The organism is Streptomyces sp. NPDC088387 (assembly GCF_044753385.1).
In the GTDB taxonomy this organism is placed as follows: domain Bacteria; phylum Actinomycetota; class Actinomycetes; order Streptomycetales; family Streptomycetaceae; genus Streptomyces.
Genome location: NZ_JBIVNC010000008.1, coordinates 171827 through 225588, shown reverse-complemented (window position 1 = coordinate 225588; position 53762 = coordinate 171827). Strand labels below are relative to the sequence as shown.

Sequence of the window (53762 nt, the reverse complement as noted above, 5' to 3'; positions counted from 1 at the left end):
CAGCACCGCGATGCGGTCGGCGACACCGACCACGGAGCCGAGGTCGTGGGAGATGAAGACGAGGGCCACACCGTCGGCGCGGAGTTCCTTGAGGATCTGGAGGACCTGGACGCGGTTGGCGGAGTCCAGGGCGCTGACCGGCTCGTCCAGGATGACCAGACGGGGTTCGGTGACCAGGGCCCGCGCGACCGCGACGCGCTGCCGCTGTCCGCCGGACAGCTCACCGGGCAGCCGGTCGAGGAGGTCCTCGGTGAGGTGGACCCGGTCCAGGAACGCCCGTACCCGGCTGTGCGCCTCGGGGCGGGGTACACCCCGGACGAGCAGCGGCTCGGCCAGCGAGTCCCCGACGGTGAGATCCGGGTCGAGACTGCGCAGCGGGTCCTGGAAGACGTACTGGATCACACCCCGGCGGCGCAGCGCGCGCCACTGGCGGGGACCGTGGGAGCGGGTCTCCTCGCCGTCGACGACGATCGAGCCCGCCGAGGGGCGCACCAGGCCGAGGACGGTCCGGGCGAGTGTGGACTTGCCCGAGCCGGTCTCGCCGATGATGCCGACGGTCTCGCCCGGCGCGATGCTCAAGGAGACGTCGTGCAGGGCGCGTCGGCGCCGGCGGCGGGTCCCGTAGTGCACCTCCAGCCCCTCGACGACGAGGACGGGGGCGACGGACTCGGTGCTCATACGTCCTCCTGGGCGACGAGGAACCCGGGGTCCACCTCGGAAGCCACGAACCGGGCGTCCTCCTCGGCGGCCAGGAACCTGTCCAGTCCGTACTGTTCGTGCTCCGCGATGAGCAGCCGCGTGTACGCGTGGCGGGGCTGGTGCAACACCTCGTGGGTCGGGCCCTGTTCGACCACCTCGCCCTGCCGCAGGACCAGCACCTCGTCGCACAACTGGGCCACGACGGCCAGGTCGTGGGAGACCACCACGAGGGCGAGGCCGGTCCGTTCGCGCAGGTCGGCCAGGAGATCGAGGATCTCCGCCTGGACGGTGACGTCGAGCGCGGTGGTGGCCTCGTCGGCGATCAGGACACGCGGCCCGGCGGCGATCGCCGCGGCGATGAGTACCCGTTGGAGCATGCCGCCGGACAACTCGTAGGTGTACTGCCCGTAGACCAGCTCCGGCTCGCGCAACTGCACGGCGCGCAGCAGCTCGACGGTCCGCCGGCGGGCCTCTCGCCGCCCGACCCTCTGCTTGACCCGGATCACCTCGGCGACCTGTGCGCCCACGCGGATGGACGGGTTGAGGTAGGAGGCCGGGTCCTGGAAGACCGCGCTGATCGTGGAGCCGCGCAGGGCGGTCCATTCGGCGGGGGAGAGGCCGGAGATGTCGCGCCCGTCGAGCTCGATCGAGCCACCGGTGATGTCGAAGTGGTCGGGCAGGATACCCAGGGCGGCCCGGCAGGTGAGGGTCTTTCCGCTGCCGGACTCGCCGACGATGCCGACCGTCCTGCCCGGCGTGAGGGAGAAGCTCACCCCGTGGACGATCTCCCTCCCGCCGGCCCGGTCGCTGATCCGGACGTCCCGTACCGACAGCACGGCCGGCGCGGACCGTACCCGCTGTGCGGTGTCCTCGGCGGGTGCCGCGAGCTTCTCGGACAGCGTGCTCATCACGCACCTCCGGCGGGAGCGGGGTCGGACGTACCGAGCCGGTTGGCGCGGGCCTTGCGGTTGTTGAGCAGCGCGCGGCCCGCCTCGCCGGAGACGTCGCGGACGGCGTCGGCGAGGAGGTTGCACGCCCAGACGGTGACCACGATCAGCAGGGCGGGCGGGAGCGGGGCCCAGGGGCGCTGGGTGAGGTAGCCGAGGTCGGAGGCGAGCAGGCCGCCCCAGGTGGGGGCGGGTGGCTGGACGCCGATACCGAGGAACGTCAGGCTCGACACGATCACAAAGCCGACACCGACGGTCTGGGCGAGAGCCACGGCGATGGGCGGCAGCACCTTGACCCACACGTGCCGGCGCACGATCCAGCCCAGCGAGGCGCCGGAGACGAGCGCGGCCTCCACGTACTGCGAGCGGGCCACGGCGAGCGTGGCGGCGCGCGAGACCCGGTAGAACAGCGGCGAGACCAGCACGCCGGTGACGAGCATCGCCTGGGTGATGCCGTTGCCGAGCAGTGCGACGACGGCGACGGCGAACAGCAGGAAGGGCAGGGCGACCAGGGTGTCGGCGAGCCTGAGGGTGATCCATTCGAAGGCCCGGCCCAGGTAGACCGAGAGGATGCCGGGGACCACACCGACCACCAGCGCGGTGAGCGCGACCTCCAGTGAGCCGAGCACACTGACCCGGGAGCCGTCGAGCAGCCGGCTGAGGACGTCCCGGCCCAGGTAGTCGGTGCCCAGCCAGTGCGCGCCGGACGCGGCGGCCAGGGTGTTGTCGCTGGTCGCCAGCGGATCCTGGGGAGCGAGCACCGGTCCGAGTACGGCGAGCAGGGCGACCACCGTCAGTACGGCCACGGCGATCCGGCCGGACGGCAGCGCGAGAACACGGCGCACCACGGTTCACACCCCCCGCTGCGATGCGGGCGTCACACGCGCCAGCACCAGGTTGACGATCAGGTTGAACGTCACGACCAGGACGATCGAGACGACGAGGACCCCCTGGACGGCCGGTACGTCACCGGCCTGCGCGGAGTCGTTGGCGAACCGGCCGAACCCCTGGAGACCGAAGATCCACTCGGTGACGACGGAGGCGCCGACGAGTGAGGGGAACTTCAGGCCGAGGGTCGCGAGCGCCGGTCCGAGCCCGTTGCGCAGCACATGGCCGAAGAAGATCCGGCGTGGACCGAGCCCCCGTACGACCGCGCCCGTCACGTAGTTCTCGCGGTAGGCGGCGACCAGGCTGGAGCGCAGCTGGCGGGCGACGTCGGCGACGACGTCGAAGCTCAACGCGACCGCCGGCAGGGTGATGTGGGCGAGCCACGGCCCCAGCCCCTGCTCCGCCGGGACGTATCCGGCGGAGGGGAACAGGTTCAGTCCGACCGCGAACACCGCGACCAGCACGATCCCGACGACGAACGCCGGCATCACCGAGATCGCGGTGACGAAGCCGGTGATGGCGCGGTCCACCCAGGTGGTGCGGCGCAGGGCGGCGACCGTGCCGAGGGCGAAGCCCACGACCACCCCGATGAGCAGTGCGAAGGTCGCCACCGACAGGCTCACACCGAGACCGAGGCTGATCAGGGTGGAGATGTCGGCGCCGTTGGTCCAGCTCGAACCGAGCTGTCCGTGCAGCACACCGCCCAGCCAGTCGCCGTACTGCACGAGGAAGGGCCGGTCCAGGCCCCACTGTGCCTCGACCCTGGCGATCGCCTCGGGGGTCGCGTCCTCGCCCAGCTGGATCCGCGCCGGGCTGAGCCCGCTGAGCGAGCGCAGCGCGAACGTCACGAACGTCGCGACCAGGAAGACCGGCACGAAGATCGCGACCGACCGGGCGAGGGTGGCCAGAACTCGGCCCAGCGTGTGCCGCGTTGGGGCCGCGGCGACCGTACGGCGGACGTCGGACGCGGCCTTGGCCTCCGTCGTCGTCATGGGGTGCCCCCTCTCGGTGGTGGGACGGAGTGTCAGCTGCCGCCGACGGTCACGCCGGTCCAGTTGATGTGGGCCGGGTTCTTCGGCAGGTCGGAGACGGACGGACTCTTGGCGATGAGATTGGGCTGGGAGTACGTGAACACCAGCGCCCCGCTCCGCAGACCGGCCCGGGTCGCGGCTTGCAGCACCTTGGTGTACTCGGGGGAGTCCAGCGGGGTCTCGCGGACCTTGGCCACGGCGGCCTCGAAACCGGCCGGCTCGTAGGGTGAGCTGAGGTTGAGCGGGCCGTCGGGGCCGAAGTGCGCGGTGAGCGTCTGAAGCGCCGAGTCCCGTCCCGTGGTGCCGTAGAGCGAGAACGTCAGGTCCTTGGCGAAGAACGGTGTCGCCCAGTTCTTGTCGATCTTGATGTTGACGGTGATGCCGACCTTCGCCAGCTGCGACTGGACGATCTCCGCCTGCGGGTCGTCGGCCGGGATGACCAGGTCCAGCTTGATGTCACCCGGCTTGTGTCCCGCCTCGGCGAGGAGCTTCTGGGACTTCGCCGGGTCGTAGGGATAGGTGTTCGCCGACTCGGGGTCGTAGGCCACGTAGCCCTTGGGGAAGGGCTGGTCGGTCACCTCGCCGTAGCCGAACGTCAGCTTGTCGACGAACTCCTGACGGTTGATCGCGTACCGGACCGCGTCGACGACCTTGGGGTTGTCGAACGGAGCCTTGTTGGTGTTGAGGCTGATGTTGGAGGCGTTGAACCCGGGCTGCACAAAGACGTCCAGGCCGGCCTTCTTGGCCGCGTCCGCCTGGCTGGGGTCGATGTCGGCGAAGTTGTAGACGCCGGTCTTCAGGCCCGAGACGACGGTCGACGAGTCGGGCGCCGAGGTCAGTTCGACGTTGTTGATGTGGATGTTCTCGGCGTCCCAGTAGTCCGGGTTCTTCTTCAGGACCGCCTTGGTGCCCGGCACGATCTGCGTGATGACGAACGGGCCCGCGCCCACCGGGTTCTGGTCCAGCTTCTCCGGTGACCTCGCCGCCTTCGGGCTGGCGATCTGGAGGACGCGCTCACCGAGCAGCTGAGGGATCTGGTAGTCGACCTGGGTGAGGTTGACTACGGCGTCGAGCCCCTTGGCGTCCACCGACTCGATGGAGGTCAGGTCGCCGAACAGCGCTGAGTTCTGCTGCTTCTTGGCGCGTTCCACGGCCGCCTTCACAGCGGTGGCGTCGACCGGCTCGCCGTCGCTGAACTTGAGGCCGGGGCGCAGATGGAAGGTGACCTGGTCGCCCTTCGCGTTGTACTCCCAGCTCCGCGCCAGGTCGGGCACGGCCTTGCCGCTCTCGTCGGTGCGGGTCAACGACGCGTACACCAGGGCGAGTTCGCGGAACTGGGCGCCGCTGCCGCTGACCACCGGGTCCCAGTGGGTGGGGAAGTAGGAGGAGGTCCACTTCAGCGTCGAACTGCCGCTCGCGGCCGCGGAGTCGCCGCCGCAGGCGCTGAGGGCCGGGACCAGCATGGTGGCGAGTGCGGTGCCCAGGGCGGCGGCGCGCAGCCGGCGCCGGGAACGGGGGTGAAGGCCGGGGATCAGTCTGGGCCGGTGCGGCGTGGGTCGTCCGAACATGTCGATTCTTTCTTCGAAGGCTCCGGCCGCGTGAGAGCCGCGGGCTCGGGAACGAGGACGGTGGACCGCGGCGTCGGACGCCGGCGGATGCCGGAACGGGCGGGCCGGAGCGCTGCGTTGCGCGCCGGGGCATGCCGGTTTCACGGCAAAGGGCGTCGGCGGAGTCGCGGGTGGGCCGGGAGAGCCGGGTGAGCCGGGAGGGGAGCGGAAGGCGTGCGACGAGGCGCGAGGGGAGCGGCGCGACGACGGGCACCGGGCGGCCTGCGGAGGTGCGGCCGGCGGGAGCGGTCAGGCGCCTGTGGGCCGGGGGCGGCGGGCGGTCAGCGACAGAGTGCGCTGCAAGTGCGCCGCAGGTCCACGTAGCGGCACACCACACCGGGGTGCGTCGTGAGCATGCTGCACATCCTGGGGGCTGTCATCGGCGGCTGTCAATGGACACCAAAAGGTGTCTCATTCGGCGGGACGGACTCCGAGCGCTGATCAGAGGCCTGTCAGGGCCCGGCGGGAGTGCCACGCACAACGGCGGGATGGGTCCCCGCCTCCTCGGGATGCAGCCACAGCGGGCCGTTGCCGGTCTCGACCCGGACCGCGCCGGCCGGCGGCCAGTGCCCGTGCGTGAGCACACGCCGCTCGGGCTCGGTGAGGCTCCGGTGGTACGCGAGCGCCCGTGCGCCATCCAGCCGTACGGGGCTGGTCGGCAGCCCCGGGTGCAGGGCGTCGAGAGCGGCGGCGTACTCCTCGTACGACCGCCGGCCGGGCACCGCGCGGACCCCGGCGGGCGCACGGACGAGCAGCGTCGGCAGCGCGTACCGGTACCCGCCGTCGGGGGTCTCCCGGGCCGCACCCGGATGCGGCGAGGACCCGTCCGGTACGGACATCACCTCGCGCACCGGCCGACGCGCCTCGGCGTGGTCGGCACGTACGCGGTCGAGTACGGCGGCGGAGGCCGCGTCGGCGGCGAGCCGGCCGGGGTCGGCTCCCGGCACGCCCCGCGCCGCCGCGAGCGCGAGTGCGAGGGTGTCCGCGGGCTCGCCGAGCACAAAGACGCTCTCGCGCAGCCGGCGCAGCACCCGTTCGGCCACCGCCGGGCCCTGGAGCGCGGCTGCCGTGGCGACCTGCGAGGCGGGCCACGAACTCGCCGCGACCCGGCTCAGCGTGAACGCCCTGGGGGCGCCGGTGTGTTGGCCGATGTCCTCGACGTAGCGGGAGTACCAGGCGGTCTCGGCGGCGGGGTTCGGTGCGGGGTCGTCGTTGTCGTCGAAGAGGATGCAGTACACCCGCCGCCAGCGGACCCGGTCGCCGAGGGCGGCACGGAGCGCACGGAAGACGGGCTCGGAGCCCCAGGCCCAGGGACACAGCGGATCGGTGTACTCGACGACCTCGACGGGCGCGAGGCCCGCCTCGGACACCCCACTCGCCACCTCGCCCGCCCCGCGCCCCGGCTCCGGCACCCGCTCCGTCCCCTCCGTCACGCCACCCCCGTCCGGTCCAGCCCTTCGCCGACCTCCTCGGGCAGCAGCGTGGTCAGTGTGGTGGCGCCCAGGACGGCGGCGGCGTCCGCCTCGATCCGGCGCCACACGTCGGGCAGGCCGCCGGCGGGGCCGGGATAGCCGAGCCCGTCCAGCGGCTCGCCCCGCAGGGTGATCAGCTCGCCGTCCACGGCCCGCGCGACATCGAGCAGGGTGATCTCGTCGGCGGGCCGGCCCAGCCAGTACCCGCCCTCGCAGCCGCGCTGGCTGCGCACCAGCCCGGCCCTGCGCAACTCGCCCACCACGGACTTCAGGAAGCGGAACGGAATCTGCTGCGAGGAGGCGATGGCCTCGCACGTCAGGGGGCGGTCGGGTTCGCGGGCGAGCTCCAGCAGGGCCCGCGCGGCGTAGTCCGCCTTCGCGGAGATATGCATGCGCTCATGATGCCCGACGCGCGGGCCCCGGCCACGGCCTTCACCCTTCCCGCTGCTACGTTTCAGGAGCATTGCCGCAGGTGAAGCGCAATGGACACCTCTTGACATCCTTTTCCGGCCAGCTCTACCGTCCGACCCATGAGCGAGCCGCTGACCACCCCCGGCGAAGGATTCCACCCTCATCTCGGCGACAGCGACGACGGGCCGGGCGACCGGACCACACCGCTGCGCGCCCGCCTGCACCACATCCGTGCCGACGCACTCGACGGCGACACCGCCCAGAGCGGCGGCATGCGCAGGTTCGCCGCGATCAGCGGCAGGACGGTGGGCTCCGAGAAGCTGTGGATGGGGCAGACGCACGTCGCCCCGTCGACCGCGTCCTCCGACCATCACCACGGCGAGTCCGAGACCGCCATCCATGTGGTCAGCGGCCACCCCGAGTTCGTCTTCCTCGACGACTCGGCCGGCACACCGGAAGAGGTACGGCTGCGCACCTCTCCCGGCGACTACATCTTCGTCCCCCCGTTCGTGCCGCACCGCGAGGAGAACCCGGACCCCACCGAGGAGGCCGTGGTCGTCATCGCCCGCAGCACGCAGGAGGCGATCGTCGTCAACCTTCCGCACCTGTACGTCCTCGGCGCCGAGGCGGACTGACCCGGCCCCCGTCAGCCCGCTTCCCGGCGTGCGGGCGCCGAGCGGTGGGTGAGGGGATCGCGCAGCCCGAGGTGTTCGCGCAGTGTGCTGCCGCTGTACTCGGTGCGGTACACCCCGCGCTCCTGAAGCTCCGGCACGAGCAGGTCGACTATGTCGTCGAGACCGTCCGGGACGAGATACGGCGTCACGTTGAAGCCGTCGACCGCGCCGTGCCGCACGAAGTGGGCGAACCGGTCGGCCAGACCGGACGGCGTGCCCACATGACCGCGCTGCGGACCGAGCGCGATGACCGTCTCACGCAGCGACCAGCCGTGGGCGTCCGCCTTGGCCCGCCACTCGGCGACGACCTCGCGCGGGTCGGCGACCCGCCGGGCGCCGAACGAGCCGTCGTTCTCGGCGACCACCGGATCCTCCTTGGGCAGTGGTCCGTCGGCGTCCCGGCCGGACAGGTCGATGCCCCACAGCAGCCCCGCGATGCCCAGGGCCGTTGCGGGGGTGACCTGTTGCAGCCGGATCCAGCGCTTCTTCTCCAGCGCCTCCTCCTCGGTGGCTCCGATGATGATCTCGGTGCCGGGCAGGATCCGCAGGTCGTCGTCCGGCCGCCCGACGGCACGCAGCCGGTTGCGGAGGTCGTCGGCGAAGGCCAGCGCGTCGTCGAAGTCGCTGCCGTGCGCGGAGAAGATGACGTCGGCGTTGCGGGCGGCGAAGTCACGGCCCTCGCCGGAGTCACCGGCCTGGAAGATCACCGGGTGCCCCTGGGCGCTGCGCGGCAGGGTGGGCGCGATGTCGACGTCGAACTGCGGTCCACGATGGCGTACTTGACGCACCGCGCCCGGAGCCGACCAGGCGGCCGCGTCCGCGGACCGGGCGACCGCCCCGTCCTCCCAGCCGTCCCACAGGGCATGGGCCACGGTGAGGAACTCCTCGGCGCGCCGGTAGCGGTCGGCGTGGTCGAGGTAGCCGCCGCGACGGAAGTTCGCGCCGGTCCAGGCGTTGTCCGTGGTCACGACGTTCCAGCCGGCGCGGCCTTCGGAGAGCAGATCCAGGCCGGACAGCCGGCGGGCGAGATCGGCGGCCTCGTTGAACGTCGAGTTGGACGTGCTGACCAGGCCGATCCGGCGGGTGACGGCGGCCAGCGCCGCGAGCTGGGTGATGGCGTCGGGCCGGCCGGCCACGTCGAGGTCGTGGATCCGGCCGTCGACCTCGCGCAGCCGTAGCCCCTCGCCGAGGAAGAAGGCGTCGAACAGGCCCCGTTCGGCGGTCTGCGCGACCCGGCGGAAGGACGCGGGGTCGATCTGCGAGCCGCTGTCGGGGGCGGACCAGATCGTCCAGTGGTTGACGCCCTGGAAGAACACCCCGAAGTGCAGCTGGGCGTGGGGACGCGGGACGTCGAGGGGGTCGGTGCGGGTCATCGGGCTTCCTCCTGAACGGCCGCGGCGGCGAAGCGGTTCGCGGGGCGCTCCAGACCCAGGGTCGAGCGCAGGGACGTACCGGGCAGCGGGCGCGCGACCAGCCGCCGCTCGGACAACGTCGGCAGGACGAGGCGCGAGAGGACGGCGAGATCCTCGTCGAGCACCAGCGGGTGCAGCCGTACACCGTCGACATGACGGCTCAACTCGCCCAGGAGCGCGATCAGTCCGTCCGCCGAGCCGATGTGCCGCAGCCGCCCCCGGTCCGTCCACGGTGTGTGCCGTTCCAGGTCGGCGACGCGCTCGGCCGCGCCGGCCTCGGGTGTGTCCAGTGCCACCTCGACCTCGGCGAAGACAAGCGGTGTGCCCGCGGCGGCGGTGCCGCTCGCGACCGCCGCGAGGTCCCGGCCCGCCACCAGGGCGACGTCGAGCTGTGCGGCGGGCACCCGGTCCGCCGCGCCCAGGACGACGAGCTGCCCCTGCGGCGGCCGCGGCACGATCGCCGGGCCCTTCACGGCGTAGGTCTCCGAGGTGAAGTCGATGTAGTGGAGCCGGTCGCGGTCGAGGTAGCGGCTCGTGGCCACGGACCGGACGACCGCGTCGTCCTCCCAGGAGTCCCACAGCGCGCGGGCCACCTCGACACCGTCGCGCGACTCCCGGGCCCGCGCACCGGCGTCGGCGACCACGGGCCGCCCCCACGCGCGGGCCGCCTCGGGACGCTCCTCCTCGCTCACCACCCACCCGGCGCGCCCGCCGGAGATGTGGTCCAGGGACGCCAACTGGCTGGACACGTGGAAGGGTTCGGCGTACGTGAGCGGGACGACGGGCGCGATCCCGACAGTGCTGGTGGAGGCCGCGACGAAGGCCGCACGCTCCACCGCGCCGATCCGGCCCACCGGATCCGGTCCGGCGCCGGGCGGCAGCACACCGTCGTCCAGGGTGATCAGGGTGAACCCGGCGTTCTCCGCGACGGCGGCGACCCGCGCCACCCGGCGGGGCGTGAGCAACTGGTCGGGGGAGTGGGCGGCGCGGCGCCACGCCGCGGGATGGGCGCCGTCGCCGTCGAGCTCGACGGCGAGGTGCAGGGCAGGGCCGGACATGGGTTTCCTTCCGAGGTACACGGGAGCTCGGGGCCGCGGGGCCACGACGAGACGGCCGACGGGACGCGCCGGCGGGGGTCAGACGTGTACGGAAGGACAGACCGCGGAGGACGTACGGCAGTAGTCCACATGGCGCCGGACGGTCAGCCGCGCACGCGCGGGCGCACCGCGGGGTGCCGCACCGGGTACGCGCATCAGGGCCTCCACCAGCCACCGGTCAGGAACTTGCACTTTCAACGTACGTCGTCGGCCCCCGCGCATGTCAAGGGCGCTCGGCGCCGCGCGCCCGGGGCGCCGGGCCCGTCACCCGGGCGTCCGGCGCGGCCGGGGCGGTGGCTCGCAGCCTGGGCAGCAGCTGGTCGCCGACGCGCGCGATCTCCTGCTTGTACGGGGTGTCGGACAGCACGAAGTGGGTGATGCCGAGCCTGCGGTAGTTCTCCAGCGCGTGTGCCACGTCGTCGGCGGAGCCGACCAGCCAGGTGGTCGCGGCTCCGCCGCCGCCGAACCTGCCGGGGGTGGTGTACAGGCAGGTGTCGAGCACCTCGCCGCGCTCGGCCAGTTCGAGGAGCCGGCGCTGTCCGACGGCCGTACCGCGGTTGCCCGTCCAGGTGGAGCCCTCGCCCGCGTCGGCCGCCATCTTCGCGACCCGCTGCTCGGCCGCCCGCCAGGCCTCCTCCGTGGTGTCCCGCACCACCGTGGTGATCCGCAGCCCGAACTCCAGCGGCCGGTGCCGCCGGTCCACCTGGCGGCTCAACGTCCGGAGCCGGTCGATGCGTTCGGCGAGCCCGTCCAGCGGTTCGCCCCAGAAGAGCTGCACGTCGGCCTCGGCCGCCGACACCCGCTCGGCCGCCTCCGACGCCCCGCCGAAGTAGAGCACCGGATGGTCCCGCCCACCTACCGGGAAGGGGCGGGGTGCGACCGTGCAGTCCGTCACCCGGAAGTGCTCGCCGTGGAAGGTGACGTTCTCCTCGGTCCACAGCCGCCGTACCAGATGCAGGAACTCCCTTGTGCGGAGGTACCGTTGCGCGGGATCGACGGTGGTGTCGCCGTAGGCGGCCGGGTTGTCGAGTCCGCTGACGATGTTGACCAGGACGCGTCCGCGGCTGAGCTGGTCGAGCGTGGCCGCGGCGGCCGCGAAGTTGGCCGGGTGCCAGTAGCCGGGCCGCACGGCGATCAGCGGTTTGAACGTGGTGGTCCGGGCCGCGAGCGCCGTGGCGACGGTGAAGGTGTCCGGGCGGCCCCACCCGGTCCCCAGGAGGGCGCCGCCCCAGCCGTGCGCCTCCGCGGTCAGGGCGAGGTCCGTCGAGTACTCGATCGACCCCCAGCCGTCGGTGGTGTCGTCACCGCGGTGGCCCGGCTCGACGGTGTTGGGTACGTACCAGAGGTACTCCGGGCTCATCGTGCCTCCGAACGCTGCGGGGTGGGCGGCGCGGCGGCCGAGGAGGGGCCGCCGCCGGGGGTCGCCACGGGAGCGGTCGGGCCCCCGCCGGGGATCGCCGCGAGCAGCTCGCGGGTGTACGCGTGCCGGGGCTCGGTGAAGAGTTCCTCGGGCGGGCCCGTCTCGACGACCCGCCCCGCCCGCATCACGGCGACCCGGTGCGCGATCTGCCGTACGACGGCCAGGTCGTGGGAGATGAACAGGTACGCCACACCGGTGTCCGCCTGCAACTCCGCGAGCAGCTCCAGGACTTGGGCCTGCACGGACACGTCGAGCGCGGAGACGGGTTCGTCGCACACGACCAGGTCGGGCGAGAGCGCTAGGGCGCGGGCGACGGCCACCCGCTGACGCTGGCCGCCCGACAGCTCCGCGGGCCGGCGCTCCAGCGTCGAGGCGGGCAGCGCGACCCGGCCGAGCAGTTGGCGGGCGCGGTCGATCCGGGAGGCGCGGTCGCCGACCCCGAACGCCCGCAGCGGCTCGGTGATCACCTCGCCGATGGAGAAACGCGGATCCAGGGAGGCGTACGGATTCTGGTAGACGAGCTGGGCGCGGCGCCGCAGTTCCCGGGCGCGGGCGCCCCTGGCGGTGGTCACGTCGGTGCCGTCGAACAGGATCCGTCCGGAGGTCGCGTCGGTGAGGCGGAGCACCAGACGGGCGGTGGTGGACTTGCCGGAGCCCGACTCCCCGACCAGGGCCAGGGTCTGTCCGCGCAGCAGGGTGAGGCTGACGTCGTCGACCGCGCGCAGCGTCCGGGTCCCGCCGCCGCTGCACGGCAGCCTGAACTCCTTGACCAGGTTGCGGACTTCGACCAGGGGCGCCTCGTCGGCGGGCGCGACGGGGACCGGCCTACGGGTACGTGCCGAGGTCAGGCTCGGGGCGCTGGCCAGCAGCCGCCGGGTGTAGGGGTGTTGCGGGTCGGCGAGGACGGCCCGGGTCTCGCCCGCCTCGACGACCCGGCCCTGCTCCATGACCACCAGCTGCTGGGCCCGGTCGGCCGCCACCCCGAGGTCATGGGTGACCAGCAGGATCGCGGTGCCCAACTCCTCGGTGAGGTGCTGGAGATGGTCGAGGATGACCCGCTGCACGGTGACGTCGAGCGCACTGGTCGGTTCGTCCGCGACGATCAGCCGGGGCTTCGCGGCGATCGCGACGGCGATCAGCACCCGCTGCCGCATGCCGCCGGAGAGTTCGTGCGGGTACTGCCGGGCGCGGACGGCCGCGTCGGGCAGTCCGGCCCGGTCCAGCACGGCGACCGCTTCGGCCGCCGCCGTACGCCGGGTCGCCAGACCGTGGATGCGCAGCACCTCGGCGACCTGCTCGCCGACCCGCTTCACCGGGTTCAGCGAGACCGTCGGATCCTGCGGGACCAGCCCGATCTGCGCGCCACGTACCGTGCGCAGCTCCGCCTCCGACAGGGTGGTGAGGTCGTGCCGTCCGAAGCGGACCGTGCCCGCGTCGATACGGCCGTTCGCCGCCAGCAGCCGCGTGACGGCATGCGCGGTGGTGCTCTTCCCGGACCCGGACTCGCCGACCACGGCGGTCACCTGCCCGGGCCGGACGTCGAGGTCCACCCCTCGCACGGCCGGGACGCTGCCGCCCCGGGTGCGGTACGACACGGACAGGCCGCGGATCTCCAGCAGGGGTGCGGTCACGTCATCACCGATCTCATGTCCGTCGCTCACCGCTGCCTCGCCCACTCGCCGTCCAGTGCCCTGGCGATCCGGTTGGTGGCCAGTACGGTCGCGGCGATCGCCAGACCGGGCAGCGCCGTCAGCCACCACGCGTTGGCCAGGTAGTTGCGGCCGTCGGAGATCAACGTCCCCCACTCGGGGGCGGGCGGAGGCGCGCCGTAGCCGAGGAAGCTCAGCGCGGACACGGCCAGGATCGACGCGCCGAAGTCCAGGGTGGCCAGGACGATCACCGGGCCGGCGGCGTTGGGCAGCACGTGCCGTCCCAGCACCGAGTACCAGCGGGCCCCGCAGGAGCGGGACGCCTCGACGAACACCGCCTGCCGCACCCGCAGTACCTCGGCGCGCGCCACCCGCGCGAAGGAGGCGACGCTCGCGATGCCGACCGCGACCGCCACCTTCACCGTCCCGTACCCCAGCGCGGTGACCAGGGCCAGTGACAGGAACAGCGCGGGGATGGAGAGCAGGACGTCGACGAAGCGCATCAGCACGTCGTCCACCCAGCGGCCCACGAACCCGCCGACCACCCCGAGCAGCCCGCCCACCACGAACGCCACCAGGACGGCGATGATCGTGGCCTTCAGGGACAGCTGGGCGCCGTGCACCACACGGGAGAACACATCGCGGCCCAGTTCGTCCGTACCGAACCAGTGACTGCCGCTCGGCGCACGGAAGTTCTCCGCCGGCACCCCTCGAAGCGGGTCCTGGGACGTGAGCAGGCCGGGCCGGAAAGAGGCCAGGACCACCAGCACCACCACCACGGCCGACAGCAGCAGACCCGGGCGGCGCAGCAGGAACCGGAGCACCTGCCGTACGCCGCCATGTCGGCCCGGTCGTGCGGGCGGCCCGGATTCGAGGGGCAGGCCGGTGCCGAGGGCGGCCTCCGCCCGGTCGTCGACCACGCTCTGGCTCATACGAAGCCCGCCTTCCTGTCCGGGGCGACCACGATCCGCGGGTCCAGCAGCGGATAGACGAGGTCGACGAGGAGATTCGTCGCCACGAAGATCAGCGCACCGAACACCACCACCCCCTGGACCAGCGGGATGTCCTGGGCCGTGACCGCTGCCGCCGTCACCCGGCCGAGGCCGTCGCGGGAGAAGACCGTCTCGACCACCACCGAACCGGCGACGAGCTGACCGACCAGCAGGCCGACCACCGTCAGCGCGGGCAGTGACGCGTTGCGCAGCGCGTGCCGCAGATGCACCCGCCACCGGCCGGCACCCTTGGCGCGCGCGGTCTCCACATAGGCCTGGTCCAGCGCGGTGAGCAGACTCTTGGCCAGCACCTGGGCCACCAGCGCGCCTGTCGGGACCGCCAGCGTCACCGCCGGCAGCACCAGCCCCCGCAGCCCGTCGTTCCCGAACGCCGGGAACCAGCGCAGCCGGAAGGAGAACGCCTCGACGAGCATCAGCCCCACCCAGAACGTCGGGACCGACACCCCGAGCGGCGGCAGCGACAGCAGCAACTGCCGCAGCCACCGCTGCCCCGTGTACGTCGCCACCACCGCGAGTCCGCCGCCGAACACCACCGCGAGCAGCAGCGCGGCCCCGGTCAGCTGGAGTGTCTGCGGCAGCGCGTCGGCCACCGTCGAGGTCACCGGGCGGCCGGTGGAGACCGCGTCGCCGAAGTCCCCGCGCACGGCCCGCCCCAGATAGTCGGCGTACTGGAGGAGCACCGGCTTGTCGAAGCCGTACTCGTGCCGCAGCGCGGCGAGCCGGGCCGGGTCGACCTGCCCCGAGTCCAGCCCGGCACCGGCCATCGCGGTGACCGGGTCACCGGGCAGGAGGTTCAGCACGAAGAACGACACCGTGTACGCCGCCCACAGCACACCGACCGCCTGCGCCGGCCGTTTGACCACGTAGTGGCGCATCCGCTAGCCGATCCAGGTGTCGTGCAGCTGGATCCGGCTGCCCGAGTCGAAGTCGAGGTCGTGCACCTTCCCCGACACGGCGAGCTGGGTCTGGAGCTCCACCACCGGCACGTTGTACGCGTTCTCCACGAGGAGCCGCTGCGCCTGACCGACCAGCTCCCGGCGCTTTGCGGTGTCCGTGGTGGCCGCCTGCCCGGACAGTACCGAGTCCAGTGAACTGGCGGGCAGCCGGTAGTAGTTGGTGAGGTCGGTGGAGAAGGAGCTGCGCAGGATGTCCGGGTCGGAGCGGGTCACGTTGCTCCACACCACGTCGAAGTCGCCCGACTGGAGGGTGGTGGCGAACTGGCTGACCTGGAGCTGCTTGAGCACCACGTCGACGCCGACGGCTTTGAGCTGCTGCTGGACCAGCTCCAGGGCGGGCTGGTTGGTGGCCGCGTTGGGGAACCAGGTGATGGTCAGGCTCAGCCTCTTGCCGTCCTTGGCGCGGACGCCGTCGCCGCCGGCCCGCCAACCGGCCATGTCCAGCAGGGACTTGGCCTTGTCCGCGTCGAACGCCAGGTCCGCCGAGAGGTCGGTGTAGTCGGGTGTGGTGCGTGCCAGGACGCTGGTCGCCGGTGCGGTGCCGGTCGGGAACACGGTGTCGGCGATCTGCTTGCGGTCGACGGCGGCCAGGATCGCCTGACGGACCTTGGTGTCCTTGAGGAGGGGCCGGGAGTTGTTGAGTCCCAGGCCGAAGACCACGCCGGGGTTGGCCCGGCGCAGGAGGGCGACCTGGCCACCGCCCAGCGCCGCCTCGTTGGCCCTGCCGACGCTGCTGATCGCGTCGACCTGCCCGGACTGGAGGCTGCCGGCCCGCACACCCGCCTCGGGCACGACCTTGAACACCAGCTTGTCCAGATGGGCCTCACCCTTCTTGGACCACAGGGCGGAACCCCAGTCGTAACCGGTCCGCCTGGCCAGGGTGATCGACTGGTTCTGCACATAGTCGTCCAGCACGAACGGTCCGGAGCCGATCACACCGTCACTGCACTTCTGCTGGGGCGTCCGCTTGACGCTCGCCGACGACTCGATGCCCAGCGAGTGGGTCGAAGTCGCTTGCAGGAACTGCGCGTTGGGCTCCGCGAAGGTCACCCTGACGGTGAGCGGATCGAGCACGGTGGTGCTCTTGACGCCGGTGAGATACCCCTGGGCGAGGGAGCCCAGGGGGCCGAGATCGGGCACCGCGTCGAAGTTGTCCTTGACCACCTGTGCGGTCAGCTCGGAGCCGTCGCTGAAGGTGACGCCCGGCCGCAGATGGAACGTGAACGTCGTCGCCCTGGCGTCGATGTCCCAGCTCTTGGCGAGCCAGGGCACGATCTCGCCGGTCTTCGGGTCCTGGTCGGTCAGGGAGTCCACGATCTGGCGTACCGAGTAGATGCTCTCGTTGCTGCCGACCTGCTGCGGATCCACGCAGCCGGTGTCGGAGCCCACCGCGAAGGTCAGGGTGCCGCCCGACTTGGCCGGGCCGCTGCCGGCGCCGGTGCCGTCACCGCCCGATCCACAGGCGGTCAGAAGGACGGCGCCGGTCAGCAGTGCGGCCAGGGGTGCCCAGCGGGAGTGTCTGAAATCCGGAAGTGCTGTCACGGGAGGGGTTCTCCTGCTCGTGTCACCAGGCACGGCGTGCCATGGGCGGCACAGCCGTGCGGGGGCATGCGACCCCGCACGGCCGGACGCGGGCGCGGGGAGCGCGATACAGACAGGGGTCGGGGATCAGGGATACGACACCGGGAAAGGTGGCGTGGGAGAGGTCGCGAAGGCGCGGGTCCGCGACGGACGTCAGCGGGCGCCGGGCGGGCTCGTCAGGCCTGACAGAGGCAGCTGTTCGAGCGCTTCAGATCGATGTGGAGCCGACGCGAGAGCCGGGAGAACGCCGGGGCGCCGGTACGGGAGGCAGCCCGTTCACCGCCGTGCCGCATACCCGTCCTCCCCGTCTCCGGCCCCGGACTCCGGGGCGCCGCGCTTGCGGGAGTCGTCGGTGACCCCGCCGGGCCTTCACCTGGGGCACCGCACCGCGCGGGAGGGTTGCCGGTCAGCGAGCCAGGGCTTGACGCTGACACTCAATGCCGCTGGCGATGCTACGGAGCGGTCTTGTCGTACGTCAATGGCGCGATTGTGCCGCCGGTTGGCACGGGCCCGGCCGTCTCACGTGCCCGCACGCGCGGAACCGCCCGTGCGGCGCGCCGACTTCACCGTGGCCGACCCGTCGGAACGTCGGCGCGCCGCTGTTCGGGGCGTTCGAGGCCCCGGCGGTCGTGCCCACGTATCCCGCCAGGCCGCACCCGCTGCCGGGCCCTGCCGAACCGGCTCCCCGGTCGGTCACCCGGATCGACTGAGCGACGCAGGTCGCCGCCGCACCGGCAGCGCGGCTACGGCCGGTGAAGTGCCCCGGGCGCCTTCGACGTTACCGCGGGGTACATCTCTGTGTGCAATCCCTTGACTCCGCCTGCCGCACTGGTCATTCTCGTCGCACACCTTGCGCCGGTCATGACAATTCGTCGACCGTGCCGTCCCCTCGACCAAGGGATATGGCCAGTGACCAAGGCTCGACGTAGGTACGGACGCGCGTTCCGCCGGCGCAAAGACCTCACCATCGTGTCGCTGCTGCTCTTCGTGCTGGCAATGGCTCTTGGGCCGACGCCGAGTTCGGCGGCCGACGACGACTGGTGGACCCCCACCGCACGCCCCGCACCGGACTCCGCCATCGGCGTCACCGGCGAACCCTTCACCGGCACCAACGCCCAGGGCGAGGTCCGCGGCTTTGTCGACGCGCACAACCACATCATGGCCAACGAGGCCTTCGGCGGCCGGCTGATCTGCGGGAAGTCCTTCTCCGAAGCCGGGATCGCCGAGGCGCTCAAGGACTGTCCCGAGCACTACCCCGACGGCTCCCTGGCCATCTTCGACTTCATCACCAAGGGCGGGGACGGCAAACACGACCCCGCCGGCTGGCCCACCTTCAAGGACTGGCCCGCCCACGACTCCCTCACCCACCAGCAGAACTACTACGCGTGGATGGAACGGGCCTGGCGCGGCGGCCAGCGGGTCATGGTCAACGACCTCGTCACCAACGGGGTCATCTGCTCGGTCTACTTCTTCAAGGACCGCTCCTGCGACGAGATGACGTCGATCCGCCTCCAGGCGAAGCTGACGTACGACCTCCAGGACTACGTCGACGAGATGTACGGCGGCCCCGGCAAGGGCTGGTTCCGGATCGTCACCGACAGCGCGCAGGCCCGCCAGGTGGTCGAGCAGGGCAAGCTGGCGGTGATCCTCGGCGTGGAGACCTCGGAGCCGTTCGGGTGCAAGCAGGTCCTGGACATCTCCCAGTGCTCGAAGGCGGACATCGACAAGGGCCTCGACGAGCTGTACTCGCTCGGCGTGCGCAGCATGTTCCTCTGCCACAAGTTCGACAACGCGCTGTGCGGGGTCCGCTTCGACGAGGGCGCGCTCGGCACGGCCATCAACGTCGGCCAGTTCCTGTCGACCGGCACCTTCTGGCGTACGGAGACCTGCAAGGGCCCGCAGCACGACAACCCGATCGGCCTGGCCGCGGCACCCGCGGCCGAGGCGGAACTCCCCAAGGACGTCGAGGTCCCTTCGTACAACGCGGACGCGCAGTGCAACGTCCGTGGGCTCACGTCACTCGGTGAGTACGCCGTGCGCGGCATGATGGACCGCGGCATGATGCTGGAGATCGACCACATGAGCGTCAAGGCCACCGGCCGGGTGCTCGACATCTTCGAGGCCGAGTCCTACCCCGGTGTGCTCTCCTCGCACAGCTGGATGGACCTCGACTGGACCGAGCGGGTCTACGGCCTGGGTGGCTTCATCGCCCAGTACATGCACGGCTCGGAGGCGTTCGGCGCGGAAGCCGACCGCACGGAGGCGCTGCGCGAGAAGTACGACGTCGGCTACGGCTACGGCACGGACATGAACGGCGTCGGAGGCTGGCCGGCCCCGCGCGGCGCGGACGCGCCGAACCCCGTCCAGTACCCCTACCGCAGCACCGACGGAGGCTCGGTGATCGACCGTCAGACCACCGGTCAGCGCACCTGGGACCTCAACACCGACGGAGCCGCCCACTACGGCCTCGTCCCCGACTGGATCGAGGACATCCGCCGCACCAGCGGCCAGGACGTGGTGGACGACCTGTTCCGCGGCGCCGAGAGCTACCTGGACACCTGGGGCGCCTCGGAGCGGCACGAGGTGGGCGCCAACCTCGCCAAGGGCGCCTCGGCCACGGCCAGTTCGTCCGAGTGGAACCCGTTCACCAGCTACGCCCCGGGCCGGGCCGTGGACGGCGACCTCTCCACCCGCTGGGCCAGCGACTGGAGCGACGACCAGCAGCTCACCATCGACCTCGGCACCACACGCCAGGTCGGCCGGGTCACCCTCGACTGGGAACGCGCGTACGGGAGTTCGTACCGTGTCGAGCTGTCCGGCGACGGGCAGAACTGGACCACCGCCTCGTCGACCACCGCGGGCGACGGCGGGCTCGACACGGTCCGCTTCGACACCGCCCCGGCCCGCTACGTCCGGCTTCAGTTCCTCGACCGCGCCACCGAGTGGGGCTACTCGCTCAACGAGGTGACCGTGCACCGCAGTTGACACCGCGGCCGACCGGGTCCGATGTCACAGCTCCTTGATGTCGGCCTCCCAGTCGAGCAGTTCGACGAGCGTGTCGTCCCCCGGGCGGGTCTTGCCCGTGGGACGGCCCGCCGAGTCGGACGGGGCGTAGGTGCCGCGGGAGATGGCTCCGCTGGTGGCGATGTTCTGCTCCACCCGGTCGCGGCGCAGCGCCTCGTAGTGGGCCACCGCCGCGTCCACGTCCGGCAGGTCGCGCAGGCACTTGGCCAGGACGACCGCGTCCTCCAGGGCCATCGAGGCGCCCTGGCCCGTCGCCGGTGACGCGGCGTGCGCGGCGTCGCCGAGGAGCAGGGCGCGCCCGGAGCGCCACGGGATGCCCAGCGGCAGCTCGGTCGCGTTGGTCACCATGACGTGCCCGGTGGTGGCGGCCACGATGTCGGCGGCCGGGGTCTTGTCCTCGCCCAGCAGCGGCAGCAGCAGATCGCGCCAGTGCGCCGCGGTGCCCTCGGCGATCTCCGCCGCGGACAGCGGATCACCGCCGACCCGCGCGAACCAGTACGACTCCCCGTCGGGCGAGACCGCGCAGCCGAACGCCACCTTGCTGCCCCGGATCATGGTGATGCAGTCGGACTCGCCGATCGGCGCCACGCCGGTGGTGTAGCCGTAGAAGACACGCTGCCCGGCGTATTCCGGCCGGGTGCCGGGGGAGACCACCTCCCGGACCGTGGAGTTGAGGCCGTCGGCGCCGAGCAGCAGATCCCCGGTCGCCGTGGTGCCGTCGGCGAAGTGGGCCGTGACGCCGTCCTGCCCGTTCACCAGACGGGACAGCCGGGCGCCGTGCCGCAGCTCGATGCCCCGGCGCACCGCCTCCGCCTGAAGGGCCGCGTTGAGCTCGCCGCGGCGCAGACAGCGGAAGTTCAGCAGCGGGTCCTTGGCCTCGCCCATCGGGGCGTGCGCCGCCTCGGCCCCCTGCTCGTCCAGCAGCCGGATCGACGTCAGCGGGAAACCGATCGCGGTCACCGCGGCCGTCGCGTCGAGCTGTCCGAGCGCGCGCATCCCGTTGCTCGCGAGGGTCAGGAAGGCGCCGATGTCCTCCGCGGTGTCGGAGTGCGCCTCGTACACCGCGACGTCGAACCCCGCCTTGTGCAGGGCGAGCGCCGACGCCGTTCCCGCGATGCCGCCGCCGATGACCAGTATTCGCGTCACTTCGCACTCCACTCGTCCACGCACCCGCTTGTGCACACCCTTGTCACCAGGTGAACTTCCCGATGACAGCGGATGGTTTCACGATCATGTCCGCAGCGCGTGACGATACGCCTCCGGCATGCCGAGGACGGCCTGAATTCTGCCCCCGCCCGGCACGGACGGTTCTCGGCCGCTACGCCCCGTGGGAGTGGTGCGACGGCGGCAGTGCGGAGGGGTGTGTGCTGTCCGGCGGGCTGGTGGTGACCGGCCACCCGGTCGCCGCCGAACCGCCCGCCCGTCTGCCGGCCCGCGCGGCCGAGCCACGCTGGGTGATGGCGTACCGGATCGAGGACCTGGTCACCGGGGAGTACTGCTGTACGCGCCGCGCCTGAGTTCCTGGACCCCCGGGCCGGACAACCTGCCGGCCGCGGCGGACGCCGCCGTCCTGGACGCGGCGCACTGCCCCAGCGAGCCCGCGCCCGTGCCCGTGCCCGTGCCCGTGGACGTCTACGACCGGCCCGCCGCGCGGCGCGTCCTGACCCGTCTGGAGGACCCCGACCCGTTGCTCGATCCGGCCTCGGCTGCCCGCGCATGGGTCGCCGGGGCGGGTATCGGGGTCCTGCCCGACGGGGCCGAGTCCGTGCTCTGAGTCACGGGGCCGGTGTGCCCAGCCGCTCCGGAGTCAGTGGTTCAGCATGCGGGCCAGCGCCGCCCGCTGAAGCGGCAGTACCTCGGCGTGCAGCTGCCGTCCCCGGTCGGTGAGGGAGATCCAGACACCTCGCCGGTCCTCCGTGCACACGGAACGGTTCACCAGACCGTCCTTCTCCAGCCGGCCGATCAGCCGCGACAGGGCGCTCTGGCTCAGATGGACCCGGCCCGCGATGTTCTGCACCCTGCACTGGGTGCCGTCCTCGGGCACCTCGGCGACCAGCACGTCCAGCACCTCGAAGTCGCTCGCGCCGAGACCGTGGGGATGCAGAGCGCGGTCGATCTCGCACATCGTGCGCGCGTGCACCGACAGGATGTCGCGCCACCGCGCTTCCAGACCGGCCTCGACCGTGTTCACTCCCATACACGCACGGTAACACCGAATCCCTCGATCGTTGAGTGTGCAACTAGCGCCTGTGGAGGCGGCTGGGGCACGGGGGAATCCAGGGTTACTCGCCGTGTACCCGCGGCGCTCCGCACACCCTGCGCCGATGTCACATTCGCGCCTACCGCACGGTCTCACTTTCAGGGGCCCGCACCGCACGCGAGGCCCTCGGCGCACCGGCTCCCGGGCCGGTCCGCAGCTCGGCGAAGGAGGAGATCCGTGAACTGGCGTGAAGTGGCGATGTGCCGGGGCGAGGAGCCCGACCTGTTCTTCCCCATCGGGGCCGGCACCAGCGGGCCGACGCTGATCCAGACCGAGGAGGCGAAGGCCGTGTGCGCCCGCTGCCCGGTGCGGCAGCAGTGCCTGGACTGGGCCGTGAAGGTCCACCCGGTCGACGGGATCTGGGGCGGTACCACCGAATCGGAGCGCCGGGACCTGCTGCGCGACCCGTCCGCGTCGGCCCGGCTCCGCGTCTGAGGCCGATCCGGCGTCGGTGTCACAGCTTCCGTGGATGAACTGTCATAAGTGTGAATAGATGGTGAGAATCCACTCAGACAGGGAGAAGAGTCATGACCGACCCGACACTGGAGCCCGCGGCCCAGGAACTGGCCGACGCGACGGCGAACCCGCCCTTCCTCTACGAACTGGGCCCCGAGGGCGCCCGCAAGGTCCTCGACGACATCCAGGCGGCACCCGTCGACAAGCCTGCCGTACAGGAGAAGTGGATCACCGTGCCCGCCGAGGTCGGCGACGTGCGGGTACGGATCGTCAAGCCCGCCGGCGCCACCGGCGTCCTGCCCGTCGTCCTGTACGTGCACGGCGGCGGCTGGGTGATCGGCAACGCCGGCACCCACGACCGGCTGGTGAGCGAGCTCGCCGTCGGCGCGGACGCCGCCGTGGTGTTCGTCGAGTACGACCGCTCCCCGGAGGCCAGGTACCCGGTCGCCATCGAGCAGGCCTACGCGACCGCCCGGTGGATCACCGCGAACGGCGCCCAGGAGGGCCTGGACGTCGCACGTCTTGCCGTGGCCGGCGACTCCGTCGGCGGCAACATGACGGCGGCGCTGACCCTCATGGCCAAGCAGCGCGGCGACGTGACCTTCGTGCACCAGTCGCTGTACTACCCCGTCACGGACGCCGGCCAGGACACCGGCAGCTACCGGCAGTTCGCGAACGGGCCGTACCTCACCGCGAAGGCCATGGCCTGGTTCTGGGACTGCTACACCACGGATCCCGCGCAGCGCGCGGAGATCACCGCGTCCCCGCTGCGGGCCTCCCTGGACGAACTGCGCGGCCTGCCGCCCGCCCTGGTCCTCGTCGACGACAACGACGTCCTGCGCGACGAGGGCGAGGCCTACGCCCGCAAGCTGATCCAGGCCGGTGTGACCACCACCAGCATCCGTTACAACGGCAGCCTGCACGACTTCATGATGCTCAACCCCCTGCGTGCGACGCAGGCCACAACAGCCGCGGTGGAGCAGGCCGTTCGCGCCCTGCACACCGCCCTCCACACCGGCTGAACCCCCCCAGTACGACGGCCCACGGCGGGGGCCACTCACGCCCCCGCCGTCCCGTCCGCGCGCCCGGAAACCCCTGGCCGCATCGGATCCATCGGTTGAATTCCCTGAAAGGCCCTGTAATGAAGCGTATTTCGCTTTCCCTGGTGGTCGCCGCCGGCGCCGCCGCGGTACTCGTCACCATGTCGGTCGGCCCGGCGAACGCCGACAAGGCGGACGCCGCCTCGTCCCAGCGCAAGCCGACGGTGGTCCTCGTCCACGGCGCGTTCGCCGACTCCAGCAGCTGGAACGGGGTCGTGAAGGAGCTGAAGAAGGACGGCTACCCGGTGGTCGCCGCCGCCAATCCGCTGCGCGGGCTGAGCAACGACGCCGCCTATGTGAAGGAGGTGCTCGCCGGTATCGACGGTCCGGTCGTGCTGGCCGGCCATTCCTACGGCGGAGCCGTCATCAGCGTCGCCGCCGAGGGCGTCGAGAACGTCAAGGCTTTGGTGTACGTCGCCGCCTTTATGCCGGACAAGGGCGAGAGCGCGGGCGAGCTCACCGCCAAGTTCCCGGGCAGCACGCTCGCCGAGACCCTCGTGCCCTTCCCCGTCACCCTTCCCGGCGGCTCACAGGGCACGGACTTCACCATCGACCAGGCCAAGTTCCACCATCAGTTTGCCGCGGACGTCCCGGCGGACGTCGCGAACGTCATGGCCGTCACCCAGCGGCCGGCAACCAACGCCGCCCTGGAGGAGCCCGCCGCCGCGGCCGCCTGGAAGACGATTCCGTCGTGGGTCCTGGTCGCCGGTCAGGACCTCAACATCCCGCCGAAGCTCCAGCGTTTCCAGGCCGAACGCGCCGGTGCCCACACGGAGGAGGTCCGGGCCTCGCACGCGGTGAGCGTCTCCCGGCCCGACGACGTCTCCCGCATCATCGAGAAGGCGGCGAGCACGGTCCGCTGACCCGCGCGGAGCAACACGAAGGGGTGGCCCTGTGTACGGGGCCACCCCTTCCGTCGGACTCGTCAGCCCTGCCGCGCGAGCCAGTCCGTGAAGCGGGTCTCGCCGAGCAGCGCACCCGGTCCGGGCAGCAGCGAGTTCAGCTGCAACTCGGCGCCGAAGTAACGGGCGTGCGCGTCCGCCACGACCGTACGCGGGTCGTCCTTGGCGGCGAGCACCCCGCGGATCAGCTCGTCCAGCTGGAACGCGTCGGGACCGGCCACCTCCAGCAGCCCGTTGAGCGGCTCGCCGACCGCGGTACGGCTCACGGCGGCGGCCACGTCGTCCGAGTGGATGGGCTGGATGTCCACCGGGGCAAGGCGCACCGTGTCACCGTCGGTGGCCCCGTCCGCGATCGACTTCATGAACTCGAAGAACTGCGTGGCGTGCACGATGGAGTAGGGAATCCCGGAGGCCTTGATCAGCTCCTCCTGGGCCTGCTTGGCCCGCATGTAGCCGCTCTCCTGGAGCCGTTCGGTGCCGACCACGGAGAGGGCGACGTGATGGGTGACACCCGCGTCCGCCTCGGCGTTGAGCAGGTTGGTGGTCGCCGTACGGAAGAACTCCATCACCGCCTTGTCCTCGAACGAGGGCGAGTTGGACACGTCGATCACGACCGAAGCGCCCTTGAGCACCTCGGGGAGGCCCTCACCCGTCAGTGTGTTGACACCGGTGTTGGGTGCGGCGGCCACCGCCTCGTGACCGTGTTCGCCCAGCTTGGCGACCACCTTGGATCCGATGAGTCCGGTGCCGCCGATCACTACGACCTTCATGACGGAAACCTCTCTGTTGATTCGGTCTTCATCAGGCAAGACAGAGCACCCCCGGGATCTGTGACAGAGATCCCGGGGGTGCGAGAGGCGGGGGTGGAGCGCGGCGTCACTCGACGAGCTTGCCCGCGGTGGACACGTCCTCCATCAGGGCGGCGATCTCCTCGGGGATCGCCGGAATGCTCTCCCGGGTGACGCCCGTCGCCGGCGACCACACGAGATTGACCCGCAGGGCCGGGTCGAGGTCCGGGTGGTCGCTGCGGTTGTGGCACCCCCGGGTCTCCCGGCGTTCGAGCGCCGCCTCCAGCGTGGCCCGCGCCGCCAGCGCCGCCGACTTGAGGTCGAAGGCGTGGGCGAGGTCCTGGAAGCCGGCGATGTCCGGATGCACCCCGACGTTCTCCATCCGCTTCTCGATCACCTCCAGCTCCGCCAGCCCCGCGCGCAGCCCCTCCTCGTCCCGCACGACTCCGGCGTGCTCCGTCATGGTGTTGCGGATGGCACGCTGGAGCGCCCGTACGTTCTCCGGACCGTCCGCCGCGAGCAGCCCGTCGACCTCGGCGCGCGCCTCGGCCACCGCCGCCGCGGAGCGCGGCTGCGCGGTCAGCGACTCCGAGTAGGCGGCCGCGGCCCGTCCGGTGATACGGCCGTAGACGAGCAGTTCGATGAGGCTGTTGCCGCCGAGCCGGTTGGCGCCGTGCAGTCCGCTGGCGGCCTCCCCGATGGCGTACAGGCCGCGGACGTCGGTGCTGTGGTCCTCGGGCCGGACCCAGACCCCACCCATCGAGTAGTGCGCGGTGGGCGCGACCTCGATCGGATCGCGGGTGATGTCCAGCATCTGGAGGTCGAGGAGGGTCTGGTACACCCGCGGCAGGCGGTTCATGATCGTGTGCCGGGGGAGATGGGAGACGTCGAGCCACACCCCGCCTCCCGGTGTGCCGCGGCCTTCCTTGATCTCCGTGTAGGAGGCGAGGGCCACCCGGTCCCGGGTGGAGAGCTCCATCCGCCCGGGGTCGTAGCGGCTCATGAACCGCTCGCCCAGCGCGTTGCGCAGGATGCCGCCCTCGCCCCGCGCGGCCTCGCTGACGAGCGTGCCGGCCGCGTTCTCGGGCTCGATGATGCCCGAGGGATGGAACTGGACCAGCTCCGGGTCGCGCAGCCGGGCCCCGGCCTCCACGGTCAGCCGGAAGGAGTCCCCGGTGTTCTCGTCGCGCCGCGAGGAGGTGCGCCGCCAGATACGGGTGTGACCGCCCGCCGCCAGGACGACCGCGTCCGCGTGGACCAGGTAGCGCGTGCCGTCGCGCAGGTCGAAGCCGTAGGCCCCGAACACGGCGCCCTCGTGGGTGAGCAGCCGCGTGATGTACACGCTGTCGAGCATCGGGATCTTCAGCTGGTCCGCGCGGCGGATGAGCGTGCGCTGGATCTCCAGCCCCGTGTAGTCGCCGGCGAAGGCGGTGCGCCGGAACTTGTGCGCGCCGAAGAAGCGCTGCGAGATCCGGCCGTCCTCCTCCCGCGCGAACGCCATGCCGTACCGCTCCAGGTCGTCGATGCCCAGCGCGGCGCCCTGCGTGACGATCTCGGCGGTGCGCGGATCGCCGAGCAGATAGCTCTCCTTCAGTGTGTCGGCCGCGTGCTGCTGCCAGCTGTCCTCGGGGTCCATCGTGGCCAGGGCGGCGTTGATACCGCCGGCGGCGAGGGAGGTGTGGGCGTCCTCCTTGGGACGCTTGCCGACGGCGAGCACGTCGACACCGGCCTCGGCCAGCTCGATCGCGGCCCGCAGGCCGGCCCCGCCGGTACCGATCACCAGCACCATGGTGGAAAGACGTTGTTCGGTGGCAACCACGACTGCTCCGATCGCTTTTGGATGGTCACTGACTCTGACCGGGCAAGCGGCGCTTTTGTGACATCGTCGGACGTCTCTCCGGAGGTCTCTCCAGACGTCTCTCCGGACGACTCGCCGGGCGGCCGGACCACCGCGCGTGTCACAGAAACGCACGGTCGCCGGTCAGAACGGGTGAACAGCCATGGAGCCGCGACCGGACACACCACCCACGGTATGTCCGTGTCGTCCGCCCCTCCATGGCACGGCGACCCACGGAAGGTGCCCCACAGTGCCGGACAACCACACAGGACACACGCACACGACCGACGGCCCGGCGGCAGCGAGCTGGACGACCGCGGCCCGGGTGCTTCAGGACGCCGAGCCGCTGACCATCCCCGACGGCGCCTCGGCGATGACCATCGAGGTCCAGTGGGAGCCCGGCGACCCGGGCACCCCGCCCCACCGCCACTCCGGACCCGCCTTCGGGTACGTGGTCGAGGGCGCGGTCCGCTTCGAGCTGGAGGGCGAGCCCGAGCGGGTCGTGGAGGCCGGAGGCACCTTCTGGGAGCCCGGCGGCGACGTGATCCACTACCAGGACGGCAACGCGCTCGACGACGCACGGACCCGCTTCGTGGTCACCATGATGTGCGCGCCGGGCAAGCCCATGCTCGAACTCGTCTCCGAGGAAGAGCTGGCCCGGCGCACCCACCTGCGCGCCCCGCGCCCCACCGGGTGACCACACCTCACACACATGAGTCCGCCTCCTCCCCGCTGCCGACAGCGGGGAGGAGGCGGACTCATCAGGGACGCCGGACGGCTCAGCCGAACTGGCCGGGCTGGTAGCTCCCGGCGGGCAGCTGGTTGATCACGTTGACCCGGTTGTACGCGTTGATCACCGCGATGAGCGAGATCAGCGCCGCCAGCTGGTCCTCGTCGAAGTACTTGGCGGCGTTGGCCCAGGCCTCGTCCGTGACCCCGCCGGCCGCGTCGGCGATCCGGGTGCCCTGCTCCGCCAGCTCCAGCGCGGCGCGCTCGGCGTCGGTGAAGACCGTCGCCTCCCGCCAGGCCGCCACCAGGTGGAGCCGCTGAGCGGTCTCGCCCGCGTGTGCCGCGTCCTTGGTGTGCATGTCGGTGCAGAAACCGCAGCCGTTGATCTGGCTGGCACGGATCTTCACCAGCTCCTGAGTGGTGTGGTCCAGCGTCGAGTCCATCAGGACCTTGTTCGCCGAGTTGAGGTGCCTGAGCACCTTGGCCCCGACCGCGTTGCCGAAGTAGTTGAGACGCGCTTCCATGCTGTGCTCTCCTCGCCGTTCGTGCGGATTCCCTCTATTGACCGGAGAGCCCCGCCGGCTGTGACACGGGAGCCGGTGTGCCCTGGGCCACAACCGCCGCACGCGGCCCGCCCAGGGCGGGACAACGCCGAGGTTCGGCCAAGGTCGTTCCGCCCCCTTGGAGCGCCGGGGGGCGCGAAACGCGCGCCTCGCGCATCTCGGCACCCACACTCCGGCGCACACCGCCGTCACCGACCCGATTCGTACCGGTCAAGCGTGGGTGACTGCCGGACGCGGCGGCCTGCCGCGCGCCACAGTGGGAATGCGCCGTACGAACGGCCCGGACCCTGGAGGACGTGATGCTCAGGACTCCTGGCGGCGATCTGCGCCTGACCATTCTGGAATGGCTGAAGGATCCGCCGGCCCACTTCCCGCGACAGCGGCACATCGACCCCGTCGAGGACGGCGTCCCCTCCGCGGCCATCGCCGCGAAGCTGGGCGTACGCAGAGGGGTCGCCGACACCCACCTCAGACTCCTGGCCGGCCTCGGCGTCCTGCGGACCAAACGTGTACGGCGCCGCACCTGCTACCGGCGCGACGAGGTCCGGATCGCCGAGGTGGCCAGGATGTTCGAAAAGGGCTGGTAGCCGCGGGTCGCGTTGCGGCCCGACGCCGTGAACCCCGCACGTCGCCGCGCGATACGCTCATGACCGGCCGCGGCTCCCACGCGCGGCGCGGCGGTGGGGCCCGCCGTACCCGAACCGCGGCACCGTTCCGCCAACGGTCCCTACTTGCGCAGACAGGCGCCCACGCACCCGGGCAGGCGAGTAGGAGACGTACGACGATGACCACCCCGCACCGCGAACCGGCCCGCGCCCGCCCACGGCCGGCGCCCGTCCAGGGAACCGTCCTCGCCGCGGTCGCCGTCGGCGGCGGCATCGGCGCCGCGGCCCGGTACGCGGCCGCACTCCAGTGGCCCACACCGCCGGGCGGCTTCCCCTGGACGACCTTCTGGGTGAACGTCGCCGGCTGTGCGGTGATCGGCGCCTTCATGGTCGCCGTCACCGAGGGCAGGCCCGCGCATCCGCTGCTGCGGCCCTTCTTCGGTACGGGGGTGCTGGGCGGCTTCACCACCTTCTCGACGTACGCCGTCGACATCCAGCACCTGCTCGACACCGGCCGCCCGGCCCTCGCGCTGGGATATCTCGCGGCGACCCTGGCCGCCGCCCTCGCGGCCGTCCTCGTCGGCGTGCGGGGTGCGCGGTGGGCCATGGCGAGCCGCGGGAGGCCGTCGTGAACTGGCTGCTGGTCGTCGCGGGCGCGATGGTCGGCGCACCGCTGAGGTATCTCACCGACCGCGCGGTGCGGTCCCGGACGGACTCCGCCCTCCCCTGGGGGACCTTCGCCGTCAACGTCGCCGGGTCGCTGATCCTCGGCCTGCTGACCGGTGCCGTGGCGGCCGGAGCAGCGGACTCGCACCTCCAGCTGCTGCTCGGCACCGGCCTGTGCGGGGCGCTCACCACGTACTCGACCTTCTCCTACGAGACCCTGCGGCTGGCGGAGGACGGGGCGCGGGCGCAGGCGGCGGGCTACGCCGCGGCGAGTGTGGCGGTGGCGCTGGGAGCGGCCTTCGCCGGCGTCGCGGCGGCACACGCCGTATGGGGATGACCGCCCCGGATCACCGCGGGAGGCCCGTACGCCTCACTGCGCGTTCCGGAGCGGCTGCCCCACGCTCCTCAGGTGCCGCAGCGCCTCCCGGTGCGAGGCGAGCAGACCGGTCTGGTGGTACGGGATGCCCAGCTCGGCGCAGTACCGCTCGGTGATGACCTGGGCCCGGCCGAGAGCGGGGGTCGGCATGCTGGGGAACAGATGGTGCTCGATCTGGTAGTTGAGCCCGCCCATGAAGGCGTCGACCACGGCGCCGCCCCGGACGTTGCGCGAGGTGATGACCTGGCGGCGCAGGAAGTCCAGCTGCGAACCCTCCTCGATCATCGGCATGCCCTTGTGGTTCGGGGCGAAGACCGAGCCGAGGTAGATCCCGAACAGACCCTGGTGGACGGCGATGAACGCGAGCGCCCTGCCCGGCGACAGAACCGTGAACAGACCACCGAAGTAGAGGGCGAAATGGGCGACCAGCAGGGTCCCTTCCAGTATCGGCCGTTTCACCGACGGGCTGCGCAGCGCCTTGAAACTGTTGAAACTCAGATTGAGCCCCTCCAGGGTGAGAAGGGGAAAGAAAAGCGCCGCCTGGTGTTTTCCGACGAACCGCGGAACTCCCTGTGCCCTGCGTGCCTGACGCTGTGACCAGACCAGAATGTCGGGGGAGACGTCCGGGTCCTTTTCCTCGTGGTTCGGATTCGCGTGGTGCCGGGTGTGTTTGTTCATCCACCAGCCGTAGCTCATGCCCAGCAGCAGGTTGGCCACCAGCAGGCCGCCGGTCTCGCTGGGCCGGCGGCGCGAGAACACCTGGCGGTGGGCGAGGTCGTGCGCGGCCAGTCCGAGCTGGCCGAAGACCGCGGCGAGGGCAACGGCGACGATCAGCTGGGCCCAGCTGTCACCGAGTGCGACAAACGCCGTGACGCCGCCCGCGAGCGCGAGGGCCACCAGACCAAAACGCACGGTGTAGTACAGCGGGCGGCGCCGTAGCAGCCCCGCCTCGGATATCCGGCGGGACAGTTCCGAGAAATCGCTGCCCCGCTGCCCCGAATCGTTTCCGGTCGGCCGGCGCCCGATTCCCGCTCGCCGTTCGTCTGGGGACGATGTGCCTGTAAGCACCATTGGATTGGCCATGTGCTCAAGTATCGGAACGGCATTCCGTAAACAGAATGAGGCCTGCACCCTAAGGGGGGTGGTGGTAACCCCCCTGGGGAAACGGAGGGTTGGCCGGTTTGCGGGCGCGCCTTGACAGGGCCGGGGCCACGGCCGCACCCTGCACATATGAACCTGTCAGACAGCCAGACAGGTGGTCCCGGACCGCGGCGCGTCAGCGCGATGGAGGCGGTGCTCGGCCACCTCCGCGACGCCATCGAGCGCGGCGAGTACCCGATCGGCGACAAGCTTCCCTCCGAGGCGGAGCTGTGCCGCACCCTCGAGGTGTCCCGGCCCGTGCTGCGCGAGGCGCTGCGCGCCCTCCAGACCATGGGTCTGACCGTGGCAAAGACCGGCAAGGGCACCTTCGTCGTCGCCGACCGCGTCGACGACCCCCGATTCGGCGACTACTCGGCCAGCGACCTGCTGGAGGTGCGCCGGCACATCGAGATCCCGGTCGCCGGGTACGCGGCGGTCCGCCGCACCCCTGACAACCTCGACCGGCTGAACCATCTGCTGGACCGGATGGAGCGGGAGTCCGACACCACCGCCTGGGTCGCGATGGACACGCTGTTCCATCTCTCCGTCGCCGAGGCCGCCCAGAATCCGGTCTTCCGCCGGGTCATCGAGGAGATCCGCGACGCACTGGCGCGTCAGTCGGCGTTCCTGAACGAGCTCGGTGGCCGGCGCGAGCAGTCCAACCGCGAGCACCGGGCGATCGTGGAGGCGTTGGCCGACGGGTCCGAGCGGGGTGCGGTCGAGGCGATGACCCATCATCTGGACCGGGTCGAGACGACGCTCACGGAGATTCTGCGGTCGGACGGGACGCGGCCGGTGGACGCTGGTGCCCGTTCAGGTGCCGGGGCTTTGCCGGGAGAGGGGTTGTCGGTGTGACCGGTCAATCCTGTTCCGGTGAGATGCAGAAACGTTCCCGCGCTGGCGGTGACCGCTCGTCCATGTTCCTTCATGTTCCTTCCACCCCATGAAACACAGGCCGTTATGCACAGCACTTCGCCCGCACCCCTGATACGCGAGCCCCTGCACGCCCCCGTCGCCCATCTCGTCCGTGGCGGGGTGGTCGAGGGCATCCACTACGGTTCCGTCGTCGTCCTCGGTCCGGACGGCGAGGTCGAGCTGGGACTCGGCGACATCGAGGCCGCGTTCTATCCGCGCTCGGCGCTCAAGCCGGTGCAGGCCGTGGCCATGGTGCGGGCCGGGTTGCCGCTGGACGGCGAACTGCTGTCGCTGACCGCGGCGAGTCACTCCGGAGAGGAGTTCCATCTCGCCGGTACGCGGCGGATCCTCGCCATGGCGGGGCTGGGCGAGGACGATCTGCGCAACACGCCCGACCTGCCGTTCGATCCGGTGGAGCGGGACGCCTGGGTGCGGGAGGGGCGGTCGCCGTCGCGGCTCGCCCAGAACTGTTCCGGCAAGCATGCGGCCATGCTGTACACCGCCAAGCTCAACGGGTGGTCGCTCGACGACTATCTCGACCCCGCGCATCCGCTTCAGCGGGGTATCGCGGAGACGGTCGAGGATCTGACGGGGCAGCGGGTGGCGCAGGTGACCGTCGACGGGTGCGGGGCCCCGTTGTTCGCGGTGTCGCTGCATGGGCTCGCGCGTGCCGCCGCGCGGATCGCGTCCGCTCCGTCCGGGTCGCCCGAGGGGCGGGTCGCCGACGCGATGCGGGTGCATGCGGAGATGGCGTCCGGGTCGCGGCGGGACGTGGCCGCGTTGATGCGGGCCGTGCCGGGGTTGCTGGCGAAGGACGGGTTCGAGGGTGTGCAGGTCGCTGCGCAGGCCGATGGGCGGGCTGTTGCCGTGAAGATCGCGGACGGGGCGGATCGGGCGCGGGTACCTGTTGCCGCCGCGGCGTTGGTGGCTGCGGGGGTGGAGCCGGGGGCACTTGCGGAGTTTCGGGGCGAGGCGTTGTTGGGTGGGGGGAAGCCTGTGGGGGCTGTGCGGGTGGTGGGGGCGTTGGAGGTGGGGGGTTCGGCGGTGGCCTGTGCGTGAGGGCTGTTCGCGGGGGTTCCTGTGTGCGGGTTGAGTGGGGCTGGTCGCGCAGTTCCCCGCGCCCCTGAGGGGGTTGGGCTTCGCGGGGCTGTCCGCAGGTGCGGGTGGGTTGTGGCTGGTCGCGCAGTTCCCCGCGCCCCTTGGCGGCGGCGCGGTCACCCCGGACAGGAAGGGCCCCGCGTTCAGCGCTCGCACCTCGATCCCGGGCCGACGCTGCGTCCCGCGCACGCGTCCCGCATCCTGCGCCCCGCGCACGCGTCCCGCGTCCCGCGTCCCGCGTCCCGCGTCCGGCACTAGGTACCCGGCACCCGTACCCCGGGCCCCGCGACCGTCGTCGCCGGTCATGCGCCGCAGGCACTGGGTCCGTTTGTGAGGGAGACTGGGGATCATGGTGGGTTCGTTCTTGGGTGGGTTTCAGGGGGTGCTGGGGCAGGTTGCCGAAGAGGTGGGGCGGACGCCGGGGCGGGGGCGGGTCGCTGACTACATTCCGGCGTTGGCGGCCTGTGATCCGCGGAGTTTCGGGATGGCCGTCGCCGAGCTGGACGGGTCGGTGTACGGCGTGGGGGAGTGGGAGGTGCCGTTCTCCACTCAGTCCGTGACCAAGGTGTTCACGCTGGCGCTCGATCTGGCGCGCGAGGGCGACGAGTTGTGGGAGCACGTGGGGCGGGAGCCGTCCGGCAACCCGTTCAACTCGCTGGTACAGCTGGAGTACGAGGGCGGGATCCCGCGCAATCCGTTTGTGAACGCGGGGGCGTTGGTCGTCACCGACCGGCTTCAGACCCGTACCGGCGACGCCTCCGGCACGCTGCTGGAGTTCCTGCGCGCCGAGAGCGGCAACCCGGAGCTGGACTTCGACACGGAGATCGCCGCCTCCGAGGCCTCCCACGGCGACCGCAACGCCGCCCTCGCCCACTTCATGGCGTCGTACGGGAACATCGACAACCCGGTGCCGCTGCTCCTGGAGCAGTACTTCCGGCAGTGCTCGCTGAAGGCGTCCTGCGCCGATCTCGCCCGCGCCACCGCCTTCCTCGCCCGGCACGGCGTCCGGGCCGACGGTTCGCGGCTGCTCACCAAGAGCCGGGCCAAGCAGATCAACGCGGTGATGCTGACCTGCGGGACGTACGACGCCGCGGGTGAGTTCGCCCACCGCGTCGGGCTGCCCGGCAAGAGCGGCGTGGGCGGAGGGATCATCGCCGTGGTGCCCGGCCGCTGTTCCGTGTGCGTGTGGAGTCCCGGGCTCGACGAGAAGGGGAACTCGGTGGCGGGCGTCGCGGCGCTGGACCGCTTCACGACACTGACGGGACTGTCGGTGTTCTGAGGGGCGGGCCCCGGCGCGCGGTCGACGGGCGACGATCACGCACCGGTAACACCCCGGCCCCCGCCCGGCAGGGCCGTCGTCGCTTTCCCGCCACCCGGCGTTGACATGCTGACCGAGTGTTGGCCATGGCTTTTCCCGTCGATCTCCGCCGGTGCCAGGTACTCGGTCTGGCAGGCACCGCCTTCCTCGCGGCGGGCGGTGAGACCGCCGGGGCACTGCCGGTGCGCGAGCTGCTGTCCCCGTCCTCGGCGGGCGCCGCCCTCGGTCTGGTCGGGGTGTACTTCGGCGTGGTCCTGCTGATAGCGGCCTGGGCGCTCATCGGCCGGCTGCTGCGCGGCCCCCGCCCGCCGGAGCCCCGCGCGCTCCTCCTGGTGCTCGCCGTCTGGGCCGTCCCGCTGCTGCTCGCCCCGCCGCTGTTCAGCCGGGACGTCTACAGCTACCTCGCCCAGGGCGCCATGGTCGACGCCCGCATGGACGTGTACGCGCACGGACCGAGCATGATGGGCGGCCCGCTCGCCGACGAGGTCTCCCCGGTCTGGCAGCACACAGCGGCGCCGTACGGCCCGGTCTTCCTCGCTGTCGCCTCCGCCCTGTCCGGCCTGACCAGCGGCCAGCTGCCCGCCGGGCTGATGGGCATGCGGCTGATAGCGCTGCTCGGCGTGGCCCTCATGGCGGCCGCGCTGCCCCGCCTCGCCCGGCACAGCGGCGCCGACCCGTCCGCCGCCCTGTGGCTGGGCGCGCTGAACCCGCTCGTCCTGCTGCACCTGGTGGCCGGCGCGCACAACGACGCCATGATGCTCGGCCTGATGGGCCTCGGCCTGGTCGCGGCGCTGGGCCGCCGGCCGGTCCTGGGCGTGGTGCTCGTCACGCTCGCCGCACTGGTGAAGGCGCCCGCCGCGCTCGCGCTCGCCGCGATCGTGGTCCTCCAGATCCGCGCGGGCCGAAGTCCGGCACGCGCCGTGCTGACGACCGCCGCCGCCTCCGCCGCCACGACCGTCGTGATGACCGCGGTCGCCGGCACCGGCTACGGCTGGATAGGCGCACTGAACACCCCCGTCTCACCGCACAACTGGGCCCTGACCAGCCTCCTGGGCCGCGTCACCGAAGCCCTCCTGGAGCGGCTCGGCAGCGATCTCGCGCCGCTCGCCGTCCCGGCCTGGCACGCCCTGGGAATCGCCCTGACCTGCGCCGCGCTGCTCGTCATCTGGGTGCGGCTGCGACTGCGCCCGGTGTACGCGCTCGGCCTGAGCCTCGCGGCCGTCGCCGCGTTCGGACCCGCGATCCGGCCCTGGTACGCGCTGTGGGGCCTGTTCCTCATCGCGGCCGCCGCGCCCAGCGCCTCGGTCCGGCACCGTGTGGCCGCCGTGACCGCCGTACTCGCGCTGTCGGTGCTGCCCAGCGGCGGCCCCGCCGACGTCGGCCAGCTGGTCCTGGCGGTGTCCGGCGGCGTACTCGCCGTCGTCGTCCTGTGGCAGGCCCACCAGGCCGCACGGGGTCAGGTCCTGGAACGTACCGCATGAGCGCCGAAGGCATGGGGGAGCAGCGCGTGTCCGGTTTCAAGGGGTTGCGGCTGAGAGCGCCCCGCACCGACCGGGGGCGGCTGCTGCTGGTGCTCGCCCTCGTCGCGGCGGTCGCGGTCTTCACCGCCACCGTGCCCCTGCTGCGCGACTGGTTCGACCTGCGTGTCTACTACGGCACCGTGCACAGCTGGCTCTACGACGGCGGCAACATCTACGAGTACCGGGTGCCGGGCACGACGTACGGCTTCACCTATCCGCCGTTCGCGGCGGTCCTGATGGCGCCCATGGCCCTGTTCGGACTGCACGTCGCCATCGCGCTCGCGCTGCTGCTGAACCTGGCGGCCCTCGTGTGGGTACTGCGGGTGCTGACCGGCCGCGCCTGGCACCGCTACGGCTGGTACGGCTGCGCCCTGGCCGGCTGCGCGCTCGCGATGTTCGAACCGCTGCGCGACACCTTCAGCTTCGGCCAGGTCAACGTCCTGCTGCTGGCGCTGGTGCTGACCGACATGTGGCTGCTGGCGACCGGCCGGACCCGCTGGGCGGGCGTCGGTATCGGCCTCGCCGCCGCGATCAAGCTGACGCCCGCCGTCTTCATCGGACTGCTCCTCGTCACCCGGCGCCGGCGCGCCGCCGGTGTCGCGACCCTGGTGGCCGCGGCGGCGACCGGACTCGCGGCGCTGGTCGCACCCGGCGCGTCGCGGTTCTACTGGACCGAGGCGATGTGGGACACCACCCGCGTCGGCCGCCTCGACTACGTCTCCAACCAGTCGCTCCAGGGTGTCCTCGCCCGGCTCGGCGAGACCGGCCGCCCCGTCTGGGCGGTCGCGGTCCTGGCCGTACTGGGCGTCTGGGTCTGGCGGTCGCGCCGGGCGGTCGCGGCCGGCGACTGGCGGGCCGCCTTCGCCCTGACCGGCCTCACGGCCTGTCTGATCAGCCCGATCACCTGGGTCCACCATCTGGTGTGGCTGCTGCCGTCCTTCGCGGTCCTGGTGCGCGCGGGGCACTGGCGGGTCGCGGCCACGCTGTACGCGCTGCTGTGTACCAGCGTCGTGTGGCTCTGGTTCGACGACGCCTCGGGCATCGACGGCTTCCTCGGCAGCAACAGCTACACCTGGATCACACTCGGCCTGCTGCTGTGGCTGCCGCTCGGTCAGCCCGCGCGGATGTCCAGCAGACGCAACGCCATGGCCACCGTGCAGGCCCCCAGACAGGCCGCCAGCGCGATCGCCGCGACGTCCGGCCAGTCGGGCACCGTCTCCGGCACCGCCGCCATCGCCGCCACGGGCACCGGGTCCGGGCCCGACCTCGGCCGGTCCCGCAGCGCGTCCAGCGAGCCCACCGGATCCACCCGCCCGGCGGCGCCGAAGCCCCAGTCCAGCAGCGAACGCGCCTCCTCGTAGACGGCGGAGCCGCCGCCCTCCTGGGGGTTCATCACCGTGACGACCAGGGTGCGCGATCCCCGGTGGGCGGCGGCGACGAGGGTGTAGCCGGCGTTGGTGGTGTAGCCGTTCTTGACCCCGACCGCGCCCCGGTAGCGGCCGACGCCGTCGTCTCCGGTGAGCAGCCGGTTGGTGTTGCGGATGGGGTACGTCCAGCCGCCGCCCCCGGGGAACCTCGCCTCGACGGTGCCGCAGTACCGCGCGAAGTCGGCGTTGCGCAGCCCCGCCCTGCCGAACACCGCCAGGTCGTACGCCGAGGACACCTGGCCCTTCGTGTCGTAGCCGTCCGGCGACTTCACGAAGGTGTCCCGGGCGCCGAGCGCACGCGCCTTGTCCTGCATCCGCGCGGCCGTCACCCGCCAGCCGCCGTTGAGCCCGGCGAGCACCCGCACGGCGTCGTTGCCGGAGCTGAGGAACACACCACGCCACAGGTCGGCGAGCCGGTACGAGCCGCCCTCGCGGACGCCGACGAGGCTGCTGCCCTGCCCCATGCCGGCCAGTTCGTGGCCGCCCACGCGGTGTCTGATGCCGCTGGGCAGGGTGGGGAGGACGGTGAGCGCGAAGAGGGTCTTGAGGGTGCTGGCGGGTGGGAGGCGCCGGTGCGCGTTGTGCGCGGCGAGCACCTCGCCGGTGGAGGCGTCGGCCACCAGCCATGACAGCGCGGAGACGTCCGGGACCTTGGGCGCGCCGGGGCGGGTCCGGACCTGGGTGCCGGGCCGGTACAGCACGGACGGCTGCGGGGCGAGGGCCTTCGGCCCGGGGCCGAGGGGATCCGCGCCGAACGCGGCGGGCGGCGCGCCGAGCACACCGGTCCGAGAGGCGAGCGCGCCGGTCTGCGAGGCGAGCATGCCGGTCTGCGAGGCCAACGCGCCGGGCCGTGCGGTGAACACACCGGGCTGCACGGCTGCCGCGGCGGGCGCGAGCGCGAGAGTGCCCGCGACGCAGAGTGCGCAGGACGCCGAAGCCATCCGGAAGGAAATTCCGATCGTCATACGATCAACGTAGAAAGGCGTGCGCCGGGCACCTCGTTGTCAGGGCCGAACGGGCCACGCGAGCACCCGGATGCCGCACGCGGGCGGCGTGTCGCGGTGACGGGGAGTCAGTTCCGCGGCGCGCGGTCACGCCGTGGGCAGCGTCGGCTGGATCCGGCGCAGGAACGTCGCGTTGTCCGGCGTCTCCCGCATCCGCTCCAGCAGCGTCTCCAGACTGGCCTCGCCGTCACGGTTCTGAAGGACCTTGCGCAGACCGTACGTCACGGTCAACTCGGCCGGGGTCAGCAGGAGTTCCTCGCGACGGGTGCCGGAGCGGTTGATGTCGACGGCCGGGAAGACACGGCGGGCGGCGAGTTCACGGTGGAGCCGCAGCTCCATGTTGCCGGTGCCCTTGAGCTCCTCGAAGTAGAAGTCGTCCGCGCGGGAGCCGGTTTCGACCAGCGCGGTGGCGAGGATGGTGAGGGACCCGCCCTCCTCGGCCAGCCGGGCGGCGCCGAACAGCCGCTTGGGGCCCTGGAGCGCGGCGGCGTCGACACCACCGCTGAGGGTGCGCCCGCCGGACGAGGCCGCGTTGTTGTGCGCCCGGCACAGCCGGGTCAGGGAGTCGAGCAGGATCACGACGTCCTCGCCGGCCTCCACGAGCCGCTTGGCGCGCTCGACGACGAGTTCGGCGAGGGCGATGTGCTGCTTGGGCGACTGGTCGAACGTGGAGGCGTACACCTCGCCGCGCACCGAGCGCCGCATGTCGGTGACTTCCTCGGGGCGCTCGTCGAGCAGCAGCACCATGAGATGGGACTCGGGGTGGTTGCCGGCGACGGCGGCCGCGAGCTGCTGGAGCAGCACGGTCTTGCCGGTCTTGGGCGGGGCCACGATCAGCCCGCGCTGGCCCTTGCCGACGGGGGCGATCAGATCGGTGACGCGCCCGGTGAGCCTGGCCGCGGGGTGTTCGAGGTGGAGCCGCTCGCGGGGGTGCAGCGGCGTCAGGTCGCGGAAGTGGCGACGGCCGTGCAGTGCGTCGGGCACGCTGCCGTTGACGAGGGCGACGTCGGTGACGCCGCCCCGTTCGCCCCGCAGTCCTTCCACGAGGTCCCCCTTGCGCAGGCCGTGACGGCGGATCAGCGCGCTGGAGACCTGGGGGTCGTTGGGTGAGGGCAGGAGGTTCTGGGCCCGCAGGTGCCCCTTCCCGTTGCCGTCGATGTCGAGGACGCCGACGGCGAGCCGGTTGGGGGGCTGCTGCCGTACTGGAGGGTGTTCGAGTGTGGTGGTCATGGTGGTTCGGTCCTTTCGAGGACACTGGGCATGGGACGTGCGAAGGGAAGGGAGAAGCCGCGAGAGAGGCGGTCGGGCGCCGAGGGGCGCGGCACGAACGCGGCGGCGGAGAACAGCTCACCCCGGCACACAACAGGTGGTGCTGGTGAGCCTGGATGCCGGAGCCACTGGAGAGGTGGGCCCATCGGCGAAGTGAAGGAGAACTGGCACCGGCGTCCACAGCGGGACGAACACAAGTGCTGATGGCACTGTAGCACCCCGTGCCCGGAAGGGGCTGCGAGTTACGGCTCAGCGGCCCGCGAGCAGCCCGTACAGCAACGGAATCCTCGGCTCCGGCAGCCGCCACCAGCCCGACTCGGCGCGCTGCATCCGGGACCAGCGCGGCCAGGGAAGCTCGTCGCTCTCACGAAGCCGCCGGACGTTCAGTCCTGCCTCTGTCAACGCGTTGACGACGTCTCCTATTCCGTGCATCCACTCGAAGCTGTCCGTGGCCCCCTGGACGGCCGGCCCGTCGGTGTAGGTGAACGTCGCGTCCCGGTGCACCGGACCACCGCCGCCGAGGTAGTCGTGGCGCAGCAGCAGCTCGGGCCCGTCGTCCGGACCGGGCTTCGGGCCCAGCGCGTTGAGCAGCGGATGGAACTCGACGACGTACAACACCCCGCCGGGGCGCAGCAGTTGGCCGACGACCGCGGCCCAGCGTGTCAGATCGGGCAGGTAGCACAGCGCGCCCTTGCCGGTGTACACCACGTCGTACTGACGCCCGTCCAGCGCCTCGACGGCGTCGTACACATCGGCCCGCACGTAGGTCACGTCCAGGCCCGCCCTGGCCGCCACGTCCCGGGCGCCCTCCACCGACGCCTGGGAGAAGTCCAGGCCGGTGACGCTGCGGGCGCCGCGCTCGGCGAAGGCGATCGTCTCGGTGCCGAGATGGCACTGAAGGTGCAGCACGTCACGGCCCGCGGGATCACCGAGGTCCTCCCACTCGAAGGGCGCGAAGAAGCGGGACGGGTCGGGGGCCGCGTCGAGGCCGTAGAACCGGCTGGCCAGGTGGACCGGGGTGCGCGCGTCCCAGTTGGCCCGGTTGGCCCGCATGCGCCGGGCGTCCTCGTCGGTGGTCATGACCCCATCCAACCGTGGATCACCCGCCCGAGGCGCCACGGAGGTCGGATTCCGGCCGCCGGGAAAGTCGTGTGACGGGTGTGTCGATTCCGCCGGGCCCCGTTCGTCGGTGGGGTGTAGGAAGCTCCTGAGGACCTGGAGGAACGATGAAGTACATGCTGCTCGTCTGCGGGGACGACACCGCGGACGCCTCGGGCGCCCCGCCCGTCGAACCCTGGGTGGACGAGCTGGGCGCCGGCGGCGTACGGCTGCACGGCCACCGGCTCGCCGCCCCCTCCGGCGCGGTGACGGTACGGGTGCGCGGCGGGGAGGTGCTGCGCACGGACGGTCCGTTCGCCGAGACCAAGGAGTACGTCGCCGGCTTCGACGTCCTGGAGTGCGACACCCTGGAGCAGGCGGTCGAGGCCGCCGCCGAACACCCGGTCGCGACCTTTGGCGCCATGGAGGTACGGCCGTTCTGGCCCATGTCGGACGAGGAGGACGCGGACACCGCGATCCGCGCCCTGGACGCCGGACTGACGGCCGCTGTCCGCGACCGGGACCTGGACCGGCTGCTCGCCCCCTACGCCCCGGACGTCGAGGTGTTCCACCCCATGTCCGGCCTGGAGGGAAGCGGCATCGACGCCTTCCGCAAGGCCCAGGAGTGGTGGTTCTCCACCGTCACCGGGCCCGTCGAGCGCGAGGTGCTCGACTTCCGGCTCCGGGTGGACGAGAGCGTCGCGTTCAGCCACGCGCTCGTGCGGACACGGGCCACCCTCACCACGGGCGAGGCCCTCGACAGCACCCTGCGCGTGTCCACCGGCTACCGGCTGCCCGCCGACCGGTGGCTGATCGTCCACCAGCACACGTCGGCCGCGTTCGACGCCGGTATCGAGGAGGCCCGCTCATGAGGTACGTCATGTTCATCTGCACCCCCGTCGGGGGCGAGGAGCTCAGCCCGGAGGAGATCGGCGAGCACCCGGCCTTCACCGACTACATCGACCGGGTCCGCACCCGGGACGTGGCCAGGGGCGGCGCCCGGCTGCGACCGTCGACCGACGCCACCACGGTGCGGGTGCAGGGCGACGAGGTGCTGCTCACCGACGGGCCGTTCGTCGAGTCCAAGGAGTACGTCGCGGGCTTCGACATCATCGAGGTCGCCGATCTGGACGAGGCCATCGGGTTCGCGTCCCGGCACCCCGCCGCGCTCGCCGGCGGCTCGGTCGAGATCAGGCCGATCTGGGAGTGAGCGACACACGGGAGAACGTGGAGGAGGCCGTCGCGGCCGCGTTCCACGAGGAGTGGGGCCAGGTCGTCGCCACCCTGATCCGGGTCACCGGCGACTGGGACCTCGCCGAGGAGTGCGCCCAGGACGCCTTCGCCCAGGCCCTCGACCGGTGGCGGCGCGACGGAGTGCCGCGCCGCCCCGGCGCCTGGCTCACCACGACCGCCCGCAACCGCGCCCTGGACGTACTGCGCCGGGAGGCCGTCGGGGCGGAGAAGCTGCGGGAGGCGGCGGTGCTGGCACGCGACACGGGCGACGGGTACGACGGGTATGGCGGGCACGACGAGTACGGCGAGGGCGGGGACGGCAGCGGTGTGGCGGACGACCGGCTCCGGCTGATCTTCACCTGCTGCCACCCCGCGCTGCCCGTCGAGGCCCGGGTCGCGCTCACCCTGCGTACCCTCGCCGGGCTGACCACACCTGAGATCGCCCGGGCCTTCCTCGTGCCCGAGGCGACCATGGCCCAGCGCCTGGTGCGCGCCAAACGGAAGATCCGCAACGCCGGCATCCCCTACCGGGTACCGCCCGCCCATCTGCTGCCCGAGCGCACGACCGGCGTCCTCGGTGTGGTCTACCTGCTCTTCAACGAGGGTTACGCCGCCTCCTCCGGCGCCGACCTGCTGCGCACCGGCCTGTCCGCCGAGGCCCTGCGCCTCGCCCGGCTGCTGGCCCGGCTGATGCCCGACGAGCCGGAGGTGCTCGGCCTGCTGGCCCTTCTGCTGCTGCACGACGCCCGCCGGGGCACCCGGGTGGACGCCGACGGCGAGCTGGTCACCCTGGAGGACCAGGACCGTACGGCCTGGGACCGCGCTCGGATCGACGAGGGCACCGCACTGCTGGAGACCGCGCTGCGCCGCCGTGGCCCGGGCCCGTACCAGATCCAGGCGGCCATCGCGGCCTGCCACACCACCGCGCGGACCGCCGCGGACACCGACTGGGCCGACATCGCCGCTCTCTACGGCGAGCTGGAACGGCTGGTGCCCTCCGCCGTGGTGCGGCTCAACCGGGCGGTGGCCGTCGGTATGGCCCGGAGCACGGACGCTGGCCTCGCCCTGGTCGCCGAGCTGGAACGCGGCGGCGAGCTGGCCGAGTACCACCTGTTGCCGGCGACCCGGGCCGATCTGCTGCGCCGCAGCGGCCGTACCGAGCAGGCGGCGCAGGCGTACGCACGCGCGCTGGAGCTGGTGGAGAACGAGGCCGAGCGCAGGTTCCTGGAGCGGCGGCTCGCGGAGTGCCGCCGGACCCCGCCGTGAGGCACCGTCGGGCGGCTACGCGGTGTGCTCCTGCGCCCGCGCGGCCTCCTTGGCGATCTCGTCGAACCGCGCCCCCATGGCCTCGGCCAGCGCCTGCGCGCCGGACAGCGGGCGGACCATCACCATCAGGTGGTCGATCCGCCCCTCGTCGTCGACGTGGAGGAAGTCGCAGCCGGTGAGCGCCCGGTCGCCCACGCGCGCGGTGAAGACCAGCGCGTGGTCACGGCCGTCACCGCCCGCGTACTCGGTCTCGTACCGGAAGTCCTCGAAGACGTCGGCGACCGCGCGCAGGATCGCCGCCGTGATCGCCTTGCCGGTGTACGGCTTGAAGACCACCGGGCTGGTGAAGACGACGTCGTCGGCGAGGAGCGCCTCGGCGGCATCCAGGTCCTTCGCCTCGACGGCCTCGCGGAAAGCGCGCATGAGAACACTCCATAGACAATTAGTTGAGTAGGTGCGGATGAGAATAGTCACCTGCTGCTAGCGTGTCCACATGTCTCTGAAGTACGCCGTCCTGGCGGCCCTGTTGGAGGGCGAGGCCTCCGGGTACGAGCTGTCCAAGTCCTTCGACGTGTCGATCGCCAACTTCTGGCCGGCGACCCCGCAGCAGCTCTACCGCGAGCTGGAGCGGCTGGCCCAGGACGGGCTGATCGAGGCCCGGGTCGTCCGGCAGGAACGGCGTCCGGACAAGCGGATGTTCACGCTCACCCGGACCGGCCGCGACGAGCTGACCGCCTTCGCCGTCGCGCCGACCCGGCGGCCCACCGCCCTGCGCGACGAACTGCTGATCAAGATCCAGGCCCTGGACGACGGTGACCCCGCGGTCACCCGCGAGCTGGTCGAGGAGCGGATGGCGCGGGCGCGCGCCAAGCTGGAGCGCTACGGGCGGATGCGGGAGCGGCTCCTCGGCGGACGCACCGAGGAGGAGTACCTCCGGGAGGCCGACCGGATCGGCCCCTACCTCACGCTGATGGGCGGGATCGCCTTCGAGGGGGAGTATCTGAGCTGGTGCGAACGGGTGCTGTCCGTCCTGGACCTGCGCGCGTCGCGCGTCGCGCAGGGGTGATGCGGATGTTCACCCCCGAGGGCCCGACCCTGCGTGAACTCGCCGTGCAGGCGCTGTCGTCCGTCGAGCGCGGCTACGACCTGCTCGCGCCGAAGTTCGACCACACGCCGTTCCGCACTCCCGACGCCGTGCTCGACGCGGTCGCCGCCGCGCTGGCCCGGACGGGACCGTACGACGACGGGCTCGACCTGTGCTGCGGCACGGGCGCCGGGGCCGAGGTGCTGGCCACGGTCTGCCGCGGCAGTGTGACGGGCGTCGACTTCAGCGCCGGGATGCTCGACGTGGCGCGCGAGCGCGTCCGGCCCGGCGTCCCACGGGTCTCCTGGGTCCGGGCCGACGCGCGCGCCCTGCCCTTCACGCCCGCCTTTGATCTCGTCGTCAGCTTCGGCGCCTTCGGGCACTTCCTGCCGGACGAGCTGCCCGGTCTGTTCGCCCAGGTGCGGTCGGTGCTCAGGCCGGGCGGCAGCTTTGTGTTCCCGGTGATCGCGCCGCCCCGTCCGACCTCGGCCGCGTACTGGATGCTGTTCGGCTTCGACGCGGTGATGCGGGTGCGCAACGCCGTCTGGCGGCCCCCGTTCGTCATGTACTACCGGGACTTCCGCCTCGCCGACGTGCGGCGGGAGCTGGAGCGGGCCGGATTCCGGGTGGAGCTGACCGCGCTGCCCGAGTTCGGGCGACGGCAGGACGGCAGTCCGCGGGTGCGCATGGTGGTGGCCCGCACGGCCGGCTGAATCCCGAGTGGGTTTGTTTTTCCAACTCGCTGGGCTACGGTGAGCGGGTGACCATGACGATCGACACCCAGACCCGTATCGACCCCCTGTGGTGGTCCGGAAAGGGAGCGCACGGTGGCCATGTCGCCGCGCTGGCCCTGCGCGCCGTACGCGACCGGTTCGCGGGTGACGCCCGGCCGGTCCGCACCCTCACCACACACTTCCTCGCGCCGGTCGACGTCAGCCCGCTGTACTTCTCCGGGTCCGCCCCGGCGGCCGGGCGCCGCACCGCCGCCTGTATGTTCACCGGCCACCAGGACGGGGCGCCGGTTGTCCTGGGCACCGCGCTGTTCGGCCCGGCCCGCACGGGACCGTCGTACGACGGCCGCCCGGCACCCGGCGTCCCCGGCCCCGACGACTGCCCGGCCGTCGAACTGCCCCCTCGGCTCGCGCCGTTCGCGCGGCAGCTGGAGATCCGCCCCGCCACCGACGACCGACCGCTGGCCGGCGGCGACCGGGCCGAACTCACCGCGTGGGTACGGTTCCTGGACGGCCGGGCGCTGGACGCCGAGGCCGTCGCCACACTCACCGACGTCCTGCCGCCCGCCCTCTTCGCGCGCTGGACCATCCCGCGGCCCGTGCCGACCGCCGAGCTGACCGTGCACTTCACCGACGCCCTGGCCGCCGGCCCCGTCGACGGCGGCTGGGCGCTGGTGCACATGCGCAACGAGCGCGCGGGCGGAGCGTGGGCCGTGGACGACTGTGCCGTCTGGTCCGCCGACGGGCGACTGCTCGCCCTGGGCCGTCAGGCCCGCGTCGTCCGCGACCCCCGCCCCTGACTGCGCTTCAGCCCGCCGCCGGGACGGTGAACTCGTAGACCAGCGGGTCCTGCCGGGCCTCCACCACGAGGTCGGTGATCTCCAGCGGCCGGTCGAACTGGTCGTGCACCTGGCGGGTCACCCGCATCGAAGGGGCGTCGTCGAGCCGGATGATGGAGTCGCGGTGATGCAGCGCGAGCCCCGCCCGGCGCATCCAGTCGTAGACGCGCCGCAACTGCGCCGAGCCGCTGTTGTGGGGGCGCTCGCGGTAGCGGGAGAGTTCCTCGACCTCCGAGAGCGCCACGGCCGAGAACGAGGTGAGCGCGGTGCGCCGGCCACCGCCGTCGGCGCCGGAGGACTCGAAGCGGTGGACCAGTGTCGGCCGCAGCGGGGCCAGCCCCAGGGCCTCGGCGTGCGAGGGTGGCGGCGGTTCCCAGGTGACCGTGGCCCGGTCGTAGGCGCCCTGCTCGGGGCCGCGGGTGCCCACCGGGAAGGTCAGCGCGGCCGGGTGCTCGACCGGCGCGCCGGGCAGCGTGGCGTGGCTGCCCCGCCGGTCCGTGGTGACCAGACCCTCGTGGCGCAGCACCTCCAGCGCCTGTCGTACGGTCTCCCTGCTGACCCCGAAGTGCTCGGACAGCTGGCGCTCGCCCGGAAGCCGCTCGCCGGGCGGTATGGTGCCGTCGCGCAGCTCGCCGAGCAGCTCCGAGGCGATGCGCCGGTACAGGGGCCGGACCTCGTCCTGTGGGTGGTCGTGTGGGGTGGTGCGGGCCATGCCGCGCCCTCCTGTTGGTGACGTGCCGTAATCGTGCGGGTTCATTGCGCCACCAGATCTAGCACTGGTCTAAACCACCTGGGAAGACCGGTCCGGCGGGTTCGGCCGAAACCGGCCCATCCGCGACGCCCGGTGATCGCTCACAGCGCCTCGTACACGGCGGTCACCAGCGCCGTCGTCCGTGGATCGTCCGCGATGTGGGGGCCCATGGGGGGCCATCCGGTTGATCACACAGCCCATCGGCACCCCGGCCCCGGGGTCCGCGAGCCCGCGGGAACCGCCGAAGCCGTCGTGTCCGAAAGCGCGTGGCTCCGACGGGACCGGTGTGGCTCGGGTCGAATCCGGTGATCGTACCGACTGGTCGGACAGTCGGGTCAGGCGTACGCCCGCAGCCAGCGCAGCCTCGTCGCCTCCTGGTAGGGGCCGCCGCCCTCGTGGTCGTTGAAGTCGTACACCTCGATGTTCTTGTCCTCGTGCGCCCAGGCGTTGAAGGCCGCGAAGACCGTCGACGGCGGGCACGTCTGGTCCTCCAGCGCGGCCGAGAACAGCGCCGGGGCGCTGCCCCGGGCGGCGAAGTGCACACCGTCGAAGTACGACAGGGTGCGCAGCACGTCCTCCGTGCGGCCGCGGTGCGTCTTGAGCCAGAGCGCGACCTCCCGGTACGGGTGCCGGTCGGTGAGGGTCGTGGCGCGCGGGAAGTCGCACAGGAACGGCACGTCCGGGGCGACCGCCACGAGGTCCGGGACTAGCCCGCCGACCGCGATGCTGATGCCGCCGCCCTGGCTGCGGCCCGTCGCCACCGTCCGGGACGCGTCGGCCAGCGGATGCGAGCGGGCCGCCTCCACCGCCCGTACGGCGTCGGTGAACACCCGGCGGTAGTAGTACTGCTCCGGCGCCTCGATGCCCCGCGTCATGAACCCGGGGTACGCGGGCCCGCCCGCCACCGGGTCGGGTGTGTCGCCGCCCCCGCCCCAGGCGCTGCCCTGTCCGCGGGTGTCCATCACGAAGTGCGCCCGCCCGGAGGAGGCCCACAGCAGGTGCTCGACCGGCAGTCCGCGTCCGCCGCCGTACCCGACGAACTCCACGACCAGCGGCAGCGGTTCCTCCGCCGTGGCCGGCAGGGTCAGCCAGCCCTTCACCGGGTGCCCGCCGAACCCGGCGAAGGTCACGTCGTACGTGCGCAGCGTGGCGAGACCGGTGTCGACCGGCTCGAACCGGGCGTCCAGGTCGTACTCGCGGGCCTCCTGGAGGGTCTTGGACCAGAACGCGTCGAAGTCCTCCGGCGCGGTGGAGTCGGCGCGGTAGTCGCGCAACTCGTCCAGGGGGAGGTCGAACAGGGCCATGCGGGGACCGCCTTCGAGGGGAACCGGACTCGGATGATCACACCGTAGACACGCGCCCGGACAACACACCAGGCCAACGGGCCCTTCTTGACCTCGATCAAACCTGAGGTTCTACGGTCGTGTCCGTTCCGACGACCCCACGGAGAGGTGCCCGGAAATGGCGCTCAAGGAGTACCCGCAGGAGCAACTGGCCGCACAGCCCATCGGCGCCTGGACCGGCCAGGCCTACCGCCTGGTCGTGGGCGCGATCCGCGCGCAACTGGCCGTGGAGGACCTCACCCAGCCCCACTGGTGGACCCTGAACCACGTCGCCGCCGCACCCGGCCGGTGGACCCGCCCCGAACTGGTCGCCCGGCTGGGCCCCTACGACGATCTCGGCACCGACTTCGACGACGTGTTCGACGATCTCGCCGACCGGGGCTGGACGACCGAGACCGACGGGACGATGACCCTCACCGCACAGGGCGAGGCAGGGCGGCAGCGGGCCCGCGAACGGGGCCTGCCGGTGCACCGGCGGACCCTGGACGGAATCGACACCGCCGACTTCGTCACCACGGTCAACGTGCTGCGCCGCATCGTGGCCAACCTCGGCGGCGACGGCGACCTGCCCGGCTGAGCTCACGCCCGGCGGCGGGTCCACTCCGGCTCGGTGCGCGCCCAGGCGCGCTCCCACTCGTCCAGTCGATGGCCGAGGGCGATCCGCCGCACGGCGGTCCGCGCGAGCAGCACCAGCAGCGCGGCACCGGCCACGGCACACGCGCCGAGCGTCACGGTGTGCTGCCAGACCAGGGAGCCGTCCGTCGGCGGGGCGACGGTGCGGCCCTGGCGGTCGAACCACACGTCGACCACATCGCCCTCCCGGGCGCGGCCCGGCACCCGCGCGGTGGCGGTCCGGGGCTGCTCACCGGGCTCCGTCCAGCGGACCTGCGTGCGGTACATGTGCGGCCCGCCGCCGACCGCGGGACGGGACTCCGGCGGTGCGCCGACCACTTCGGCCCGCACCGCGTACCGCTGCTCGCGCTGCGCGGTCACGGTCGCCGTGGCACTGCCGTACGCCCACCAGGCGGTGACGGCGCCGACCAGTGGCGCACCGACGAACAGCAGCAGGGCGACCGCCACCGTCGTCCACGCCTCAACCACATCCGACCGACGCCGCAGGGGACTGGACCGCCAGCGCCAGCCACGCACCGGGATTCGCATGCCGTACTCCTCGCCGTCACACCTGCGAGTGGCTCCACAGATCTCGTACCCCGTCTGCCTCGCCTTGTGCGCGCGAGAGCGGACATGGGGCCCGTTCCGGGCATGCGATACGTCACACACGGAGGCAGCCCGCCGTACGACGGGCCCGAACTCCGTGTCTCAGCCGAAGCGTTCGATCCGGATACGGTCCACCGGCTGACCGGCCGCCACCAGCAGACGCGAGGCGTGTTCGGCGAAGCCGTTGGAGCCGCACACGTAGGCCTCCCAGCCCTCTTCGGGAGCCTCGGCCAGCAGCGGCTCCACGTGCGCGGCCGAGATCCGGCCGACCGGCACTCCGGGCGGTGCACCGCGCGTGAACACCGGTGTGGTCTCGGCCCCGTACTCGCGCGCGTAGATCAGTTCCCCGGGGCTGCGCGCGGAGACCAGCAGCCGCAGCGGCACGGACAGCCTCCGCGCCCGGTGGTGACGCACCATCGACATCAGCGGCACCACGCCGGAACCGGCGCCGAGGAGCAGCGCGGGCCGGTCGCCGGGCCACGCGAAGAAGCCGCTCAGCGGGCCGCGCAGCTCGATCCGGTCACCGGGCCGCGCCTCGGTGCGGAACCAGCCGGAGACCTCGCCGCCCTCGACGTGGTCCAGCGTCAGCTCGATGTGCCCGGAGCCGTCGGGCGCGGACGCGAGCGAGTAGTGGCGCTGGGCGGTGTAGCCGTCCTCGGCGGTCAGCCGGAGCATCAGATGCTGTCCGGGCACATGACCGGCCCACGCGGGCACCGCGAAGCGGTAGGTGGCGGCGTGCGGGGTCTCCCGGCGGATCTCGGTGAGCGTGGCCGACTGCCAGGTGCCGGCGGTGTCGTTGCCGACGGGGACACGGCCGGGCACCGCGAACCGGGTCGGGGGCGTGAAGGGCGCGGGGGAGAGGGCCGTATCAGTCACCGGAGTACCGCTGCTCCTCCCACGGGTTGCCCCGCGCGTGATAGCCGTTCTGCTCCCAGAAACCCGGCTCGTCGTGGTCGAGGAGGCGCAGGCCCGCGATCCACTTGGCGCTCTTCCAGAAGTACAGATGCGGCACGATCAGCCGGGCGGGACCGCCGTGCTCGGGGGCGAGCGGCCGGCCGTCGTACTCCCAGACGATCCAGGCCCGGCCGCCGGTGACGTCCGCGAGCGGCACGTTCGCGGTGTAGCCGGTGTGGGAGTACGCCACGACATGGGTCGCGGTGTCCAGCGGGCCCGCCGCGTCCAGGAACGCGTCCAGGGACACACCCGCGAACCGCACCCCGAACTTCGACCAGCTCGTCACACAGTGGATGTCGCCCTTGTACTCGGAGGCGGGCAGCGCGTGCGCCGCGTCCCAGTCCCAGGTGCGCGGCCGGGCCACCAGGCCGTCGACCCGGAACGTCCAGTCGGCGGCGGTGAGCTCGGGGGTGACCTCGGCGGACAGCACGGGCCAGTCGTCGCCCGCGTCGTACTGACCGGGCGGAAGCCCGGGATCGTCGACGCGCGGGCGCCCGGTGAACCCTCGGGTGACATGCATACGGCTGGAGCCCTTCGACTGTTGCTTACGGATTCAACGGTACGTGCCGTCGGAGCTGCTCCGGACCCGTTCGGACGCGCGATCGTTAAGCGCGTATGAAGTCTCCCGGCCTCGGGGAATAGCAGGACCGCGATCTTCCTTGCCCGAGGTGCCCCGTCCGGCGGCACGTGACCCCTCGTGCCCCGGCGACAGCGGAGAAAGTGGGAGCCCAGATGCCCAAGGCATACGTCTTCACCCGGCACGGCGGTCCGGAGACCGAGGCGCTCGTCGACGTGGAACGCCCGAGCCCCGGCCCGGAGGAGCTCTTGATCGCCGTGCGCGCGGCCGGCGTCAACCCGGTCGACCACAAGATCCGCTCGGGGTACCGCCCGCCGGGCCAGGGCGGCGGAGCGTTCCCCGCCGTGTTCGGCAGCGAGGTCTCCGGCGTGGTCGTCGAGGCCGGGAAGTCGGTCACCGGCTTCGCCGTCGGCGACGAGGTCTTCGGCGCGCCCGTCGCGGGCGGCTACGCCGAGTTCGCGGTCCTGCCGCAGCGGCTGACCGCCCACAAGCCCGCCGCGCTGTCCTTCACCGACGCCGCGACCATCCCGGTGGCCGGGGCGACCGCGTACGACGGAATCCGCCAGCTGGACCTCGCCGCCGGGTCGGTGCTGCTGATCACCGGCGCGGGCGGCGGCGTCGGCGTGGCGGCCGCGCAGATCGCCCGCGCGGAGGGCGTGCGTGTGCTGGGCCTGGCGAGCGACGGCAAGAAGGATCTGCTCGCCGCACTCGGCGCCGTCCACGTACCGTCCGGCCCCGGCTGGACCGAGCGGGCCACCGCCGCCGCCCCCGAGGGCATCGACGGGATCTACGACCTCGTCGGCGGCGAGGTGTTCACCGAGGCCGCCGCACTCGCCGGCCCCGGCACCAAGCTGATCACCGCGGCCGTACGCCCCGAGGAGGCCGAACGGCTGGGCGGCGCACGTGTCGAGCGGGCCCGCACCGCGGCCGTCCTGGCGGCGGTGGCGGACCTCGTGGTGAGCGGCGCCCTCGACCCGCGGGTGACGCGGACGTTCCCGCTGGAGCGGGCCGAGGAGGCTCTGCGCGAGGTCGAGAGCGGACACGCGCGCGGCAAGGTCGTGATCGAGGTGGCTCCGTGACCGAGGCCGCACCCCGTCACATACTCGACAACCCGGCGCTCGCCGCGTTGCAGGGCCCCCACGCCCACCTCGCCGAGCGCCGCGGCCGGATCCTGCGCTACCCGGTCGACGTCTCGCCCTGGCTGGCGATGCCGGACGACCCCGGGCCGCAGGACTGGGCGGACCTCGTCGCCCTCACCGGACCGGGCAGCGACGTCCCGCTGCTCGGCACGCTCAACCCGGTCCCGGAGGGCTGGACGATCACCTTCCGCGCGGAGGGCGTCCAGCTCGTCGACGACGGAATCGCCGCCGCGCCCGACCCCGAGGCGATCCGGCTCGGCCCCGCCGACGTCCCCGAGATGCTCGATCTCGTCGAGCGCACCCGGCCGGGCCCCTTCCTGCCCCGCACCATCGAGATGGGGACCTATCTGGGCCTGCGCCGCGAGGGCCGGCTCGTCGCCATGGCGGGGGAGCGGCTGCACCTGCCGGGCTGGACCGAGATCAGCGCGGTCTGCACCGACCCCTCGACCCGCGGTGAGGGCCTCGCGACCCGGCTCGTCCTGGCCGTCGCGCACGGCATCCGCGAACGCGGCGAAACCCCCTTCCTGCACGCCAGCGCCGCCAACACCAACGCCATACGGCTCTACGAGGCGCTCGGCTTCCGCCTGCGCCGCACCACGGCGTTCATGTCGGCGCGGGCGCCCGAGGGGGCGGGGGAGGAGCGGGCGACGGTGGGGGTGTGAGACCGGGCGGGCGCCGCGGTACCGCGACGGCGCCTCAGTCCTGCCTGCCCCCGGCAGCTTCCTCCCCGCCCCCGGCGGCCTCCTCGTCGTCCGCCGGTGACCAGCCGTTGTAGCGCACCAGATACTCCGCGAACCGCTCCAGATCGGCCTCCGGCCAGCCCGCGAGCCGCTCCCTGAACGCGGCCCGACGGCTCTGTGTGACCTGGGCGAGGATGCTCCGCCCGGCGCCGGTGAGGTGCAGCACCTGCACGCGGGCGTCCTCGGGATCCAGCCGCCGCTCGATCAGCCCCGAGTGTTCCAGCGCCGCCACCTGGCGGCTCACGGTCGACTTGTCCAGCGCGTAGTGCGCGGCCAGGTCGGTGGCCCGGCAGCCGTCGCGCTCCTCCAGATGCCCGAGCAGTGTGTACGACACCAGGGACAGCTCGGGGTGCATCCGCCCCGCCGACGCACGGGCCCGGCGCGCGAACGTCGTCATCTCCCGCTGGATGGTCTCCACGGCCTCGGCTGCGTCCATGATTTCTCACTCCCTCGCTCTTGGTTGTATAGTACAACTTAAGCAAGAGTTGTATATGCCAACCATTGGAGGTGCGCGCCATGAGGTCCCCGGCGCTGCGGCACGCGTTGACCCATCTGATCGCCCCGCTGCTGATGTGCCTGGGTATGGGGCTCGCCTACATGGGGGCCTTCGTGACCCCGGAGCCGCACCAGCTGCCCGTCGCGGTTGTGGGCGGCGCGCCGGAGGCGAAGGCACTGGCGGGGGCGGTCCAGGACTCGGCGGGGGACAAGCTCGACGTACGGACCGTCGACACCCGCGCGGAAGCCGTGGACCTGCTCAAGTCCCGTGCCATCACCGGCGCCTACGTGCCGGACGCCAAGTCGCCCGAACTGGTCGTCGCCACCGCCTCGTCCGACATGGGCGCCCTCGCCGTCCAGCGGGTCTTCACACCCCTCGCCGCCGAGCAGGGCCTGCCGCTGAAGGTGACCGACGCGGTCCCCCCGGTCGCCGACGACCC

Annotated in this window: 55 protein-coding genes, 2 pseudogenes and 1 riboswitch (2 of these 58 running past the window's edge); of the genes and pseudogenes, 26 read left to right on the top strand and 31 right to left on the bottom strand. The window is 72.2% G+C overall.

Translation table 11 applies throughout. The features are described 5' to 3' along the window. The 7 genes from ACIQAC_RS22830 to ACIQAC_RS22800 all read right to left on the bottom strand — a co-directional run. Window positions 1-678, bottom strand: the 5' portion of a protein-coding gene (locus tag ACIQAC_RS22830; protein WP_402193710.1) for an ABC transporter ATP-binding protein. The gene continues 159 nt to the left of window position 1, outside the view; the window shows 678 of its 837 coding nt (coding positions 1-678); its start codon is at window positions 676-678; its stop codon lies beyond the left edge, outside the window. Further along, window positions 675-1607, bottom strand: a complete 933-nt coding sequence (locus tag ACIQAC_RS22825; protein ID WP_402193708.1) for an ABC transporter ATP-binding protein — start codon at window positions 1605-1607, stop codon at window positions 675-677. Before ACIQAC_RS22825 ends, ACIQAC_RS22830 begins: the two co-directional genes overlap by 4 nt. Continuing rightward, a complete protein-coding gene (locus ACIQAC_RS22820) occupies window positions 1607-2494 on the bottom strand; it encodes an ABC transporter permease (protein WP_402193706.1) in 888 nt (295 codons plus the stop codon). The genes ACIQAC_RS22825 and ACIQAC_RS22820 overlap by 1 nt, the downstream gene beginning before the upstream one ends. Before the next feature lie 3 nt (window positions 2495-2497). After that, complete coding sequence (locus tag ACIQAC_RS22815; protein WP_402193704.1) at window positions 2498-3526, bottom strand: ABC transporter permease; 1029 nt, start codon at window positions 3524-3526, stop codon at window positions 2498-2500. 32 nt (window positions 3527-3558) lie between these two features. After that, the gene (locus ACIQAC_RS22810) at window positions 3559-5133 is read right to left on the bottom strand and encodes an ABC transporter substrate-binding protein (RefSeq protein WP_402193703.1); all 1575 of its coding nucleotides are present in this window, start codon (window positions 5131-5133) and stop codon (window positions 3559-3561) included. A 491-nt stretch (window positions 5134-5624) separates the two neighbouring features. After that, a complete protein-coding gene (locus ACIQAC_RS22805; RefSeq protein WP_402193945.1) occupies window positions 5625-6542 on the bottom strand; it encodes a DsbA family protein in 918 nt (305 codons plus the stop codon). Between the two features lie 59 nt (window positions 6543-6601). Then, window positions 6602-7036 carry an RrF2 family transcriptional regulator gene (locus ACIQAC_RS22800; protein ID WP_402193701.1) on the bottom strand — a complete coding sequence of 145 codons (435 nt, stop codon included), beginning with the start codon at window positions 7034-7036 and terminating at the stop codon, window positions 6602-6604. Window positions 7037-7174: 138 nt separating this feature from the next. On the opposite strand from ACIQAC_RS22800, the gene ACIQAC_RS22795 reads away from it, so the two are divergent. Then, complete coding sequence (locus tag ACIQAC_RS22795; protein ID WP_402193699.1) at window positions 7175-7690, top strand: cupin domain-containing protein; 516 nt, start codon at window positions 7175-7177, stop codon at window positions 7688-7690. An 11-nt stretch (window positions 7691-7701) separates the two neighbouring features. Here ACIQAC_RS22795 and ACIQAC_RS22790 read toward each other — a convergent pair whose 3' ends face one another. The 7 genes from ACIQAC_RS22790 to ACIQAC_RS22760 form a co-directional block, all read right to left on the bottom strand. After that, a complete protein-coding gene (locus ACIQAC_RS22790) occupies window positions 7702-9102 on the bottom strand; it encodes an NtaA/DmoA family FMN-dependent monooxygenase (protein ID WP_402193697.1) in 1401 nt (466 codons plus the stop codon). Beyond that, window positions 9099-10199, bottom strand: coding sequence for an LLM class flavin-dependent oxidoreductase (locus ACIQAC_RS22785; protein ID WP_402193695.1), 1101 nt, complete (start codon window positions 10197-10199; stop codon window positions 9099-9101). The genes ACIQAC_RS22790 and ACIQAC_RS22785 overlap by 4 nt, the downstream gene beginning before the upstream one ends. Before the next feature lie 262 nt (window positions 10200-10461). Further along, window positions 10462-11598 carry an LLM class flavin-dependent oxidoreductase gene (locus ACIQAC_RS22780; RefSeq protein ID WP_402193694.1) on the bottom strand — a complete coding sequence of 379 codons (1137 nt, stop codon included), beginning with the start codon at window positions 11596-11598 and terminating at the stop codon, window positions 10462-10464. Then, window positions 11595-13319, bottom strand: coding sequence for a dipeptide ABC transporter ATP-binding protein (locus tag ACIQAC_RS22775; protein WP_402193693.1), 1725 nt, complete (start codon window positions 13317-13319; stop codon window positions 11595-11597). The genes ACIQAC_RS22780 and ACIQAC_RS22775 overlap by 4 nt, the downstream gene beginning before the upstream one ends. Further along, entirely contained in the window at window positions 13316-14239 is a 924-nt protein-coding gene (locus ACIQAC_RS22770) for an ABC transporter permease (RefSeq protein WP_402193691.1), read from the bottom strand. Before ACIQAC_RS22770 ends, ACIQAC_RS22775 begins: the two co-directional genes overlap by 4 nt. Further along, complete coding sequence (locus tag ACIQAC_RS22765; protein ID WP_402193690.1) at window positions 14236-15195, bottom strand: ABC transporter permease; 960 nt, start codon at window positions 15193-15195, stop codon at window positions 14236-14238. The genes ACIQAC_RS22770 and ACIQAC_RS22765 overlap by 4 nt, the downstream gene beginning before the upstream one ends. Window positions 15196-15198: 3 nt before the next feature. Then, window positions 15199-16818: an ABC transporter substrate-binding protein gene (locus ACIQAC_RS22760; RefSeq protein WP_402193688.1), complete on the bottom strand. Its 1620-nt coding sequence runs from the start codon at window positions 16816-16818 to the stop codon at window positions 15199-15201. Between the two features lie 367 nt (window positions 16819-17185). Further along, window positions 17186-17299: riboswitch (SAM riboswitch) on the bottom strand. Between the two features lie 554 nt (window positions 17300-17853). Here ACIQAC_RS22760 and ACIQAC_RS22755 point away from each other — a divergent pair. Then, a complete protein-coding gene (locus ACIQAC_RS22755) occupies window positions 17854-19842 on the top strand; it encodes a discoidin domain-containing protein (protein WP_402193944.1) in 1989 nt (662 codons plus the stop codon). A gap of 24 nt (window positions 19843-19866) precedes the next feature. On the opposite strand, the gene ACIQAC_RS22750 is transcribed toward ACIQAC_RS22755, so the two are convergent. Continuing rightward, window positions 19867-21027, bottom strand: a complete 1161-nt coding sequence (locus ACIQAC_RS22750; protein ID WP_402193687.1) for an FAD-dependent oxidoreductase — start codon at window positions 21025-21027, stop codon at window positions 19867-19869. A gap of 86 nt (window positions 21028-21113) precedes the next feature. Between ACIQAC_RS22750 and ACIQAC_RS22745 the strand changes: the two genes are divergently transcribed. Together ACIQAC_RS22745 and ACIQAC_RS22740 are read left to right on the top strand one after the other, a co-directional pair. Continuing rightward, a complete protein-coding gene (locus ACIQAC_RS22745; RefSeq protein ID WP_402193686.1) occupies window positions 21114-21398 on the top strand; it encodes a hypothetical protein in 285 nt (94 codons plus the stop codon). 89 nt (window positions 21399-21487) lie between these two features. Beyond that, window positions 21488-21655 (top strand): hypothetical protein, encoded by a 168-nt coding sequence (locus ACIQAC_RS22740; RefSeq protein WP_402193685.1) that lies wholly within the window; start codon window positions 21488-21490, stop codon window positions 21653-21655. Window positions 21656-21688: 33 nt separating this feature from the next. Here ACIQAC_RS22740 and ACIQAC_RS22735 read toward each other — a convergent pair whose 3' ends face one another. Further along, window positions 21689-22078, bottom strand: coding sequence for a MarR family winged helix-turn-helix transcriptional regulator (locus ACIQAC_RS22735; RefSeq protein ID WP_402193683.1), 390 nt, complete (start codon window positions 22076-22078; stop codon window positions 21689-21691). Between the two features lie 240 nt (window positions 22079-22318). Between ACIQAC_RS22735 and ACIQAC_RS22730 the strand changes: the two genes are divergently transcribed. The 3 genes from ACIQAC_RS22730 (at window position 22319) to ACIQAC_RS22720 (ending at window position 24560) form a co-directional block, all read left to right on the top strand. After that, the gene (locus tag ACIQAC_RS22730) at window positions 22319-22576 is read left to right on the top strand and encodes a WhiB family transcriptional regulator (protein ID WP_402193682.1); all 258 of its coding nucleotides are present in this window, start codon (window positions 22319-22321) and stop codon (window positions 22574-22576) included. A gap of 92 nt (window positions 22577-22668) precedes the next feature. Next, window positions 22669-23619, top strand: coding sequence for an alpha/beta hydrolase (locus tag ACIQAC_RS22725; protein ID WP_402193681.1), 951 nt, complete (start codon window positions 22669-22671; stop codon window positions 23617-23619). A 119-nt stretch (window positions 23620-23738) separates the two neighbouring features. After that, window positions 23739-24560 carry an alpha/beta fold hydrolase gene (locus ACIQAC_RS22720; protein ID WP_402193680.1) on the top strand — a complete coding sequence of 274 codons (822 nt, stop codon included), beginning with the start codon at window positions 23739-23741 and terminating at the stop codon, window positions 24558-24560. Window positions 24561-24622: 62 nt separating this feature from the next. Here the strand turns inward: ACIQAC_RS22720 and ACIQAC_RS22715 are convergent, their stop codons facing one another. Further along, window positions 24623-25369: an SDR family oxidoreductase gene (locus tag ACIQAC_RS22715; protein WP_402193679.1), complete on the bottom strand. Its 747-nt coding sequence runs from the start codon at window positions 25367-25369 to the stop codon at window positions 24623-24625. A 106-nt stretch (window positions 25370-25475) separates the two neighbouring features. After that, the gene (locus ACIQAC_RS22710; RefSeq protein ID WP_402193943.1) at window positions 25476-27176 is read right to left on the bottom strand and encodes an L-aspartate oxidase; all 1701 of its coding nucleotides are present in this window, start codon (window positions 27174-27176) and stop codon (window positions 25476-25478) included. 298 nt (window positions 27177-27474) lie between these two features. Here ACIQAC_RS22710 and ACIQAC_RS22705 point away from each other — a divergent pair, with 298 nt between their 5' ends. After that, on the top strand, window positions 27475-27921 hold the full coding sequence (locus ACIQAC_RS22705) for a cupin domain-containing protein (RefSeq protein ID WP_402193678.1): 447 nt from the start codon (window positions 27475-27477) through the stop codon (window positions 27919-27921). An 82-nt stretch (window positions 27922-28003) separates the two neighbouring features. Here the strand turns inward: ACIQAC_RS22705 and ACIQAC_RS22700 are convergent, their stop codons facing one another. After that, complete coding sequence (locus ACIQAC_RS22700; RefSeq protein ID WP_402193676.1) at window positions 28004-28477, bottom strand: carboxymuconolactone decarboxylase family protein; 474 nt, start codon at window positions 28475-28477, stop codon at window positions 28004-28006. Window positions 28478-28815: 338 nt separating this feature from the next. Between ACIQAC_RS22700 and ACIQAC_RS22695 the strand changes: the two genes are divergently transcribed. The 3 genes from ACIQAC_RS22695 to crcB (ACIQAC_RS22685) all read left to right on the top strand — a co-directional run bounded on the left by ACIQAC_RS22695 (window position 28816) and on the right by crcB (ACIQAC_RS22685) (window position 30124). Further along, a complete protein-coding gene (locus ACIQAC_RS22695) occupies window positions 28816-29103 on the top strand; it encodes an ArsR family transcriptional regulator (RefSeq protein WP_402193675.1) in 288 nt (95 codons plus the stop codon). A 197-nt stretch (window positions 29104-29300) separates the two neighbouring features. Next, a complete protein-coding gene (gene crcB, locus ACIQAC_RS22690; protein WP_402193674.1) occupies window positions 29301-29753 on the top strand; it encodes a fluoride efflux transporter CrcB in 453 nt (150 codons plus the stop codon). Beyond that, complete coding sequence (gene crcB / locus ACIQAC_RS22685) at window positions 29750-30124, top strand: fluoride efflux transporter CrcB (RefSeq protein ID WP_402193672.1); 375 nt, start codon at window positions 29750-29752, stop codon at window positions 30122-30124. The genes crcB (ACIQAC_RS22690) and crcB (ACIQAC_RS22685) overlap by 4 nt, the downstream gene beginning before the upstream one ends. A 33-nt stretch (window positions 30125-30157) precedes the next feature. Here crcB (ACIQAC_RS22685) and ACIQAC_RS22680 read toward each other — a convergent pair whose 3' ends face one another. After that, window positions 30158-31246: a fatty acid desaturase family protein gene (locus ACIQAC_RS22680; RefSeq protein WP_402193670.1), complete on the bottom strand. Its 1089-nt coding sequence runs from the start codon at window positions 31244-31246 to the stop codon at window positions 30158-30160. A gap of 147 nt (window positions 31247-31393) precedes the next feature. Between ACIQAC_RS22680 and ACIQAC_RS22675 the strand changes: the two genes are divergently transcribed. From ACIQAC_RS22675 to ACIQAC_RS22655, 5 genes are all read left to right on the top strand, one after another. Next, window positions 31394-32158: a FadR/GntR family transcriptional regulator gene (locus ACIQAC_RS22675; RefSeq protein WP_402193668.1), complete on the top strand. Its 765-nt coding sequence runs from the start codon at window positions 31394-31396 to the stop codon at window positions 32156-32158. A 105-nt stretch (window positions 32159-32263) separates the two neighbouring features. Beyond that, entirely contained in the window at window positions 32264-33277 is a 1014-nt protein-coding gene (locus ACIQAC_RS22670; RefSeq protein WP_402193667.1) for an asparaginase, read from the top strand. A gap of 388 nt (window positions 33278-33665) precedes the next feature. Next, window positions 33666-34595, top strand: coding sequence for a glutaminase (locus ACIQAC_RS22665; protein WP_402193665.1), 930 nt, complete (start codon window positions 33666-33668; stop codon window positions 34593-34595). A 125-nt stretch (window positions 34596-34720) separates the two neighbouring features. Further along, complete coding sequence (mptB, locus tag ACIQAC_RS22660; RefSeq protein ID WP_402193664.1) at window positions 34721-36115, top strand: polyprenol phosphomannose-dependent alpha 1,6 mannosyltransferase MptB; 1395 nt, start codon at window positions 34721-34723, stop codon at window positions 36113-36115. Between the two features lie 50 nt (window positions 36116-36165). Beyond that, window positions 36166-37515: a glycosyltransferase family 87 protein gene (locus ACIQAC_RS22655; protein ID WP_402193942.1), complete on the top strand. Its 1350-nt coding sequence runs from the start codon at window positions 36166-36168 to the stop codon at window positions 37513-37515. Between the two features lie 35 nt (window positions 37516-37550). Here the strand turns inward: ACIQAC_RS22655 and ACIQAC_RS22650 are convergent. The 3 genes and pseudogenes from ACIQAC_RS22650 to ACIQAC_RS22640 all read right to left on the bottom strand — a co-directional run. Next, a pseudogene (locus ACIQAC_RS22650) lies at window positions 37551-38402 on the bottom strand (D-alanyl-D-alanine carboxypeptidase family protein); the annotation flags it as partial. A 270-nt stretch (window positions 38403-38672) separates the two neighbouring features. Further along, entirely contained in the window at window positions 38673-39815 is a 1143-nt protein-coding gene (rho, locus tag ACIQAC_RS22645) for a transcription termination factor Rho (RefSeq protein WP_402193663.1), read from the bottom strand. A 288-nt stretch (window positions 39816-40103) separates the two neighbouring features. After that, a complete protein-coding gene (locus ACIQAC_RS22640; protein ID WP_402193661.1) occupies window positions 40104-40934 on the bottom strand; it encodes a class I SAM-dependent methyltransferase in 831 nt (276 codons plus the stop codon). Between the two features lie 146 nt (window positions 40935-41080). Here ACIQAC_RS22640 and ACIQAC_RS22635 point away from each other — a divergent pair, with 146 nt between their 5' ends. The 3 genes from ACIQAC_RS22635 to ACIQAC_RS22625 are packed head-to-tail and all read left to right on the top strand — an operon-like array spanning window position 41081 to window position 43451. After that, window positions 41081-41824 carry a nuclear transport factor 2 family protein gene (locus ACIQAC_RS22635; RefSeq protein ID WP_402193660.1) on the top strand — a complete coding sequence of 248 codons (744 nt, stop codon included), beginning with the start codon at window positions 41081-41083 and terminating at the stop codon, window positions 41822-41824. Then, window positions 41821-42162 carry a YciI family protein gene (locus tag ACIQAC_RS22630; protein WP_402193659.1) on the top strand — a complete coding sequence of 114 codons (342 nt, stop codon included), beginning with the start codon at window positions 41821-41823 and terminating at the stop codon, window positions 42160-42162. The genes ACIQAC_RS22635 and ACIQAC_RS22630 overlap by 4 nt, the downstream gene beginning before the upstream one ends. Beyond that, the gene (locus ACIQAC_RS22625; protein WP_402193658.1) at window positions 42159-43451 is read left to right on the top strand and encodes an RNA polymerase sigma factor; all 1293 of its coding nucleotides are present in this window, start codon (window positions 42159-42161) and stop codon (window positions 43449-43451) included. Before ACIQAC_RS22630 ends, ACIQAC_RS22625 begins: the two co-directional genes overlap by 4 nt. A gap of 15 nt (window positions 43452-43466) precedes the next feature. On the opposite strand, the gene ACIQAC_RS22620 is transcribed toward ACIQAC_RS22625, so the two are convergent. Beyond that, window positions 43467-43874, bottom strand: a complete 408-nt coding sequence (locus ACIQAC_RS22620; protein WP_402193657.1) for a nuclear transport factor 2 family protein — start codon at window positions 43872-43874, stop codon at window positions 43467-43469. A 70-nt stretch (window positions 43875-43944) separates the two neighbouring features. On the opposite strand from ACIQAC_RS22620, the gene ACIQAC_RS22615 reads away from it, so the two are divergent. Genes ACIQAC_RS22615 through ACIQAC_RS22605 form a run of 3 tightly spaced genes read left to right on the top strand, consistent with a single transcriptional unit; the run spans window position 43945 to window position 46066 of the window. Beyond that, on the top strand, window positions 43945-44517 hold the full coding sequence (locus tag ACIQAC_RS22615; protein WP_402193656.1) for a PadR family transcriptional regulator: 573 nt from the start codon (window positions 43945-43947) through the stop codon (window positions 44515-44517). Window positions 44518-44522: 5 nt separating this feature from the next. Continuing rightward, window positions 44523-45248: a class I SAM-dependent methyltransferase gene (locus tag ACIQAC_RS22610; RefSeq protein ID WP_402193654.1), complete on the top strand. Its 726-nt coding sequence runs from the start codon at window positions 44523-44525 to the stop codon at window positions 45246-45248. A gap of 53 nt (window positions 45249-45301) precedes the next feature. After that, the gene (locus ACIQAC_RS22605) at window positions 45302-46066 is read left to right on the top strand and encodes an acyl-CoA thioesterase (RefSeq protein ID WP_402193941.1); all 765 of its coding nucleotides are present in this window, start codon (window positions 45302-45304) and stop codon (window positions 46064-46066) included. Between the two features lie 7 nt (window positions 46067-46073). Here ACIQAC_RS22605 and ACIQAC_RS22600 read toward each other — a convergent pair whose 3' ends face one another. The 3 genes and pseudogenes from ACIQAC_RS22600 to ACIQAC_RS22590 all read right to left on the bottom strand — a co-directional run bounded on the left by ACIQAC_RS22600 (window position 46074) and on the right by ACIQAC_RS22590 (window position 48160). Beyond that, window positions 46074-46817 (bottom strand): GntR family transcriptional regulator, encoded by a 744-nt coding sequence (locus ACIQAC_RS22600; protein WP_402193653.1) that lies wholly within the window; start codon window positions 46815-46817, stop codon window positions 46074-46076. Window positions 46818-46957: 140 nt separating this feature from the next. Next, window positions 46958-47126, bottom strand: a pseudogene (locus tag ACIQAC_RS22595) (EstA family serine hydrolase); the annotation flags it as partial. A 65-nt stretch (window positions 47127-47191) separates the two neighbouring features. After that, window positions 47192-48160: an acetylxylan esterase gene (locus ACIQAC_RS22590; RefSeq protein WP_402193652.1), complete on the bottom strand. Its 969-nt coding sequence runs from the start codon at window positions 48158-48160 to the stop codon at window positions 47192-47194. 157 nt (window positions 48161-48317) lie between these two features. On the opposite strand from ACIQAC_RS22590, the gene ACIQAC_RS22585 reads away from it, so the two are divergent. Further along, window positions 48318-48776 carry a MarR family transcriptional regulator gene (locus ACIQAC_RS22585; protein WP_402193651.1) on the top strand — a complete coding sequence of 153 codons (459 nt, stop codon included), beginning with the start codon at window positions 48318-48320 and terminating at the stop codon, window positions 48774-48776. 2 nt (window positions 48777-48778) lie between these two features. Here ACIQAC_RS22585 and ACIQAC_RS22580 read toward each other — a convergent pair whose 3' ends face one another. The 3 genes from ACIQAC_RS22580 to ACIQAC_RS22570 all read right to left on the bottom strand — a co-directional run bounded on the left by ACIQAC_RS22580 (window position 48779) and on the right by ACIQAC_RS22570 (window position 50891). Further along, window positions 48779-49360, bottom strand: coding sequence for a hypothetical protein (locus ACIQAC_RS22580; RefSeq protein ID WP_402193649.1), 582 nt, complete (start codon window positions 49358-49360; stop codon window positions 48779-48781). Between the two features lie 159 nt (window positions 49361-49519). After that, window positions 49520-50293: a ferredoxin reductase gene (locus tag ACIQAC_RS22575; RefSeq protein WP_402193647.1), complete on the bottom strand. Its 774-nt coding sequence runs from the start codon at window positions 50291-50293 to the stop codon at window positions 49520-49522. Continuing rightward, window positions 50286-50891 (bottom strand): sulfite oxidase-like oxidoreductase, encoded by a 606-nt coding sequence (locus tag ACIQAC_RS22570; protein ID WP_402193646.1) that lies wholly within the window; start codon window positions 50889-50891, stop codon window positions 50286-50288. The genes ACIQAC_RS22575 and ACIQAC_RS22570 overlap by 8 nt, the downstream gene beginning before the upstream one ends. A gap of 212 nt (window positions 50892-51103) precedes the next feature. Here ACIQAC_RS22570 and ACIQAC_RS22565 point away from each other — a divergent pair, with 212 nt between their 5' ends. Both ACIQAC_RS22565 and ACIQAC_RS22560 read left to right on the top strand, forming a co-directional pair. Next, window positions 51104-52027, top strand: coding sequence for an NADP-dependent oxidoreductase (locus ACIQAC_RS22565; RefSeq protein WP_402193644.1), 924 nt, complete (start codon window positions 51104-51106; stop codon window positions 52025-52027). Next, window positions 52024-52749: a GNAT family N-acetyltransferase gene (locus tag ACIQAC_RS22560; protein WP_402193642.1), complete on the top strand. Its 726-nt coding sequence runs from the start codon at window positions 52024-52026 to the stop codon at window positions 52747-52749. The genes ACIQAC_RS22565 and ACIQAC_RS22560 overlap by 4 nt, the downstream gene beginning before the upstream one ends. 34 nt (window positions 52750-52783) lie before the next feature. On the opposite strand, the gene ACIQAC_RS22555 is transcribed toward ACIQAC_RS22560, so the two are convergent. After that, window positions 52784-53263, bottom strand: coding sequence for a MarR family winged helix-turn-helix transcriptional regulator (locus tag ACIQAC_RS22555; protein WP_402193641.1), 480 nt, complete (start codon window positions 53261-53263; stop codon window positions 52784-52786). Between the two features lie 80 nt (window positions 53264-53343). On the opposite strand from ACIQAC_RS22555, the gene ACIQAC_RS22550 reads away from it, so the two are divergent. Continuing rightward, on the top strand, window positions 53344-53762 hold the 5' portion of the coding sequence (locus ACIQAC_RS22550; protein WP_402193639.1) for a hypothetical protein. The gene runs 646 nt beyond the window's last position; only the first 419 of its 1065 coding nucleotides appear in the window; the start codon lies at window positions 53344-53346; its stop codon lies off the right edge, out of view.

What these genes read in the sequence shown, in the direction of transcription:
- ACIQAC_RS22825 (WP_402193708.1), bottom strand. Translation starts at nt 1,607, where the DNA reads ATGAGCACGCTGTCCGAGAAGCTCGCGGCACCCGCCGAGGACACCGCA.
- ACIQAC_RS22815 (WP_402193704.1), bottom strand. Translation starts at nt 3,526, where the DNA reads ATGACGACGACGGAGGCCAAGGCCGCGTCCGACGTCCGCCGTACGGTC.
- ACIQAC_RS22810 (WP_402193703.1), bottom strand. Translation starts at nt 5,133, where the DNA reads ATGTTCGGACGACCCACGCCGCACCGGCCCAGACTGATCCCCGGCCTT.
- ACIQAC_RS22800 (WP_402193701.1), bottom strand. Translation starts at nt 7,036, where the DNA reads ATGCATATCTCCGCGAAGGCGGACTACGCCGCGCGGGCCCTGCTGGAG.
- ACIQAC_RS22795 (WP_402193699.1), top strand. Translation starts at nt 7,175, where the DNA reads ATGAGCGAGCCGCTGACCACCCCCGGCGAAGGATTCCACCCTCATCTC.
- ACIQAC_RS22790 (WP_402193697.1), bottom strand. Translation starts at nt 9,102, where the DNA reads ATGACCCGCACCGACCCCCTCGACGTCCCGCGTCCCCACGCCCAGCTG.
- ACIQAC_RS22785 (WP_402193695.1), bottom strand. Translation starts at nt 10,199, where the DNA reads ATGTCCGGCCCTGCCCTGCACCTCGCCGTCGAGCTCGACGGCGACGGC.
- ACIQAC_RS22780 (WP_402193694.1), bottom strand. Translation starts at nt 11,598, where the DNA reads ATGAGCCCGGAGTACCTCTGGTACGTACCCAACACCGTCGAGCCGGGC.
- ACIQAC_RS22770 (WP_402193691.1), bottom strand. Translation starts at nt 14,239, where the DNA reads ATGAGCCAGAGCGTGGTCGACGACCGGGCGGAGGCCGCCCTCGGCACC.
- ACIQAC_RS22765 (WP_402193690.1), bottom strand. Translation starts at nt 15,195, where the DNA reads ATGCGCCACTACGTGGTCAAACGGCCGGCGCAGGCGGTCGGTGTGCTG.
- ACIQAC_RS22755 (WP_402193944.1), top strand. Translation starts at nt 17,854, where the DNA reads ATGGCTCTTGGGCCGACGCCGAGTTCGGCGGCCGACGACGACTGGTGG.
- ACIQAC_RS22745 (WP_402193686.1), top strand. Translation starts at nt 21,114, where the DNA reads ATGTCCGCAGCGCGTGACGATACGCCTCCGGCATGCCGAGGACGGCCT.
- ACIQAC_RS22735 (WP_402193683.1), bottom strand. Translation starts at nt 22,078, where the DNA reads ATGGGAGTGAACACGGTCGAGGCCGGTCTGGAAGCGCGGTGGCGCGAC.
- ACIQAC_RS22725 (WP_402193681.1), top strand. Translation starts at nt 22,669, where the DNA reads ATGACCGACCCGACACTGGAGCCCGCGGCCCAGGAACTGGCCGACGCG.
- ACIQAC_RS22720 (WP_402193680.1), top strand. Translation starts at nt 23,739, where the DNA reads ATGAAGCGTATTTCGCTTTCCCTGGTGGTCGCCGCCGGCGCCGCCGCG.
- ACIQAC_RS22715 (WP_402193679.1), bottom strand. Translation starts at nt 25,369, where the DNA reads ATGAAGGTCGTAGTGATCGGCGGCACCGGACTCATCGGATCCAAGGTG.
- ACIQAC_RS22710 (WP_402193943.1), bottom strand. Translation starts at nt 27,176, where the DNA reads ATGGTGCTGGTGATCGGTACCGGCGGGGCCGGCCTGCGGGCCGCGATC.
- ACIQAC_RS22700 (WP_402193676.1), bottom strand. Translation starts at nt 28,477, where the DNA reads ATGGAAGCGCGTCTCAACTACTTCGGCAACGCGGTCGGGGCCAAGGTG.
- ACIQAC_RS22695 (WP_402193675.1), top strand. Translation starts at nt 28,816, where the DNA reads ATGCTCAGGACTCCTGGCGGCGATCTGCGCCTGACCATTCTGGAATGG.
- crcB (WP_402193674.1), top strand. Translation starts at nt 29,301, where the DNA reads ATGACCACCCCGCACCGCGAACCGGCCCGCGCCCGCCCACGGCCGGCG.
- ACIQAC_RS22680 (WP_402193670.1), bottom strand. Translation starts at nt 31,246, where the DNA reads ATGGCCAATCCAATGGTGCTTACAGGCACATCGTCCCCAGACGAACGG.
- ACIQAC_RS22675 (WP_402193668.1), top strand. Translation starts at nt 31,394, where the DNA reads ATGAACCTGTCAGACAGCCAGACAGGTGGTCCCGGACCGCGGCGCGTC.
- ACIQAC_RS22670 (WP_402193667.1), top strand. Translation starts at nt 32,264, where the DNA reads ATGCACAGCACTTCGCCCGCACCCCTGATACGCGAGCCCCTGCACGCC.
- ACIQAC_RS22665 (WP_402193665.1), top strand. Translation starts at nt 33,666, where the DNA reads ATGGTGGGTTCGTTCTTGGGTGGGTTTCAGGGGGTGCTGGGGCAGGTT.
- mptB (WP_402193664.1), top strand. Translation starts at nt 34,721, where the DNA reads ATGGCTTTTCCCGTCGATCTCCGCCGGTGCCAGGTACTCGGTCTGGCA.
- rho (WP_402193663.1), bottom strand. Translation starts at nt 39,815, where the DNA reads ATGACCACCACACTCGAACACCCTCCAGTACGGCAGCAGCCCCCCAAC.
- ACIQAC_RS22640 (WP_402193661.1), bottom strand. Translation starts at nt 40,934, where the DNA reads ATGACCACCGACGAGGACGCCCGGCGCATGCGGGCCAACCGGGCCAAC.
- ACIQAC_RS22635 (WP_402193660.1), top strand. Translation starts at nt 41,081, where the DNA reads ATGAAGTACATGCTGCTCGTCTGCGGGGACGACACCGCGGACGCCTCG.
- ACIQAC_RS22630 (WP_402193659.1), top strand. Translation starts at nt 41,821, where the DNA reads ATGAGGTACGTCATGTTCATCTGCACCCCCGTCGGGGGCGAGGAGCTC.
- ACIQAC_RS22620 (WP_402193657.1), bottom strand. Translation starts at nt 43,874, where the DNA reads ATGCGCGCTTTCCGCGAGGCCGTCGAGGCGAAGGACCTGGATGCCGCC.
- ACIQAC_RS22615 (WP_402193656.1), top strand. Translation starts at nt 43,945, where the DNA reads ATGTCTCTGAAGTACGCCGTCCTGGCGGCCCTGTTGGAGGGCGAGGCC.
- ACIQAC_RS22610 (WP_402193654.1), top strand. Translation starts at nt 44,523, where the DNA reads ATGTTCACCCCCGAGGGCCCGACCCTGCGTGAACTCGCCGTGCAGGCG.
- ACIQAC_RS22605 (WP_402193941.1), top strand. Translation starts at nt 45,302, where the DNA reads ATGACGATCGACACCCAGACCCGTATCGACCCCCTGTGGTGGTCCGGA.
- ACIQAC_RS22600 (WP_402193653.1), bottom strand. Translation starts at nt 46,817, where the DNA reads ATGGCCCGCACCACCCCACACGACCACCCACAGGACGAGGTCCGGCCC.
- ACIQAC_RS22590 (WP_402193652.1), bottom strand. Translation starts at nt 48,160, where the DNA reads ATGGCCCTGTTCGACCTCCCCCTGGACGAGTTGCGCGACTACCGCGCC.
- ACIQAC_RS22585 (WP_402193651.1), top strand. Translation starts at nt 48,318, where the DNA reads ATGGCGCTCAAGGAGTACCCGCAGGAGCAACTGGCCGCACAGCCCATC.
- ACIQAC_RS22580 (WP_402193649.1), bottom strand. Translation starts at nt 49,360, where the DNA reads ATGCGAATCCCGGTGCGTGGCTGGCGCTGGCGGTCCAGTCCCCTGCGG.
- ACIQAC_RS22570 (WP_402193646.1), bottom strand. Translation starts at nt 50,891, where the DNA reads ATGCATGTCACCCGAGGGTTCACCGGGCGCCCGCGCGTCGACGATCCC.
- ACIQAC_RS22565 (WP_402193644.1), top strand. Translation starts at nt 51,104, where the DNA reads ATGCCCAAGGCATACGTCTTCACCCGGCACGGCGGTCCGGAGACCGAG.
- ACIQAC_RS22555 (WP_402193641.1), bottom strand. Translation starts at nt 53,263, where the DNA reads ATGGACGCAGCCGAGGCCGTGGAGACCATCCAGCGGGAGATGACGACG.